Below are 57,051 nucleotides of genomic sequence, written 5' to 3' on the forward strand. Positions count from 1 at the left end.
CCCCGCACCGCAATCCTGCCCGCGGAGGAACCGCCCCCGCCCGGTCCTGCTCACGAAGGATCCGGGGGCTACTGCCGCTGGATGAGTCGTCCCGACCCGGCATACTGCCGCGCTCGGATTTGTTCTCCTATCTATCCGAAAAGTGGCTTCCGGGCTACATGCGGTCGAACAGGAGTGGGATCGTCGGAGCAGGAGGCGTGTTGTAGTCGGACCCTGACCGGGGCGCCGACGGCTCGCCCCCATCCTTCGTTCCGTCGTCAGGCGCAGGGCCACCCCCGCGCGTCCCCCCTGTTGGCGGTCGGTCCTGGAGGGTGTGCGATGACGACGGTCGATGAACGTCATGGTGAAGGTGCCCGCTGCGGGGAAGAGCACGGGGGCGAAGTCGCCCTCGGCCAGGCCGAGGTGTACGGCCCGGCCGTGGTCCCGTTGAACCAGTCCGGCACGGCACTCCCCCGCCTGATGGGGTCCAAGGCCGCGAATCTCGCCCGCGCTGCCCGCGCCGGACTGCCCGTGCTGCCCGGGTTCGTGATCCCGCACCAGGGAAACGGCGACATGATCGCCCTGCGGCGCGCATGGGACGAACTCTCCGACGGCGGCACCCGCCCGCTCGTCGTACGGTCCTCCTCACCCCAGGAGGACACCGAGGAGTCGTCCCTCGCGGGTCGGTTCGCGTCGGTGCTGGATGTGCGCGGCTGGCGGGACTTCCTTACGGCCGTACAGACCGTGCTGGACTCGGCGCGCCGTGCCGACGGATGCGCGGCGCCCATGGCGGTGCTGGTGCAGCCCATGCTGGCCGCTCGGGTCGGCGGGGTGATGTTCGGTGCCGACCCGATCGCCGGGCGAGCGGACCGGATGCTGGTCAGCGCGGTGCGCGGCGGGCCGGACAGCCTGGTCAGCGGCACGCGGAACGGCATCAACTACTGGCTGAGCGGGCACGGACGACTGCTGCGGACCGAGTCCGCCGAGGACATGTGGACGGAGGCCGCGGGAGAGCCTCCGGTCGCGCCGCCGGAACCGCCGGTCGAGCCGGCAGACCCGCGAGTCGAGCCGACGGATCGGCACCTCGCGCCCCCAGGAGTCGGCTCACTGCTCACGCGCGCCGAGCTGTTCCGCCTGGCGCGGCTCGCGCACCGGGTCCGGCGGGTGTTCGGCGGGCCGCAGGACGTCGAGTTCGGGTTCGACGCGGACGGGCGGCTGTGGCTGTTCCAGAGCAGGCCGATCACCGCGATGGCGGCCCGGCCGACGCGCGGGGCACGGCTGCTCGGGCCCGGTCCGGTGGCGGAGACGCTGCCCGAACAGCTCGCGCCGCTGGAGGAGGACCTGTGGGTGGCGCCGATGGCCCGCGGCCTCGCCGCCGCGCTCGACATCGGGGGTACGGCACCTCGCCGGCTGCTCAGGGAGGTGCCGACGGTCACGACTGTCGGGGGGCGCGCGGCAGCCGACCTGCGCCTCCTCGGCGCCGTGCCGCCACGGCACCGCTGGCTCGCGCTGCTCAACCCGGCACCCGGAGCGCGCCGGCTCACCGCGGCCTGGCGAGTGGGGCGCCTCACCTCCGCCCTGCCCGGACTGGCCACCGACCTCGCCGCCGACGTCGACCGCCGCCTCGCCGAGATCCCGTCACCGGGCGCGCTCTCCGGCTCCGCCCTCGCCGCGGAGCTCCGCTGGACCCGCCGGGCCCTGGTCTCGCTGCACGCCCAGGAAGCCCTCGCGGGCGCGCTCCTCCACGAACGGCCCAAGAGCCGCACAGCGGCCGGCACGGCCCTCACCGCACTGGCTGACGCCCGCGCACGGGGCGTACCCGACGACCAGGTGATCGCCACGGACCCGGTCGTCCTGGCCCTCACCGCCCCGAGCCTGCGGGGCCCGGGGAAGCTGCCGGAGGCCGCCCTTCCGCCTGCGCCCGCACCCACACCTGGGACGACCGACGCCGGGCAAGCACCGAGGCCGGCGGCGCACGATGCACGGCTGGCCATCTACGCCACCGCATTCACAGGCACCACCCCAGCCACACACCGCCCACAGACGACCACCCCAGCCACGCACTGCCCACAGGCAACCACCCCCACCCCATCCCACCCACAGGCAACCACCCCCACCCCCTCCCACCCACAGGCAACCGCCCCCACCACCCCCCAAACCCTCCCGGTCACCGCCCTCCCACCCCGCGAAGCCCTCCGCCTCCGTGTCCGCTGGGTGCAGGAACTCCAGGTGCGGCTCGTCCGCGAGGCGGCGCGGCGGCTGGGGATCGGCGTCGAGCGCGTGAGCCTGTTGCGCTGGGCGGAACTGGCCGACGTACTGGACGGCGGCTCCCTGCCCGACGACCTCCACGAGCGCATGCCGCGCCCCGCGTCGCCCCCGCTGCCGGACGAGTTCCGGCTCGCGGACGGTCAGGTCGTCGCCGCCCGGCGCGACACCCGCCGCAGCGACGGTGTGCGGGGCGTGTCCGCGGGGCGTGCCGTCGGGACCGTATGGGACGGGACGGGGCCACGGCCGACGGATGCCGTGCTGGTCGTGCGCACCCTGGACCCCGCGCTGGCCCCGCTGCTGCCCGGCCTCACCGGCCTGGTCGCGCAGACCGGCAGCCCGTTGTCGCATCTGGCCGTCCTGGCGAGGGAGTTCGGACTCCCCGCGGTCGTCGGCGCCGTGGACGCCGTTCGTCGCTTCCCGCCGGGCTCGCGGCTGACGGTCGACGGGTCCGCCGGTGACGTGGAACCGGGGGAGGCGTCATGAGGAAGATCGCGTATGTCTTCGGTGCGCTCGCGGCGACGGGCGCGGGCACCTACCTGATCGTCTATCTGTACCGGTGGCAGTGGCAGCGGGCGCTGATCTGCGGGGTGTTGCTGCTGGTCGTCGAGGTGATGCTGTTCGGCCTGGTGACGCTGGGGCGGCTGAACCGGATCGAGGATCGGCTGCGCGACACCGACCGGCGGCAGCGCGAGCTGGACGCCCGCCAGGAGGACATGCTGACACGGCTGCGCGAACCGGCCCTGGCACGGGAGGAGACACGGTTCCGCTGGCTGGAGGACCCGGCGGACCGGTCGTACGTCTTCGTGCCGGTGCTGATGGTCGCCGGAGTGATGCTGACCGGGCTCGCCTGGGTGGTGCAGAAGGTCGCGTCGGCCACGGCCAGGCCCGCCGAGCGGCGCCTGGCCGGACGGCTGGCCGTCCTGTCCGCGCCCGATCCGGCGGCGCCCGGCGATCTGGAGGACCTGCCGGCGCCGGGCGCGGGTTCCGGTCGCGGTACGGCACGCGTGACCACTGTCGCCGTCCTCTCCGTCGCCCTGCTCGCCGCGCTGGTCGTGAGCCTCGCCGACCTCACCCAGACCCGGGCGGAGGAGACCAACGAGCACGAGGCGACGTCGATGCTGGTCCAGGTCGACCTGCGGGGCACGGACATGTCGGCCGGCCGCAGGGCGCTGGCCGCACAGCAGATCTGGGAGGGCTGCCGCGACTCCACGTCCGCACCGCTTCGGCACGCTCCGCTGGGCGATCTGGGGAACGGCATGTTCGCCGGGGTCGTACGGCCCGCGCTCACCGACCATGACCTGATGCGGCTGCGCGGTTGCCTGGAGGACGCGACCCTGGAGCGCGCCCACCTCCAGGTGGTCGCCGTCAATGACGTGGAGTCGGGCGACGACTCACGATAATAAGTGAGACTTATCCCACAAAACGGACGTAACGCCCATTGATCACAATCCCCGGGGTACGCTCCATATGCGCCCACGTCCCCTAGTCCCCCGGGTCGCCCATGGCTGTTCTCACCGCTACCCTGCCCCCGCCTGCCCTCCGCAAGCGCCCACTGTCGCAGCGTGCGCTGCGGGTCCTCGTCGGCATCGTGATCGGTTACTTCGTTTTGTGGGCAGTCGGCGCCGGTAGCATTCTGGGTCTGTCGTACCTGGCCCGAACAGAGACCCCCGCACCCGCCGGAACGCGCGTCGTCCAGGGTGTGAACCACTTCCAGCCGGTCGACCCCGACGGCCGGCTCTGGCGCGGCTCCGCACCCTCCCCGGCCGGTTACCGAGCGCTGGCGGGCATGGGCATCACCACCGTCGTGGACCTGCGCGCCGAGGACATGAGCAAGGCCGAGCTGGCCGAACCGGGCGACGCCGGGCTGAGTGTCGTACGCCTGCCGATCCGTGACGGTCAGACCCCGTCGCCGAAGCAGGTGCATCGCTTCCTCGACCTGGTCTCCACGGCGTCCGGCCCGGTGTTCGTGCACTGCGGCGCGGGTGTCGGCCGTACGGGCTCGATGGCCGCCGCGTATCTCGTGAACACCGGTGAGGAGTCGCCGTCGACAGCGGTCCGGCGCAACCTCGCGGTCGGACCGCCGTCGATCGAGCAGATCTACTACGGGCTGAACCTCAGCCCCGCCAAGGCGGAGCAGCCGCCGCTGCCGGTGCTCGTCGTCAGCCGCCTGCTGGACGCCCCGCGGCGCATCATGTCGTACTTCTGAGCCGCTGGTCACAGCTTGGGCGCTGATCAACGGCGTGGGCACTGGCTACGGGGACGCCGGGTGAGATGCTTGAGAAGCTTAAGACGCAATGGATTATCAACTAAGCACCAAATCAAGGAAGTTGCGCGAGAGACAGGCAAGGGCTCAAGTGGCTCAGGACAGGAGGAAGTCCGCCTCCCCCGCCTTGGCGCCCTCGATGAACGCCGTCATCTCGTCCGTGGTGTAGATCAGCGCCGGCCCGTCGGGGTCCGTCGACTGGCGGACGGCGATCCGGCCGTCGGCGAGCTTCATCGCCTCCAGGCAGTTGCCGCCGTTGCCGCCGCTCCACGGCTTGTGCCAGCCCTCGCTGCCCAAGTCCCGCGCGGGCATGCCGTTGTAGACGTGTATGCGCGGCTTGATGCGATCCATTCACAGCTCCTTGCGGAGATCCCGCAGGATCTCCTTCGTGCGATGTGCCGTAGCGGCCTGCGCCGCCATGCGGTCCATGACCTCCAGGTGGGTCGCCACCTCGGCGCGCGCGTCGAGGTAGACGGCGCCGGTCAGGTACTCGCTGTAGACCATGTCCGGCAGTTCTGACATGGCAAATCGGAACAGCACGAAGGGCCCGTACGTGCCGGGGTGCGGCCCGTTGGCGAACGGGGCCACCTGCAACGTCACGTTGGGCAGCTTCGTGGCCTCAAGCAGCCTGTCGATCTGGGCGCGCATCACCTCCGGGCCGCCCACCGGGCGGCGCAGCGCGGTCTCGTCCATCACGACCCACAGCCGGGGCGCATCCTCGCGGCTGAGCAATTGCTGGCGTTGCATGCGCAGGGCGACATGGCGCTCGATGTCGTCGGGACTGGTCTGGCCGATGGCGCCCGAGAGCAGCACGCCGCGCGCGTAGTCCTCGGTCTGCAACAGGCCGGGCACGAAGTGGGGTTCGTAGGACCGGATGAGGCCGGCGGCGCCCTCCAGACTGACGTACATCGAGAACCAGCCGGGCAGGATGTCGTGGAACCGCTGCCACCAGCCGGGCTTGTTGGCGTCCTCGGCCAGTTGTACGAAGCCCTCGGCCTCCTCCTCGGAGACGCCGTAGGCCTTCAGGAGCAGTTGGAGATACGGGATCTTGAGCGCGACCTCCGCCATCTCCATACGGCGGATCGTGGCGGGGGCGACGCGGAGGACGCGGGCGGCCTCCTCGCGCTTGAGCCCTGCGCGTTCGCGCAGGTCCAGCAGGCGCCGCCCCAGGACGACCTGACCGACCGTCGGTGCGGACCGCGGCTCGCTCACGCTCCACCTCCACGAATGAACACCTACGCCACCGGACGCCGACAGGCCGACAGGCCGACGGCGCCATTCGAAGACCTATTCGAAGATCGCGATGGATCCTCGGTGATCCCAACTGGCGCCGTTCGACATGCTGTTGCGAGCAGTGTGCCACGGCCTTCCAGAGAGTCACACAGCACTCTGCATTTTTCAGAGTGACACTTGCCAAGTGTTCACGGCGAGGCGATAGTGGCAAGCGTGATTCCGTCCCCGCCCTTAGGAACAGACGCCACCGCGGTCCCCCACGACCTCGGTGCCGGCACGGGAGTCGGCCCCCAGCGGGCCGCCGGTGCCGAGCGCCGGTTCCGGTTCGAGCTGGCCGCTCATCCGGGTTCTCCCGCGCAGGCCAGACGTCTGACCCGGGCGCGGCTGAACGGGTGGGCGGTGTGCGAGGACACCTGCGACACGGCGGCCCTGGTCGTCTCCGAGCTGGTCACCAACGCGATCGTGCACACCGCCAGCGAGCACATAGTGTGCGAGCTGCACGACGGTGCCGAACTGGTGCGAATAGCAGTGCGCGACGAGGGCTGCGCGCCGGGTGAGCCTCACCCGTCGCCCGCGCGCCCCGAGGATGAACAGGGGCGGGGACTGCTCCTCATCGACGCCCTCTGCCATGCGTGGGGCACCCAGGAGCACGGAGCCGGACTGCTGGTCTGGGCCGATCTGCCGCGTAGGGCCGGCTTCGGGGGCGTGCCCGGTGCCGGCACCGGTCCCTACAACGACCTCGGCTGGGGCTCGCGGCCCAAGCCGGGCCCGCCTGGCGGTTCCGACGAGGACGAGACACAGGCCCGGCACGACGGGGGAATGGGATCCGCATGGCTGTGAGCGGCGCGTCCGGCGGCGGTCAGGTGCTGAGCCTTGACACGCTGGTCCGCCTTCGCCGCGGCATGCGCACACCGGCCACCCCGCGCCGCCTGCCCGTTCCGGAGGGGATGACGGCTCCCCTGGGCTGCGACGCGGTGGCGGTTCCCGCCCGCTTCGGTCCACTGATCCTGCCGCGGCTGCCGCGCGTGGGGTGCGTGTACGCCGACGACGCGCACTGGTGGTGGATCGTCCCGTCCGACTCCGACTACGCGCTGGAGTGGCCTGCGTCGGTGAGGTACCTGACGGGGGCGGTCGTTCCGGAGGCGCCACGGCTGATCCATCGGCCGGCCGGGACGGTGCCCTACACGCCGCCGATTCCGCTGTATCTGGCGTTGTGCCGGGTCACGGGGACCACGCCGACCTGGACCAAACAAATCAGCGCCTAGGGCTTCGCCGGGCATCAGCGTTCAGGATCCGCCGCCCGTTCAAGGCGTACGCCCGCGCGCACCCCCCGTCCCCACTCACGCTCTCCCTCTCACGCTCCCGCCCCGCCATAGTGGCCCTCCGTCGTGAGCGGCCGTCGGGGGAGGGTGCAGGGTGCGGAAGAAACGCGATGCCGGTGAACCGCGGGTCTCGGAGTCGGAGCAGCTGCTGTTCGGGGGTCCCCTGCGGTACGACATGGGGTGGAACCAGCACCGGGACGCTTTTCTGGAGCTGGGCTTCAGGGCCATGGTGACGCGGCTGCCGTCCCTGCTGGGGTCGAGCTTCCGGCTGGCCTGGCAGGCCGACCGGCGGGCCGCGCGGACCGTGCTGGTGGCCGAGGTGGGCCGAGGGCTGGCACAGGCGGTCGGGCTGCTCGCCGTCAACAGTGTGCTGGGACGGCTGATCGAGGGCGGGGAGCTGGCGGAGCGGTTACGGGGTGCCGCGCCGGCGCTTGTCGCCATGGCCGCCGTGATGGTCGTCTCCACGTTGCTGCGGGCCGCGTCGACGTATGCCACCGGGCGCCTGGAACCCAAGGTGGAACGCGTGGCGACCGAGCTGTATCTGGAGCGGGCCGCCGCCGTGGAGCTCGCCGCGATCGAGGATCACGCCTTCCACAAGCTGCTGGACACCGCGCAGTACGGCGCCGCCTCCGCCCGCCGCATGATCTCGTACAGCGCCCGTGTCGTGAACGCGGCCATCTCGCTGATCGCCGCGGCCGGTGTGCTCACCGTGCTGCACCCCGCCCTGCTCCCCCTGCTCGCCACCATGACGCTGCCCAGCGCCTGGAGCGCCCTGACCAACGCCCGGCGGCGCTACGAGTCCTTCCACACCTGGGTGCAGCACGCCCGCGCCGGTCATCTGATCAGCGGGCTGCTGACCGAGCCCGCCTCCGCGCCCGAGATCCGGGTGCACGGTGTGGGCCCCTTCCTGCTGCGCCACTACCGGGCGATGTCGGAGACGGCGGAGGCCGAGCAGGCCCGGCTGGCCCGGCTGGCGGCGCGCACCGGGCTGATCGCGGCGACCTGGACGGGCCTCGCGACCGTGGCGACGTACGCGACGCTCGGCGGGCTGCTGCTCGCCGGCGCCATGGCACTGTCGGTGGCGGGTACGGCCGTCATCGCGATCCGCACCGGCTCCGCCAGCCTCGACACGCTCGTCCTGGAGGTCAACGCGCTCCATGAGGAGGCCCTCTTCGTGGGCGATCTCCAGCGGCTGTACGTCGAGGCGGCCGAACGGGCGATTCCGGTGGGCGGCGCACCCCTGCCCGACGACCCCCGCGAGATCCGCTTCGAGAACGTCACCTTCTCCTACCCCGGCGAATCCGCCCGCCCCGCCCTCGACGACGTCACGCTCACCCTGCCCCTCGGCCGGATCGTCGCGCTGGTCGGTGAGAACGGCTCCGGCAAGACGACCCTGGTCAAGCTGCTCGCCGGGCTGTACACACCGGATCGGGGCCGCGTCCTCTGGGACGACGTCGACGCGGCCGGCGCCGACCGGCACCAACTCGCCGAGCGCATCGCGATGGTGGCCCAGGACTTCAAGCGCTGGCCGTTCACGGCGAGGGTCAATGTGGCCGTGGGCCGCTCCTCCGCGCCCCTGACCGAGGAACGGCTGGCGACCTCGGTCGCCGAGGCCGGGGCCGAGGAGGTGGTGGCTGATCTGCCGCGCGGCCTGGACACCCTGCTGGCCCGTCAGTTCAACGGCGGGCACGAGCTGTCCGGCGGTCAGTGGCAGCGGCTGGGGATCGCGCGGGCCGCCTACCGGCGCGGCCGGATCCTCATCGTGGACGAGCCGACGGCGGCTCTGGACGCACGGGCCGAGCTGGAGGTCTTCGAGAAGATCCGCGCGCTGGCCTCCACCGGCCAGACGGTCGTGCTCATCACCCACCGGCTGGCGTCCGTCCGCCACGCCGATCTGGTGCACGTCCTCGACCAGGGCAGGCTCGTGGAGTCCGGCTCACCGGACGAGCTACTGGCCACCGGCGGCGTCTACGCCGAGTTGTACTCGCTCCAGGCCGAGCAGTTCACGGCACGGCTGCCCGCACCGAAGGCGGGCTGACCGGCTCGCCGTCGCCGAGGGCTCACGCGGCGGCGTCGATCGCTACGTCGCCGCCGCGGACGATCACCAGGAACGCGTCCGTCGCGAGGTCCATCACGACCTCGGCGGCCAGCCCCTCCATGCGCCGCGCGTGCGCGAACTCCTCCGCCGGCCACGATCCTCGTGGTCCACCCGCGGGAAAGCGTTCGAGCACTGTTCGCCCGTTCACCATCCTGACCTCCGATAAGCGTCGTACTTGTAGGAGTTAACGCCTGCCGGAGGTGAAACGCCTCGCTCAGTGACGGGACTGAGACGTAGTTGACACTCGTTCAACGCGATGTGTGAGCGTTCGCTCACGCTCGATGATCAAGTGTTACGCATCGTGTCACTCTTCGTACTCGTCGTGATACCTGATGCGCTCACTGCCCGCAGGCGCCCCGAGAGCCGACGCGCGCCCCTTGGGCTCCTCCCACTCCTCCTGCCGGCCCAGCGCCGTGAGGTCCAGGAAGCCGGTGGTCGAACCCAGCCCGTCCAGGCCCCGCTCGTATGTCGAGTAGGTGTGGAAGACGCGATCCCGGTCCCGCAGGAAGCAGCTGATCCCGGGCCGCTCCACCAGCTCGCCCTCGTGCTCCAGGGTCACCTCGAAGTCCAGGTTGAAGTCGGTGCCGTACGACGAATACCAGGGCAACGTCCAACCCATGCGTGCCTTGAACGGCAGAATCCGCGTGAACGGCGCCCGGGAGACGGCGACAAGAGTGGTGCCGCGTGCCTTCAGATGGGCCGGATGCCCGATCTGGTCGAGGAACCCCGAGCAGCTGCGACAGCCGGCGTCCCATTCGGGGGCGAACATGAAGTGGTAGACGACGAGTTGGTGCCGTCCCTCGAAGAGGTCGAGCAGGGTGGCCTTGCCGTCGCCGCCCTCGAAGACGTACTCCTCCTCGACCTCGACCATGGGCAGTCTGCGCCGCTCGGCGTTAACCGCGTCACGCGCGCGCGTGGCCGCCTTCTCCTTGACCAGCAGTTCCTCACGCGCCTCGCGCCACTGCGCGCGCGAGACGATCTCCGGAAGCGACATGGGCGCCCCTCCTGTGCAACGGTCCGTCCGGGTGGTGACCGGCTGGAAGGGCGGAACTCATCGCCGCCACGGAGAATCTTCCGAAGTTTTTTGGCGGTCGGCGCGATCCATGTGGATGAACCTATGCGTCGTACTCCTGGATCCGCCTGCCGTGACTCCGGTCAAGGAGGGCGGGCAGCCGCTCCCCCAACTCCCTTACGACGGCGGGCACATCGATCGTCAGCAGCTCCCGGTCACGCATCAGGACCCGCCCGTCCACGATGGTCGTGCGCACGTCGGAGGAGCGGGCGCTGTGTACGAGGGTGGCGGCGAGGTCGTGTACGGGCTGGGTGTGCGGGCCGGTGAGGTCGACCAGGGCGATGTCGGCGCGGCGGCCGGGTGCGATGCTGCCGACGCTCTCCCCGAGTCCGACCGCGCGGGCGCTCTGGAGCGTGGCGTGGTGCAGCGCCTGGCGGGACGTCAGCCAGCGCGGGTCGCCGGTGGCCGACTTCTGGATGAGCGCGGTGAGGGTCATCGCCTCCCATACGTCGAGGGAGTTGTTGGAGGCGGCGCCGTCCGTGGCGAGGCCGACGGGGATGCCGATGTCGTGCAGGGCGCGTACCGGTGTGGTGGTGGGCCAGGCGAACTTGAGGTAGCCGCGCGGGGCGGTGGCGACGGCGACACGGCCGGTGGCGTTCTGGAGCACGGGCAGATCGCGGTCCAGGATGCCCGTGCCGTGGGCGATGAGCACGTCGGTGTCGAGGATTCCGGTATGCCGGAGCACCTCGATGGGAGTGGCGCCGTGGCGGGCGAGGCTGGTCTCGGCCTGGTCGCGGTTCTCGGCGGCGTGGAGGTGGACGGGCAGGCCGTGGTCGCGGGCGAGTTCGGCGGTGGCGGCGAGGTCGGCGTCGTCGACGGTGTAGGGGGCGTGCGGGGCGAGGGTGGTGGTGATACGGCCGCCGGCGCCGCCGCGATGCCGTAGCGCGAACTCCAGTGACCGCTCCCGCCCTCGATCCCCCTGGGAGGAGAAGAAGGCCTCCCCCAGATGCGCCCGGATCCCGCACTCCTCGACGACGCCGGCGACGGCGTCCATCGAGAAGTAGTGGTCGGCGAAACAGGTCACGCCACCCCGGATCATCTCGGCACAGGCGAGCCGCGCCCCCAACTCCACGTCCTTGTCGGCGAGGTTGGACTCGATGGGCCATACGACGTCGTTGAACCACTCCTCGATGGGCAGGTCCTCGGCGACCCCGCGCAGCGCAACCATCGGGGCGTGGCTGTGGCAGTTGACGAGGCCGGGCACGGCGACCTGTCCGGCGGCGTCGATCCGTTCGACGGCGTCCCGCCCGCGCACGGCGTCCGCGGCCGTGACGGACTCGACGACTCCACCGCGTACGACGATCGCGGCGTTCTCCCGGAACCCGATCCGCTCTTGATCGTCGTGCACGAGGACGGTGCATCCGGTGATGACGAGGTCGGCGGGAGCTTCTGCGGGAGAAGGCGTCATCACGCCAACGTACGACGCGGTCGTCGGGGCGTGTGAGGTGAACCGCGCATCCGGTCACGGGCCTGTCGCCCGGCCCTGCCGGACGGCACGCTGGCCTCACCAGCCCGCCGGCGGCCGCGGCACGGCCGACTCGGCGGGCTCACCCCGGCCCGCTCGAAGGGCCTCAAGGCGCACGGCTTCTGGAAGGAGCCCGGCATGCTCCTCGGCACCTGGAACCTGGAGAACCTCTACCGGCCCGGCGGCGAGTTCGGCCCCAAGGACAAGGCGGCGTACGAGACGAAGCTCGCGGCACTGGCCGCGGTGGTCACCGGTCTCGACCCGGCGCTGCTCGGCGTGCAGGAGGTCGGGGACCCGGAGGCCCTGCGGGACCTGGCCGGGATGCTCGGCGGCGGCTGGCACATCGCGCTCTCCGAGCACCCGGACGGACGGGGCATCAGGGTCGGCTTCCTCAGCCGTACGGAGCTGAGGGTCCTGCACGACACGAACGCCTTCCCCGCGAAGCTGCGCCCCGTGCAGACGGACGACGAGGGCGGGACGACGTCGGCGTCGGGCCGGGGCTTCCTCGCGGTGGAGACGGAGACGGGGGCTGGGACGGGGACGGGGCCGATGCGGGTGGCGGTGGCCCACCTCAAGTCGAAGCTGCTGTCGTATCCCGGCGAGCGCTTCCAGCCGCATGACGAGGGCGAACGGGCGCGGTACGGGGCGTACGCCCTCTACCGGCGGGCGGCCGAGCCGACGGCGCTGCGCGCGCTGGCGGACGTACTGCTGGCGGGTGACGGACGCGAACATGACGTGGCGGTGGTGGGCGATCTGAACGACGAGGTGCAGGCGGCGACCACCCAGATCCTGCTGGGCCCGCCCGGATCGGAGATCGGCACGCCCGGCTTCAAGGTGAAGGACAAGGGCGACGCGAGCCGCCTGTGGAACGTGGCCCCGCTGATCCCCGCCGAGCAGCGGTTCTCGCGCGTCAACTCCGGGCGGCGCGAACTGATCGACCACGTCCTGTGCAGCCACCGCCTGGTCCAGCGGGTGACCGCGGCGGGGACGGGGGTGCCCGGGGCCGGTGCTCCGCAGTTGCCGTCGGTCGGGGCGGATCCGCAGGAGCGGCGCGGCGCGGCAGGGTCGGACCACGCGCCGGTCTGGGTGCGGGTCGGCGGTTAGGAGGTGCCGCGGGGGCGGTCCCGGAGCGCCGGACCTGGGCGGTGGCCAACCTGGACCTCACGCCCGGCGCCCGGGTGCTGGAGATCGGCGGCGTCCGGGGCGTCGCGCTCGCCCCGGTCTGCGAGCGGCCGACCTCGGGCACGGTGACGGCGATCGCCGCCCGGCCCCGACCACTCCTTCAGCGCTGCCGGTTCCTTCGCCAAGGTGTCGGCCTCAGCCGACCAGGCGCACCTCGGGCGCCTCGGGGATCCGTAGCCCGGCCTGGTCACGTTCCTGCGCGAGCTCGTCGAGCAGCTCGGTGAGCTGGGCGGTGTGCCAGGGCGTGAGCCGACCCGAGTCGTCGAGGTGCACGGCGCAGGCGGTCGTGGCGTCGACGAGCCGTTCGAGGGTGTGGACGACCTCGCCCGCGCCTTCCGTGTGCCGGGCGAGCGCGGGCAGTTCGGCGGCGCCGAGGGCGATGGCGGTACGGGCCTCGGCGAGCGCGCGGTAGGCCTCGCGGCGGAGGGTCCAGCGGTGGGCGCGGGGGTCGGGGCCGGGGGCGATGTCGCGGGGGTCGGATTCACGCAGGACGTGAGCGAGGTAGGCGTACGCGGCACGCCCCGCCGCTCCGAGTCGCGCCCGCACGCCCCCGCCCCGCTGCCCCGGCATCGGCAGATGCCCCACGACGAGCACGATCACGCACGCCAGCAACGTCTCCCCGATCCGGCTCGCGGAGGCCTGCGGCTCGCCGCCCACCATCACCAGGGCCAGCACCAGAACGGTCACGACGGCGGTCTGGGCGGCGAAGTGCCGAGTGGCCACGGGAATCAGCGCACCGCTGAGAGCCACGAGCGCGATGAGCCCCTCGGGCCGGGGCAGCACGGCGGCGAACCCGGCGAAGAGCAGGGCACCCAGCACGGTCCCGGCGGCCCGGCACAGCACCCGGGACACGAGCGGCCCGAGGTCGGGCTTGACGAGGAAGACGGCGGTGGCCGGGAGCCAGTACCAGTGCTGGTGCTGCCCGTACCACTGGGCGTGGTGCAGGGCCTGGGCGATTCCGGCGCTGGCCCCGAAGCAGAGGGCGACGCGCAGGCCGTACTCCCGGCCACCGGCCCCGAACACGGACCGGACAAGATCCTTCACCGTACGGCGCCGGGTGTGCAGGTCCCTGTTCTCCTTGCCCCCGTCGAAGGCCTCTGCGGCGTGCAGCAGGGCGTCGTCGAGGGCGCGCAGGGCGGGCGCGGAACGGGAGGGCGCGGGGAGGGGCCCGGTGTGGGTGTTGCCGCGCACGGCGGCGGCGAGCCGCCGAGGCCCTTCGGAGGCCCGGGCCGGCACCGCTTCCCCGGCCCAGGCGAGCGCGGTGGCGGCCTCGGCGAGCGGCAGGGCGGCGGCGTACTGCGCGTGCAGCCGCCGCTCGGCGGACGAGGAGGCGTACCGCCGCAGCCGGGGCCCGGTGAGGGCGTCCTGTGCGTGATCGAGGGCGGCGGTGAGCGCGACGCGGCGGGCGGTGGCGTGTCGGGTGCCGACGGCGTCGAGAAGGTCCGCGACGGCGTCGTACACGTCGGCGACTGCGTCGCGTTCACCGTCGAACCGGAAGTCCCCGACGAGTGAGCCGGGCGTGGGGAGGGCCAGCCGGAGCCCGAGCAGCCAGGCGGCACCGGCGAGATACGCGAGCGCCCGCAGCCACCCGCTCTCCGGCAACGGCATCCCGGCCCCGATGGCGGAGGCGACGAGCACCTGGGTGCCGGCGGCGGAGGCGACGGGCCCGACGGCACTGATACTTCCGGCGAGAAGCCCGAGCCCGGTGAGCAGAAGAGTGAGCGCTACGGCCCCGAGGTGATCCCCGGCATACGTCCCGCCGAGCACCCCGGCCGCCCCCGCCAGCGCGGGCACCCCGAGCCGCTTGACGGAGACACGACGGCTGCCGGGGCGGTCGTTGATACCGGCGAGCATGGCGGCGATGGCGGCGACGACGCCGAGGGAGACACGGTCGGCGAGGTCCGCGGTGAGGAACAGCGGCCCGGCGGCCAACGCCCCCCGCGTGACCGCGCTCCAGGGAACGGGTCCGCGCTGGGTGCGGAGGGTGTGGGCGAGCCAGGGTGGCAGGGCGAGGGCCGGACGTGCGGGGCGGGACACAGGGCTCCTGTCGGGGCGAGGGCGGGGGTGGGCGCCTTCGGGCGACGGTGGCCGGGCGGTGGTGTGAGGTGAAATGAGGTGGTGTCCACGGTAGGGGTGGGACTTGGTGAGGATGGGACGTTCGGGTTTCGGGGATGTGACGATGCCTGGAAACGCCACGTTCTTTATGAACGCAATTGGCCGCACGGCACTCGCGGAACCGACGCTGACGGCTGACGGCTGACGGCTGACGGCTGACGGCTGACGGCTGACGGCTGACGGCTGACGGCTGACGGCTGACGGCTGAGGAGATCCCGGGACGCGGGCCGGAAATTCGGATGCGCACAGCTGTGCGGGCGCGGATGATCGGCGAGTTGTACGCCGCGCGACCGTGCCCGCCCTCGCCGGCCCGCACCTCTCAGGAGCCGCCGTGATCCGACGCGTCACCTCCCCCGCCCTCTTCCCTCCCCCCGCCTACTCCCACGCCTCCGTCGTCGAGGCCGGTGCGAAGGTCGCCTTTCTCGCCGGTTCCGTGCCGCTCGACGGCGACGGGAATCTCGTCGGCGAAGGCGATCCCGTACGGCAGGCCGAGCAGGTGATCGCCAATCTGGAGGTGCAACTCGCCTCGGTCGGGAGTGACTTGGCGCATGTGCTGTCCACCGATGTGTACGTCGTGAGCGCTGACACCGCCGTGCTGTCCGCCGTCTGGGAGGTCGTCGAGGCGTCGGGGCTGAGCGTCGGTCCTCACTCGTCGACGCTGCTCGGGGTGGCCTGCCTCGGATACACGGGGCAGTTGGTCGAGATCACGGCGACTGCCGTCGTTCCCGAGCGGTCAGGATAGGGGGCGCGGTCATGACCGCAGTCGCCCTCCGCCGTGCCCTGCCCACCGACGCCGGTGCCGTCGCCGACGTCTGGCTGCGGTCCTTCGCCGTCGCGTTGCCGACCGTCGTCCGGCCGCGCTCCGACGACGATGTGCGGACGTATTTCCGGGAGGTCGTGGTGCTGTTGCGGGAGACCTGGGTGGCCGAGGCCGCCGAGCGGGTCGTCGGGCTCATGGTCCTTGACGGCGATCTGCTCTCCCAGCTCCATCTCGACCCCGACTGGCGCGGGCGCGGCATCGGCGACCGGTTCGTCGACCTTGCCAAGCGGCGCCGCCCGGACGGGCTGAGCCTGTGGACCTTCGAGGTCAACAGGCCCGCCCACCGCTTCTACGAGCGTCATGGCTTCGTCGCCGTCGAGCACACGGACGGCAGCGGCAATGAGGAGCGGGAGCCGGACGTACGGTACGTCTGGCATCCGGCGCCCCCAGGGCCGGCTCAGTCAGCCTGAGCGCCCCGCAGGCGGCCGGCCCCACGCCCGCCGCTTCGGCAACGGCCTCGCATACGCCCCGCCCCGGCTCGTCCTCAACCCCAACCCCACCAGCGACTCGGCGAGTTTCACGGCCGCCCCCACCCCGTCGACCACCGGAACCCCCAGCTTCTCCCCCACGACCCGCTGCAACCCGGTCATGCCGGCACACCCCAGCAGCAGGACCTCCGCACCCGCGTCCCGGGCCCGTTCGGCGGCAGCGAGGAAGGCGGATTCCGTCCGCTCGCCGTCCTCCAGTTCCAGCACCCCCAGTCCCGTGCCGACCACCGCGACACAGTTGCGGCCCACGCCGGCCGTCTCCAGGCTGTCCTCGATCTGCCCGCAGGACCGGTCCAGCGTGGTCACCACCCCGTAGCGGCGCCCGAGCAGACAGGCGAGATGCGCCGCCGCCTCCGTGATGTCGACGACCGGCACGTCCACCAGTTCCCGGACGCCCTCCCTCCCGTGCTCCCCGAAGCCGGCCATGACGACCGCGTCGTACGCGGGGCCCTCGTACGTCCGCAGCGCGTCCATCACCGCCGCGGCCGAGAGGTAGCTGTCCAGCCAGCCCTCCGCCGACGCGGGGCCCCACGCGGGGGTCAGCCCGAGCACGGTGGTGCCCGGGCCTGCGGCGGCCCGGGCACCTCGCACGATCTCCTCGGTCATCTCCTGCGTGGTGTTGCAGTTGGTGACGACGATCCGCACGTCCTTCAGACCTCCCGCGCCACAGACCCGGCGGCCACCTCGGACTCGGCCCGCTCATCGCGGCACAGCACCAGATACAGCCCCGCCGCCGTCGCCGTACCGATGAACCAGGAGTACGGCGCCACATCGCTGAACGTCTTCACCAGCGCCAGCACCGCCGCGACCCCCGCCGTCGGCAGGAACGCCCACAGCGCCTTGGGGTTGACGCCTTTGTGGTAGTAGTAGCGCGAACCCGGCTGGGCCGAGAACAGCTCGTTCACGTCCACCCGGCCGCGCTTCACCAGGTAGTAGTCGACCATGATCACGCCGAACAGCGGGCCCAGGAAGGCGCCCAGGCCGCCGAGGAAGTAGTTGACGACCGTCGGATTCGAGAACAGATTCCACGGCGTCACCACGAGCGCCGCGACCGTGCTGATCATGCCGCCGACCTTGAAGGTGATCTTCTGCGGCCAGACGTTGGCCAGGTCGTACGCCGGTGAGACGAAGTTGGCGACGATGTTGACGCCCATCGTGGCGATGGCGAAGGTCAGGGCCGCGAGGACCAGGACCCATGTGTTGCCGACCTTCGCCACCAGCTCGGCCGGATCCGTGATGGCCTCGCCGAACACCTCCAGCGAACCGGCCGTGACGATCACCGAGACGACCACGAACGCCGTCGAGTTGATGGGCAGGCCCCAGAAGTTGCCCTTGCGGACCGTCCGGTAGTCGGGCGCGAAGCGGGAGAAGTCGCAGAAGTTGAGCATCAGCGTGCCGTAGGTGGCGAGGATCAGGCCGATCGCGCCGAACCACTGCCGCCACTGCTCGCCGACGGACACCGGGTGCGGGGTGCTCGTGAGCGAGATCGTCCAGCCGGCCTTGGCGAGGACCCAGACCGCCAGCGCGATCATCACCACCCAGATCGCCGGACCACAGAAGTCCTGGAACTTCCGCACCGACTCCATGCCCTGGCTGATGATCAACGCCTGGATGAGCCAGAGGGAGAGGAACGAGACCCAGCCGAGCGCGTGCAGTCCCAGGAAGGAACTGTGGGTCCAGGACTCCAGGCCGGGCCAGGCGGCCAGCAGCATCACGTTCACCGCCACCGAGGCCAGGTACGTCTGGATGCCGTACCACATGATGGCGATCACGGCCCTGATCAGCGCCGGGATGTTGGCGCCCCAGACACCGAAGCTGATGCGGCTGACCACGGGGAACGGGACGCCGTGGCGCTGGCCGATCTTCCCCATCCAGTTCATGCCGATGTAGATGAGCACGAAGCCGACGAGCAGGGAGGTGAAGACCTGCCACACGTTCATACCGAGGACCAGCAGGCCCGCCGCGAACGTGTAGTTGCCGAGGTTGTGGACGTCGGACATCCACAGGGCGAAGAGGTCGAAGACCTTCCAGTTGCGCTTGCCGGCGGGCGCGAGGTCTTCGTTGGTGAGCCGGGCATCGGGGACGAACGCTGCTGTGCCGGTGACTTCGGCACGGTCGGCGAGGGACACGGGGCCTCCAGGAGGGAGGGGACGGAGGAGGGCTGCTTTCCGGTCGCTTGGCTGTTTTCCGGTCACTTGCAACGCGTTTGGTATACCAAACTGCGCTCATCGTCCTCCCGTCAACCGTCCGGACAGATATCGCTGCCGTTAACGCTCCGTAAATCACGCCCGGAGTCGGCGAAGATGGCCCCATGACGAAGATCGAACCGCTCGGAGCGATCCGCGAACGTGTCCTCGCCACACTGCGGCAGGACATCATCGCGGGCCGCCTGCGTCCGGGCGATCGCCTGGTCGAGCGCGAACTGGCCGACCGTTTCGAGGTCTCCCGGGTGCCGGTCCGCGAAGCGATCCGCGCGCTGGTCGCCGAGGGGTTCGTCCACTTCGAGACACCACGCCGTACGGTCGTACGCCGGCTGACCCCCGCCGACGTCAAGGAACTGTTCGAGCTGCGCGAGGCGTTGGAGGTGTACGCGGCCGGACTGGCGGCATCACGGGCCACGGAGGAGGACCTGGCGGAGCTGCGGGAGTTGCTGCGCGGCGCCGCGAGCGCCACCGAGGCGGGGGACGCCGAGAAGATCACCGACGTCAACACGCGGTTCCACAACAGGATCCTGGCCATGGCCGGCAACAGCCTGCTGACCTCGGTCATGGAACCGGTCGACGGCCGCCTGCGCTGGCTCACCCGGCAGAACGAGGAGTGGCCCCAACTCCTTGAGGAACACAGGGACTTGTACGAGGCGATCGCCTCCGGCGACCCCGAACGCGCCCGCGCCCACACCCTCAGCCATGTGCAGGCCAACTACCGCTCTACGGTCCGGCACCTCTTCGGCGAGAACCCTCGCTGAGCGAAGCCGCCCGAGCCGCCGTGCCGAGCACCTCCCGCAGCATCTCCGGCGTGAGCCGGCCGGTGAAGGTGTTGCGCTGGCTGACGTGGAAGCACCCGAAGAGCTCCGGTGCGCCCCCAGCCGCCCCGTCCAGCGCGACCCGCGCCCCGTGCGCGAACACGGGCCGCGGTCTCGGCACCTGCCACCCCGCCTCCACCAGCGCGGGCAGCGTCGCCTGCCAGCCGAAGGCACCCAGTACGACGACCGCCCGCAGCGTCGGCCGCAGCAGCCGCAGCTCCTGCACGAGCCAGGGCCGGCAGGTCTCCCGCTCGGCCGGGGTGGGCTTGTTGGCGGGCGGGGCGCAGTGCACGGGTGCCGTGACGCGGACGCCGTACAGCTCCAGGCCGTCGTCGGCGGCGACTGACGTCGGCTGCGAGGCGAGGCCCACGTCGTACAGCGCCTGGTAGAGCACGTCCCCGGAGCGGTCCCCGGTGAACATCCGGCCGGTGCGGTTGCCGCCATGGGCCGCCGGAGCGAGCCCGACGATCAGCAGCCGGGCGTCCGGCGGGCCGAAACCGGGCACCGGGCGGCCCCAGTACGTCTGGTCGGCGAAGGCGGCGCGCTTGGTGCGGGCCACCTCCTCACGCCAGTCGACCAGCCGTGGGCAGGCCCGGCAGCCCGAGACCCGCAGGTCGAGATCGTCGAGGGCGTCCACGCCTCCACGGTACGGCGCTGCCGGAGAGGTACGGGGACTAAGGTCGAGGCATGGCTTCCGAGGACGACGAGGCGAAGGGCGGCAGCGCGGACGCGGCCGAGGTACAGCGGCAGCCGGACGCGGCGAGCGCCGAGCAGGCCGTGGACCCGAAGATCGCCGCCGCCGTGGCCGCGGCCGAGGCCGCCGGTCCGCAGAACGGCGAGTCCGTGCGGGTCGACAGCTGGATCTGGGCCGTACGCCTGGTGAAGACCCGCTCCATGGGCGCCACCGCCTGCAAGGGCGGGCACGTGCGTGTGAACGGCCAGAACGTGAAGCCCTCCCACTCCCTGCGCATCGGCGACGAGGTGCGGCTGCGGCAGGAGAACCGGGAGCGGATCGTCATCGTCAAGCGGCTCATCCGCAAGCGGGTGGGTGCCCCGGTGGCGGTTCAGTGCTATGTCGACAACTCGCCCCCTCCGCCGCCGCGCGAGGCCGTCGCCCCGGCCGGCATCCGCGACCGCGGCACGGGCCGCCCGACCAAGCGGGACCGGCGCGAGCTGGAACGCCTGCGCGGACTCATGGGCGGCGGCGCGGAACGACCGCGCGGACGGTGACATACGACCGTGACATACGACGATGACATACGACGGTGGCGTCCGGCAGGCCGAGAAGGCCCGGGCCGGACGCCACGGAAGTCGTTTCGCGCAGGCGCACCTGTCATGCGCGTCGTCGCACCAGCCGCAGCAGATCCGCGTTCGAACTCCGCCGCGCCCACGCGATCAGGGCGAGCGGCACGATCAGGATGAGCGGTGTCGCCGCGTTCTCGCCGCCGAAGGCGGTGATCGTCACGACGAACGCGCCCACCATCAGCGCGCTCAGCGCCATCGCCGCCACGGACTGGAGCACCGGGATCAACAGCGCGACGGCACCGGCGAGTTCGAGCGCGCCGATGGTGTACATCCCCGCGCTGCCCCAGCCGAGCTCGTCGAAGCCCTCGGCGGCCGACGGGTGCGCGATCAGCTTGGGCAGGGCGCCGGCGATCCCGTAGAAGAGGGCGAGCAGAATCTGCAGGCCGCGCAGGGCGATACGGGCGCGGCGCCCGCGAGGGGTCGCGGACTCGGCGATGACGGTACGGGACGTGCGGGCCGTGCGGGCCGTGACGGGGGCGGTGGTCTCGGACATGGGGTCTCCTGGGTGAAGCGTTCCGTGGTGTTGTCGGAGAGGTAGACCGGGGCCGACTTCGGAACTCATCGCCTTTGCACGGCAATTCGTCATCGCCGTACGAAGAACTTTCACCCGCGTCCGTCGAACGGCAGCCACCCATGCCCCACGTACCAGTGACCGCCCGCCCGCAGATGGTCCCCGACGGCCCGCTCCACGGCAGTCCGCCGCGACAGGCTCTCGATCGGCAACTCCGGGTCGCCGAAGACGAATTGGACCGGCTCGGTGTCGGCCGCCTCCCGGTCCTCGATGCTGACGCGGAAACGTTCCTGGAAGCGGACGATGTTGGAGTCCTCGGGGAGGTACTTCCTGAGCTGTGTGTCCAGCAGCCAGGAGTGGCAGGTCGCCACGCGGTACCGCTCCCGCGGAAAGTGCAGCGGGAAGAACTCCCGGGCCAGCGACAGGGATCGCTCGACGACGGCCGGGGACATCGGGCCCTGGAAGTCGGGTATGTGCACATTGAGGCAGGGCGAGTCCGGGCCGACGTCGAGCCCGGCCGCCGCGAGCCTCGTCCCCGCACGCTGCCCGAGCCGCGCCCGCTCGAACTGCAACCGGCCCAGCTGGTACAGCTCGCCGCGGAAGTGATGGATGAGCCACCACGGGGCCTGCAGACCCGCCCGGCCGTGCCGCCTGCGATGCACGGCCATGTTCCGGCCGAGGTCGGCGAGGGTACGCCGGGAGACATCGGCGGGGATGCCGCGGTCACGGTGGTAGGCGCGGGTGTACGGCAGCGCCGCGACGAACACGTACACGGGGAAGCAGCGCTGCAGGGCGCCCGAGGCCCAGTCGAGGTCGGGCAGGTCGACCGGGCCGCCGACCTCCCCCATCCCCCGGACCAGCTCGTCGACGGACCGCTCCAGGAACTGCCGCAGCTCCGGGTCGTCCGTCACCCGGCGGCCCATCCGCACGAGATCGTTGACGTACTCGTGGGGTACGGAGAGGTCGAGCAGCACCTCGGCCAGTTCATCGGTGTCCGGCAGCACGGGGCCCCCTGCGAGGAGAACGCGGAGAAGGAGGAGTACGTTTCAAGGAGGAGCGGTGATGTGGATGCGTACGGGCAGTGAGCCGACGACGGCGCGCAGTGCGCTGCGGGTCCGCTTCTGGCTGTGCGTGTGGGGCGTGGTCTGGACGATCTTCGGCACTGTAGCGTTCGCACTCGCCGGGCGCCCAGGCTGGGCGATCGCCTGCGGGGTGCTGTGGCTGGTGATCACGATCGACCTGGCCATGGTCCTCAGACACATCCACCAGGGCCCGCACTACCAGCCGGGCCGCGACATACCGCCGTACTTCCCGCCCGAGAACCGCCCCTACCGCCCGCAGGGGCCGCCGACCGACTACCGCCCTCCACGGCCCCCGCCGGAGAACCGCCACCCCTAGCCGTCGCGAGGACCGGCCGCCCCGGTCGCCGCTCACGCGTCGAACCGTGCCGCCTTCAGGAACTGCGGGTTCGGGTCGAGCGCGGCCGCGAGCCGGAAGTGGCGCTTGGCCTGGTCGGGCCGGCCCTGGCGCTCGTAGGTGCGGGCGAGCGCGAAGTGCGCGAACGCGTTGTCCGGCTCGCGTTCCAGGACGATGGTGAACTCCAGCTCGGCGGGCCGCAGTTGCGCGGCGGCGAAGAAGGCACGCGCGCGCAGCAGCCGGGCCGCGGTGTTCTCCGGGTGCACGGCGATGACCCCGTCGAGCAGCTTCACCGCACCCCGCGGGTCCCGCGCGGCGAGCAGCTGCTCGGCGGCACGGAAGTCGATGACATGCGTCTCCGGGGTACGTCCGGTCGAACCGCTGGTCTCGGGCACGGCAGAGTCCTTCCCTCACTGGGAGGATTAAACGCGCGAACGGAACACGGCTATTCCTGGGGCGAACGGGACCGCCGGTCCGCGCGCGCCCCGTGGGCCCGCCGCACGAGCTGGTCCCACACGTCCTTCACGCGCCGCTGAAGCTCCTCCAGGGCTACGTCGTTGTCGATGACGATGTCCGCGATCTCCAGGCGTCTCTCCCGAGTCGCCTGCGCGGCCATACGCGCGCGTGCGTCCTCCTCGGTCATGCCGCGCAGTGAGACAAGCCGGTCGAGCTGGGTCTCGGGACTGGCGTCGACGACCACCACGACGTCGTACAGCGGCGCGAGGCCGTTCTCGGTGAGGAGCGGGACGTCATGGACCACGACGGCGTCCTCGGCGGCGGCCTCCTCCAGCTCGCGGGAGCGGGTGCCGACGAGGGGGTGCACGATCGAGTTCAGCACGGCGAGCCGCTCGGGGTCGGCGAAGACGATTCGCCCCAGCCTTGGCCGGTCGAGACTGCCGTCGTCCGCGAGCACCTCCTCGCCGAACGCCTCCACGACGGCGGCGAGACCAGGGGTGCCGGGCGCGACGACCTCGCGCGCGATCCGGTCCGCGTCGATCAACACGGCGCCGTGCTCCACGAGCAGCCTCGACACCTCGCTCTTGCCGGCGCCGATGCCGCCGGTCAGGCCCACCTTCAGCATGACCGACAGCTTAGGTCCTGCCACTGACAGCGCACCGGGCAGGACCGGCCCTCCCCGCTCAGCTGTCGCCCTCGCGCTCCGCCAGGAACCGCTCGAACTCCCGGCCGATCTCGTCCGCCGAGGGGATGTCGACCGGCTCGGCGAGCATGTTGCCCCGGGTCTCGGCGCCGGCGACGGCGTCGTACTGGTGCTCGAGGCCCTCGACGAGGTTGGTGAGCTCCTCGTCGCCCTCGCGGATCTGGCGGTCGATCTCGTTCTGCGTGCGGTGGGCGTCGGTGCGCAGGGAGTGCGCGATGGCGGGCAGCACCAGTCCGGTCGCCGCGGTGACGGCCTCCAGGACGGTCAGGGCCGCGTCCGGGTACGGGGAGCGGGCGATGTAGTGCGGGACGTGCGCGGCGACGCCCAGGACGTCGTGCCCGGCCTCCATCAGCCGGTACTCGACGAGCGACTCGGCGCTGCCGGGCACCTGCGCCTCCTCGAAGGGGCTGGTGTGGCCCGGGACGAGGTCGGTGCGGTTGCCGTGCGGGGTGAGGCCGACCGGGCGGGTGTGCGGGACGCCCATGGGGATGCCGTGGAAGTTCACCGACAGCCGTACGCCGAGCCGTTCGACGATCTCCTTGACCGCGGCGGCGAAGCGCTCCCACTCCACGTCCGGCTCGGGCCCGGACAGCAGCAGGAAGGGGGCTCCCGTCGCGTCCTGGACGAGCCGCACCTCTATGGCGGGCACCTCGTACCCGTCCCAGCGGTCGCGCTTGAACGTCAGCAGCGGCCGACGGGCGCGGTAGTCCACCAGCCGGTCGTGGTCGAAGCGGGCCACGACCTGGTGGGGCAGCGAGTCCAGGAGCCCGTCGACGATCTGGTCGCCGGTCTCACCCGCGTCGATGTATCCGTCGAAGTGGTAGAGCATGACAAGACCGGCCGACTCCTGGGCGAGCGCCATGTCGACCACGGCGAGGCCCTTCGGCTCCCATGCGTACAAACCCTGCGGATCAAGCACTGTGACCGCTCCTCCTCGTGTCCGTATGTCACAACGCCCCTACGGGCACGGACATTCCCAAAGGAGGGACCCATGATCGTGCCGGGATGGACAACCCCCTCAGGGGCGCGGGGAACTGCGCGAAAAGCCACGACGGCGCCGCAGACGAACGACAGGCCGCGGACGAACGACAAAGGGACCGCACCTCGAAAGGTACGGCCCCTCAGTCAACGGCTAAGCCTCAGCGGCCGGCGTTCAGCTCTGGCCACCGGCCAGCTTCTCGCGCAGCGCGGCGAGCGCCTCGTCCGAAGCCAGCGCACCGGAGGTGTCCGCACCCTCGGAGGAGTACGAACCGCCACCCGCGGCCGGAGCGGCACCACCCGCGGTCTCGCCACCCTCGGCGGCAGCAGCCGCGTCGGCCTCGCGAGACTTGATGACCTGCTGCTGGTGCTGCTCGAAGCGGGTCTGCGCCTCGGCGTACTGGTGCTCCCACGCCTCGCGCTGGGTCTCGTAGCCCTCGAGCCAGTCGTTGGTCTCGGGGTCGAAGCCCTCGGGGTAGATGTAGTTGCCCTGGTCGTCGTACGACGCGGCCATGCCGTACAGGGTCGGGTCGAACTCGACCGTGGCCGGGTCGGCACCGAAGGCCTCGTTGGCCTGCTTCAGCGAGAGGCTGATGCGGCGGCGCTCGAGGTCGATGTCGATGACCTTGACGAAGATCTCGTCGTTGACCTGGACGACCTGCTCCGGGATCTCCACGTGGCGCTCGGCCAGCTCGGAGATGTGGACCAGACCCTCGATGCCCTCGTCCACGCGGACGAACGCACCGAACGGAACCAGCTTCGTGACCTTGCCGGGCACGACCTGGCCGATCTGGTGGGTCCGGGCGAACTGCTGCCACGGGTCTTCCTGGGTCGCCTTCAGCGACAGGGAGACACGCTCGCGGTCCATGTCGACGTCGAGAACCTCGACGGTGACTTCCTGGCCGACCTCGACAACCTCGGACGGGTGGTCGATGTGCTTCCAGGACAGCTCGGAGACGTGGACCAGACCGTCGACGCCACCCAGGTCCACGAAGGCACCGAAGTTGACGATCGAGGAGACGACGCCGGAACGGACCTGACCCTTCTGGAGGGTGGTGAGGAACGTCTGGCGGACCTCGGACTGGGTCTGCTCCAGCCAGGCACGGCGGGACAGGACCACGTTGTTGCGGTTCTTGTCCAGCTCGATGATCTTGGCCTCGAGCTCCTTGCCCACGTAGGGCTGGAGGTCGCGAACGCGGCGCATCTCGACCAGGGAGGCCGGGAGGAAGCCACGGAGGCCGATGTCGAGGATGAGACCACCCTTGACGACCTCGATGACGGTACCGGTGACGATCCCGTCCTCTTCCTTGATCTTCTCGATGGTGCCCCAGGCACGCTCGTACTGGGCGCGCTTCTTCGAGAGGATCAGGCGGCCTTCCTTGTCCTCCTTCTGGAGAACAAGGGCCTCGATCTCGTCACCGACGGCGACGACCTCGTTGGGGTCGACGTCGTGCTTGATGGAGAGCTCGCGGCTCGGGATAACGCCTTCGGTCTTGTAACCGATGTCGAGCAGGACCTCGTCCCGGTCGACCTTCACGATGACGCCGTCGACGATGTCGCCGTCGTTGAAGTACTTGATCGTCTCGTCGATCGCGGCGAGGAAGGCTTCCTCGTTACCGATGTCGTTGACCGCTACCTGCGGGGTGGTGGCGGTGGTCTCGGTGCTGCTCGTCATGTGGGAAAGGGCTCCGGTACGGACATTGAAGTCGTAGGTACTGCTTACGCCGGGAGCCCGTTTCGCTCTGATGAAGCCGGACAGCCAAGGAAGCGCCACGTAAAACACTCGTGGCGCCTCGAGAACCGAGGGGACATACAACAGATGCGAGCGCAGCCTGCTACGTCTGAGGTGCGCAGGCCCGCAGCGCAACTTGTAGCATACGGGGGCAGCCGGGCAGGGTCAATGCGCGAAGCCGCCCACCCGGGGCGGATCGCCCCATTCCCGGCACAAAACCTGTCTCCTGAGGCCACGCGGGCCTTGGGCAGTCCCTTTCGTGACACCGCCGGGAGGGGCCGCGCCATTCAGGTGACGGAAGAGTACGACGAGGGAGCCGATCATCCAAGAGCCCGTATCGCCCGAGATCGCGTCCGACGCGTCGACCGATGTCTCAGGCGCCCCTGACACCTCCTTCGAGCCGGAGGCCACCCGGCGTACGGCCGGTGCCGCCGAGAGTTCCCGCGCCAATCGGGGCTGGTGGGACCGCAACGCGGACGAGTACCAGGTCGAGCACGGCACCTTCCTGGGCGACGACCGTTTCGTGTGGGGCCCCGAGGGTCTGGACGAGGTGCAGGCCGAGTTGCTCGGCCCGCCGGAGGACCTCAAGGGCAAGGCGGTCCTGGAGATCGGCGCCGGCGCGGCGCAGTGCTCGCGCTGGCTGGCCGCGCAGGGCGCCCGCCCGGTCGCCCTGGACCTCTCCCATCGTCAGCTCCAGCACGCGTTGCGCATCGGGGGCGCGTTCCCTCTGGTGTGCGCCGACGCGTGCGCGCTCCCCTTCGCCGATGCCTCCTTCGACCTGGCGTGCTCGGCGTACGGCGCGTTGCCGTTCGTCGCCGACCCGGTGCTGGTGCTGCGCGAGGTGCGGCGGGTGCTGCGGCCGGGCGGACGGTTCGTCTTCTCGGTCACCCATCCCATCCGCTGGGCCTTCCCCGACGAGCCCGGCCCGGAGGGCCTGTCCGTCGCCGCCTCCTACTTCGACCGCACGCCGTACGTCGAGCAGGACGAGGAGGGCGACGCCGTCTACGTCGAACATCACCGCACGATCGGCGACCGGGTGCGGGACGTGGTGGCGGCGGGATTCCGGCTGGTGGACCTGGTCGAGCCGGAGTGGCCGGCCTGGAACACCTCGGAGTGGGGCGGCTGGTCGCCGCTGCGCGGGAACCTGATCCCGGGAACGGCGATCTTCGTGTGCGAGCGAAGCGAGATGGGGGCACCCCCGGCCGGAGGCTGGGGGAGGGACTGAGAGCGTGATCCGTTACGACGCCCTGGACGCGCTGCCCGTACGCGGCGCCCTGCCCGGTCTGAGCGACGCCCTGGACGCGCGCGGCACCGCGGTGCTCGTCGCGCCGCCCGGCACCGGCAAGACGACCCTGGTGCCGCTGGCGCTGGCGGGGCTGCTCGGCGAGGGGCCGGCGCGGCGGGTCGTCGTCGCCGAGCCGCGGCGGATCGCGGCCCGGGCCGCGGCGCGGCGGATGGCGTGGCTGCTGGGCGAGAAGGTCGGCGAGAGCGTCGGGTACACCGTGCGCGGTGAGCGGGTCGTCGGGCGCCGCGCGCGCGTGGAGGTCGTCACGACCGGTGTGCTGCTCCAGCGGCTGCAGCGCGACCAGGAGCTCGCGGGCGTGGACGTCGTGATCCTCGACGAGTGCCACGAGCGGCATCTGGACGCGGACACGGTGGCGGCGTTCCTGTGGGACGTACGGCAGACGCTGCGGCCGGAGCTGCGGCTGCTGGCCGCGTCGGCGACGACGGACGCGCAGGGCTGGGCGCGGCTGCTGGGGGACGCGCCGGTGGTCGAGGCCGAGGGCGCCTCGCACCCCGTGGAGGTGGTGTGGGCGCCGCCGACGCGTCCCGTACGGCCGCCGCACGGGATGCGGGTCGACCCGGCGCTGCTGACCCATGTGGCGTCGGTGGTGCGGCGGGCGCTGGCCGAGCGGGCGGGGGACGTGCTGTGTTTCCTGCCGGGTGTGGGCGAGATCGCGCGTGTGGCCGGGCAGCTGGGGGAGCTCGGGGACGTCGAGGTGCTGCAGGTGCACGGGCGGGCGCCGGCGGCTGTGCAGGATGCCGTGCTGGCGGGCGCGGAGCGGCGCCGGGTGGTGCTGGCGACGTCCGTGGCGGAGTCGTCGCTGACGGTTCCCGGGGTGCGGGTGGTCGTCGACTCCGGCCTCGCGCGGGAGCCTCGCGTCGACCACGCGCGCGGGCTGAGCGCGCTGACGACGGTGCGGGCCGCGCAGGCGGCCGGGCGGCAGCGGGCCGGGCGGGCCGGGCGTGAGGCGCCGGGCGCGGTGTACCGCTGCTGGGCGGAGGCGGAGGACGGGCGTCTGCCGCGTTTCCCGTCGCCGGAGATCAAGGTGGCCGACCTGACGGCGTTCGCGTTGCAGACGGCGTGCTGGGGCGATCCGGGGGCCACGGGGCTCGCGCTGCTGGATCCGCCGCCGGCCGGGGCGATGGCGGCGGCGAGGAGTGTGCTGACGGCCGTCGGGGCGGTGGACGCCGACGGGCGGGCCACGGCACGGGGCACGGCGATGGCCCGGCTGGGGTTGCATCCCCGGTTGGGGCGGGCGCTGCTGGACACGTCCGGTGCGGGTGCCGAGGTGGTCGCGCTGCTGAGCGAGGAGGCCCCGAGGGAGTACGGGGACGACCTGGCCGCCGCTTGGCGGGCGGCTCGGCGGGGCGGGGACGCCTACGCGGCGCGGTGGCGTGCGGAGGTGCGGCGGTTGCGGGCGAGCAGTGGGAGCGTGCCGTCGGACGGCGTGGACGACCGCACCGTGGGCCTCGTCGCCGCCCTCGCCTTCCCCGAGCGCGTCGCGAAGGCCGACGGCGGCTCCTACCTCATGGCCTCCGGCACGCGCGCCGAACTCGCTGAAGGCAGCCCGCTGCGCGGTGCCCCCTGGATCGCCGTGGCCGTCGCGGACCGGCCCGTCGGCAAGGGGCACGCGCGCGTGCAGCTCGCCGCCGTGGTGGACGAGGACATGGCCCGCTCGGCGGCGGCCTCGCTGTACTCCGAGGGCCAGGAGGTCCACTGGGCCGACGGGGACGTCGTCGCCCGGCGGGTCGAGCGGCTGGGGGCGATCGAGCTCGCGTCGCGGCCGCTGCGCGACGCCGACCCCGTCCTCGTACGGAACGCCCTCCTAGAAGGGCTACGGCAGGAAGGGCTCGGCCTGTTGCGGTGGACGCCCGACGCCGTCGTACTGCGACAGCGGCTCGCCTTCCTGCGCCTGCGTCTCGGGGAGCCGTGGCCCGAGGTCTCCGACGAGGCGCTGCACGCGCGCGTGGACGAGTGGCTGGAGCCCGAGCTGGGGCGGGCCCGGCGGCGGGGCGACCTCGGGCGGATCGACGCGGGGCAGGCGCTCGCCCGGCTGTTGCCGTGGGCGTCCGGGGAGGCCGGCCGGCTCGACGAGTTGGCGCCGGAGCGCATCGCCGTACCGAGTGGGTCCAGAATCCGGGTCGACTACAGCAATCCCGAACAGCCCGTCCTCGCCGTGAAGTTGCAGGAGATGTTCGGACTGCACGAGTCGCCGGCCGTCGCCGGGGTGCCGCTCCTCATCCATCTCCTCTCCCCCGCCGGGCGGCCCGCGGCCGTTACCGCCGACCTCGCCTCCTTCTGGAAGGACGGCTACAAGGGTGTGCGGGCGGAGCTGCGCGGCCGTTATCCCAAGCATCCGTGGCCCGAGGATCCCGCCACCGCTGAGCCGACCCGGCACACCAGCGCCCGGCTCAGGCGGTGACCGGTTCCGGTTCGGAGTTCCTCGTCGGCTCCGGGTCGCCGGGGCGGCGGCCGAGTGCCTCCAGGTAGAGGGAGAGCGCGAGGAGCAGCAGGCCGAGGGTCAGGAAGCCCCAGGGCAGGTACGACGTCAGCAGCAGGACCAGCGTGCGGTTGGACTTGACCAGGTCCACGGTGTGGTCGATGTAGTCCTCGCGCATCTTCACGTGGCCCGCGAACGCCGTCACCTTCTCGCGTCCGCCGAGCAGGGTGCCGCCGCGGAGTTCCTCCTTGTGGATCTCCTCGCCGTAGACGGGGGCGCCGGTGAGCGGTTCGACCCAGAACTTGCGGACGGTGGTGTACCAGCGGGTCGTGCCGGTCCTGGCCACCGACTCCGGTGTGATGCCCTCGACCGGCATCGTCCTGGGGAACTTCACCTTGGTCCAGGGGATGGTCTGCTCGAAGTAGTAGACGTCGACACCGCGGAAGTTCTGTGTGCCCCGGTAGTGGATGGGGGCGGTGACGCGTGCCTGGGCGTCGAAGTACTCGTAGTCCCGTTTCTCGGTCAGGAAGGGCCACTTGAACTCGATGCCGGTCCGTTTCACCGCGTCGCCGTCGACCATCTCGCCGGTGGCGTGCACGGGTTCCTGGGTGTGCGCGTCGAAGATGTAGCGCTCGGGGATCCTGGAGACCATCTTGCCGTCGGGGCCGACGACGTACGACAGGCCGTCCCAGACGACGACGTCCTTTCCGGCCGTCCTCTCGATCTTCTCCGAGGCCTCGACGTCGCCCTTGAGCGTCTGCACGATGGTGACCTCGGAGACCTTGCGGGCCTTCATGGTGCCGTAGTCGAGGAGGGTGGCGTCCTTCGCCTCCAGGACCATGTCCTGGTACTGGCCGGCCGGGATCTTGGCCAGGCGCGGGAAGGCGTACCAGCGCAGCAGCGGGGACAGCGCCGCGAAGAACACGGCGAGGGCGAGCAGGATCAGACTGGCCTTGCGGCGCATCTCGGCCTCCCTCCCGGACAGGCGGTTAGGGGTGTGCGGGCACCGTCGTCAGCAGCGGCTTCGGGGAGGTCTCGCCGGACGGAGAGCCCATCGCGGTCAGCCCCAGGACCAGGGCGAGCGCGGCGGCGAGTCCGGTCGCGGCGGCGATCAGGGCGCGCATACGGGCCTCCCGGCATCCCGGAGCTGACACGGCCGACGCATCTGATACGTCGTCAGGTTCGGCACCGTAGCAACGGGCGGGCGAGATGAGAACACGTTGCACACACAGACGAAGGGCGCCCTGTCCGCCGTAGCGGAAGAGCGCCCTTGTGCGGGATGCCGCGGTGCCTACGCGCTCGGGCTCGGGCTCGCCGAGGTCGAGCTGGACGCGGAGTCGGACGGGGTGGGGCTGGGCGTGGTCGCGGCCTCGACCTTCAGCTCCACCGTCAGCGTCGCGCCGCCCGCCGTGGTGATGCGGAGCAGGAAGGTGCCCGCGGTGTCGTCCGCGTACAGCTTGGGCAGCTTGAGCAGACCGTCGGCGTCCGTCGCGAGGCCCGTCAGGGTGCGTACGGTCTTGCCGTCGGCGTCCTTGAAGTAGGGGCCCTTGTCGTTCTCGGCCGGGTCGTCCGCCGACTTGATGAGGGTGGCGGTGGCCGCGACCTTGTCGGCGACCGCGCCCTTGTAGGTCGCCTTCACCTCGACCTGGTCGGCGAACTCGCCGCCCGCCGTGCAGGTCAGCGCGGTGTCGCTGGTGCGGGCCAGGGTGTCGGCGGCGCGCTCGGTGACCGTGGCCGTGTAGTCGAGGGTGACCGAACGTCCGAAGAGAGTGGCGCGGACGACGAAGTCGCCGGTGGTCTCGCCCGCCTTGAGCGCGGGCGCCACCGCCTCGCCGGCGCTGTTGGTGACGGCGGCGGCGTACTTCTCGCCGGTGCTGAAGGTGGCGTCGGTGCTGCCGACGATCGTGAAGCGGATCCGGACCTTGGCGACCGCCTCGCCGGCCTTGGTCTCGGCGCGGGTGCTGATCTTCTCGGTGAAGCTGTCGCCCGCCATCGCGGTGAGCTTCGCGGTGCCCGCGTTCTCCAGGTGGTGGACCGTGTCGGTGGGGGTGGGGGGTGTCGTGCTCGGCGGAGTGGTGCTGGGCGGGGTGGGCTTGGGGCTCGTGGTGCCGCCGCCGTTGCTGCCGGGCCTGGTGCCCGGCGTCGTCGGTGTCGTCGGCGTCCTCGGCTCCGTGGGCGACGGTGAGGGGCTCGCGCCCGCCGCGTCGTCGCTGCGGTCGGCCGGGAGGGTGCCCGTGCCGTCCGGGATCTGGTGGGTGCCCTTGCGGTAGTACTCCAGCCACCTCAGGACGAGGTTGAGGTAGTCCTGCGAGTTGTTGTAGCTGAGGATCGCGCTGTCGATGTCGGCCTGGGTGGACAGGTCCCAGCCGAAGCGGCACAGGTAGTGGCCGGCGGCGAGCGCGGCGTCGTAGACGTTGTTGGGGTCCTTCTTGCCGTCGCCGTTGCCGTCGCGGCCGGCCCATTCCCAGGTGGACGGGATGAACTGCATGGGGCCGACGGCACGGTCGAAGGAGCTGTCCCCGTCGTAGGCGCCGCCGTCGGTGTCGCTGATGTTCGCGAAGCCGTTGCCGTTGAGCTGCGGGCCGAGGATCGGGGAGAGCGTGTTGCCGTTCGCGTCCACCCGGCCGCCGCGGGCCTGGCCGGACTCGACCTTGCCGATGGCGGCGAGGAGTTCCCAGGGGAGGTTGCAGCCGGGCTTGGCCTGCTGCAGCGAGGTCGCGGCCCTCTTGTAGGCGTCGAGGACGGTCGCGGGGATGCCGGCCTCGCTCTCGCCCGGGGTGACGGGGGTGGTGCCGGTGGTGGGCGAGGGGTTGGGGCTGTTGAGCGGCGGCAGGTCCGTGTAGTACGGCGAGTTGCCGGTCGCGCTGCCCTCGGCCGGCGTGTCCGGTGAGGGCTGGGTGCCGGTGGTGACTCTTCTGCCGGCGTCGTCGGTGGTCACTCCCGGAGCCTGGGACGCGGCCAGTGCCGCGACGACGACGGCGGCGACCGTGGTGTTCACCGCGCCCTTGCGGAGCCTGCCGAATTGCGCCGCCATGAAATGGACCCCTCCCGTGGACGCCCGAGCGCCCGTCTGTGTCTGCCGAGCCGTCGCGCTCGCCCTTGTAGTGACGATCGACTCGCCGCGACAGTTGCCCTCGCGGCACACCTTCGTCGCTGTTCATCTGTTCGACCGCCGTGCCCCGGCGCGGCGGCCCAGGCGACCCTACGACAACTTCCTTTGCAGGGTCACCCGTTGGCGCCCGATTTTTACCGGTTGGCCATGTCGGAGCTGTCCGTCGTACGCCCTTCATACTGGCTACTCCGACGACCTGGATCGACCGGTCCCGTCAACGCCCCGCACGAGGAGCCCCGTTGCCTTTCACGCTCAGCCATGCGGCGGCCGTACTGCCCGCCGTGCGCACCGACGGAACGGGCCGGGGCCCGCTCGTACCGGCCGTGTTGGTGGCGGGTTCCTTCGCTCCCGATATGACCTATTACGCGGCGAGTGTGCTGGACGGGGCGATGGAATTCGGCGATGTCACGCACTCGTTCGCGGGCGTGTTCACGGTCGATGTGGTGATCGCCTGGGCGCTGGTGGGCCTGTGGCTCCTGCTGCGTGAACCGCTGGTGGCGCTGCTGCCGGTACGGCGCCGGGCGCGGGTGGCCGCGCTGCTGCGCTGCGGGGCGCCACGCGCGCGTGTACGGCCGTCGCTGGCGCTGCGCTGGTACGTCTCGGCCGTGCTGGGCGCGCTGACGCATGTCGTGTGGGACGCGTTCACGCATCTCGACCGCTGGGGGATGCGGCTGTTTCCCGTGCTGGGCGAGGAGATCGCCGGATCACCGCTGTACTGGTATCTCCAGTACGGCGGTTCGGCGGTGGCGGCGGTCGTCATCGCCGCGTTCGTGATCGTGGCGCTACGGCGGTCCCCTGCCGTGGTGCCGGTCGGGATTCCGGTGCTCTCTGCACGGGACCGCTGGCTGGCCGGGGCGGTGATCGGCGGGTTGGCCGCGGTGGCCGCGCTGCAGCGGGCGTCGCGCTGGTGGGCGTACTGGGGTTCCACCGCCGAGTACTGGGAGCTGATTCCGACGCTGTGCTTCGGGGCGGGGGCGGGGCTCGCCCTGGGGCTGCTGCTGTATGCCGTGGGGGTCAGGGTGTGGCGTCCGGTTCCGGGCCGGCCTGGCAGTGCGGGTGCGGATGGGACCGGGAGGGAGCCGAGCCGGCCTGCGGCTCGGTGAGGGCGCGGGCGGTGGCGACGAACACCGTGACGGTACGGGCCGGGCGGGTTCGCGGGAGTGCGGTGCGGGCCAGGGCCAGATAGCCGCGGAGGTTTGCCGCCGTGTGCCGCAGGGGTCCGATCAGGTCGGCGGGGATGCGGGCGGTGCTTGCGTCGGTGGCGAAGGGCTGGACCGAGGGCGGTGCGGTGGAGGGTGCGTCTTCGGTGTTCACGTTCGCCGGTGCCGGAGCCGTCCGGCGGTGGAGCGTGCGTATACCCATGTCGGCATCCTTACGGGCGCCGGGCGCGTGGGGCGCTTCTGCGGGGGCCACGCGGGTGACGGGCCCGGCGGGGGTGCAGCCGGGTTCCCACGCGTCTGCCGGGTCGCGGCGGCCTTGGGGTGCGGGTCGTCCGTGGCTGGTCGCGCCCATGTGGCGAAGCCGCACATCGATACAGCCCCTCGCCCCTGGGCGCCGCGCTTGCGCACACCGAAACGCCGTGGGATGCCGGGTCGGGTGGGGACCCGGCCCGGCATCGAGCTCTGGCCGTGACGCCTAGTGCGCCGCCGACTCCCAGTCCGGGCCCGCGCCCACCGAGACGCCCAGGGGGACGCTGAGGTGGACGGCGTCGGACATTTCCCTGCGGACCAGTTCTTCTGCCGCGTCACGTTCGCCGGGGGCGATCTCCAGGACGATTTCGTCATGGACCTGGAGGAGCATGCGGGAGGTGAGGTTCTCCTCGCGCAGGGCCCGGTCGACGTTGAGCATGGCGATCTTGACGATGTCCGCCGCCGTGCCCTGGATGGGGGCGTTGAGGGCCATGCGCTCGGCCGCCTCCCGGCGCTGGCGGTTGTCGCTGTTGAGGTCGGGGAGGTAGCGGCGGCGGCCGAAGAGCGTCGCCGTGTAGCCCGTCGCCCTGGCCTCGTCGACCGCGCGGCGCAGATAGTCCCGTACGCCGCCGAAGCGCTCGAAGTACGCGTCCATCAGCGCACGGGCCTCGCCCGCGTCGATGTTCAGCTGCTGGGAGAGGCCGAAGGCCGACAGCCCGTAGGCCAGGCCGTACGACATCGCCTTGATCTTGCGGCGCATCTCCGCGTCCACGGCGGCGGGCTCCACCGCGAACACCTGGGAGGCGGCCGTGGTGTGCAGGTCCTCGCCCGAGGTGAACGCCTCGATCAGGCCCTCGTCCTCGGAGAGGTGGGCCATCACACGCAGCTCGATCTGGCTGTAGTCCGCGGTCATCAGGGACTCGAAGCCCTCACCGACCACGAAGCCCCGGCGGATCGCCCGGCCCTCGTCGGTGCGGACCGGGATGTTCTGGAGGTTCGGGTCCGTCGAGGAGAGCCGGCCCGTCGCGGCGACCGTCTGGTTGAAGGTGGTGTGGATACGGCCGTCCGCCGCGATCGTCTTGATCAGGCCCTCGACGGTGACGCGCAGCTTCGCCTGCTCGCGGTGGCGGAGCATGATGACCGGCAGTTCGTTGTCGGTCTGGGTGGCCAGCCAGGCCAGGGCGTCGGCGTCCGTCGTGTAGCCCGTCTTCGTCTTCTTCGTCCTGGGCAGGGCGAGTTCGCCGAAGAGGACCTCCTGGAGCTGCTTGGGCGAGCCCAGGTTGAACTCGTGTCCGGCCGCCGCGTGCGCCTCCTTCACGGCCTGCTGGACGGCGCCCGCGAACATCTGCTCCATGGCCTCCAGGTGGGGCCGGTCGGCCGCGATGCCGTGCCGCTCCATGCGGGCGAGCAGGGCGGACGTCGGCAGCTCCATGTCGCGCAGCAGGTCCGCGGCGCCGACCTCCTGAAGGCGGGCCTCGAAGGCCTCGCCCAGGTCGAGGACCGCGCGGGCCTGGATCATCAGCGCCTCGGCCTCGGCACCGTCGTCCGCGCCGAAGGCCAGCTGACCGTCGGCCGCGGCGGCCGGGGCCAGCTCACGGTGCAGATACTCCAGGGACAGCGCGTCCAGGTCGAAGGAGCGGCGGCCCGGCTTGACCAGGTACGCGGCGAGCGCGCTGTCCATGCGGACGCCCTCGATGCTCCAGCCGTGCTCGGCGAAGACCCGCATCGCGCCCTTGGCGTTGTGGAAGACCTTCGGCTTGGCGGCGTCGGCCAGCCAGGCCGCGAACGCCTTCTCGTCGGCCTCGTCCAGCTGCGACGGGTCGAACCAGCCGGCCTTGCCGTCGCCCGCCGCGAGGGCGACCTCGGCGACCGAGCCGGCGCCCAGCGCCCAGGTGTCGACGGTGGCCACGCCGAGGACCTCGCCGCCGTGCTCGGCCAGCCACGGGGCCAGCTCTCCGGTGCCGAGCACCGAGCCGTCGATCTCCACGCCGTCGGTCGCGATCGGGGTGGCCTCGGCCTCCTCGGCACCGGGGTCGACGCCGAAGAGCCGCTCGCGCAGGGACGGGTTCCTGATCTCCAGGGTGTCCAGGATCATCGCGACGGCCTTGCGGTCGTACGGCACGCGCGCGACGTCGGTGACGGTCTTGGGCAGCTCGACGCGGCGCTCCAGCTCGGTCAGCCGGCGGTTGAGCTTGACCGACTCCAGGTGGTCGCGCAGGTTCTGACCGGCCTTGCCCTTGACCTCCTCGACGCGCTCGACCAGCTCCGCGAACGAGCCGAACTGGTTGATCCACTTCGCGGCGGTCTTCTCGCCGACGCCCGGAATGCCCGGCAGGTTGTCGGACGGGTCGCCGCGCAGGGCCGCGAAGTCGGGGTACTGCGCGGGCGTCAGTCCGTACTTCTCGAAGACCTTCTCCGGGGTGAAGCGGGTCAGCTCGGAGACGCCCTTCGTCGGGTACAGCACCGTGGTGTGCTCGCTGACCAGCTGGAAGGAGTCACGGTCACCTGTGACGATCAGCACCTCGAAGCCATCGGCCTCGGCCTGGGTGGCGAGGGTGGCGATCACGTCGTCGGCCTCGAAGCCGTCGACGGCGAACCGCGAGACGTGCATCGCGTCGAGCAGCTCGCCGATCAGCTCGACCTGGCCCTTGAACTCGTCCGGAGTCTTGGAGCGGTTCGCCTTGTACTCGGTGAACTCCTCGGAGCGCCACGTCTTGCGGGACACGTCGAAGGCCACGGCGAAGTGGGTGGGCGCCTCGTCGCGCAGCGTGTTGGCCAGCATCGACGCGAAGCCGTAGATGGCGTTCGTCGGCTGGCCCGTCGCGGTCGTGAAGTTCTCCGCGGGGAGCGCGAAGAACGCGCGATAGGCCAGCGAGTGCCCGTCCATGAGCATCAGGCGGGGCCGGCTGCCCCCGGCGTTGCTGTCGGTCTGCTTCGATGCTGTCTCTGCCACGCCCCCGATCCTGCCACGCCCCACTGACAGTCGGTCCCCGGATGCCCGGCGACCGCGCATGCCGGGACCTCTCACCCCGTTGTCGGCCCCGCGTGCGAGGATCGGAGATGTAGCTCACACGTGTACGTGAAGAGGAGTGCTCGATGGCCACCAAGCCGCCCAAGGGTGATCCGGTTCAGGACGCGCCGCAGGTCGCCGAGCCGAAGCATGCGGCGGCGGGGTTGCCGGCCATCGGGCACAGCCTGCGCATCGCGCAGCAGCAGATGGGCGTGAAGCGCACCATGCTGACGCTGCTGAGCGTCAACCAGAAAAAGGGCTTCGACTGCCCGGGCTGCGCCTGGCCGGAGCCGGACCACCGGCACACGGCGGAGTTCTGTGAGAACGGCGCGAAGGCGGTGGCCGAGGAGGCGACCCTGCGCCGGGTCACCCCGGAGTTCTTCGCCGCGCACTCCGTCGCCGATCTCGCGACCCGCAGCGGTTACTGGCTGGGGCAGCAGGGGCGGCTCACCCACCCCATGTATCTCCCCGAGGGCGGCACGCACTACGAGCCGGTCGGCTGGGAGCGCGCGTTCGACATCATCGGCGAGGAGATCACCGCCCTCGGCTCCCCCGACGAGGCCGTCTTCTACACCTCCGGGCGCACCAGCAACGAGGCGGCGTTCCTCTACCAGCTCTTCGCGCGCGAGCTGGGCACCAACAACCTGCCCGACTGCTCGAACATGTGCCATGAGTCGTCCGGTTCGGCCCTCTCCGAGACCATCGGCATCGGCAAGGGCAGCGTCCTGCTCGAGGACCTCTACAAGGCCGACCTGATCATCGTCGCCGGACAGAACCCGGGCACGAACCATCCGCGCATGCTCTCCGCCCTGGAGAAGGCGAAGGCGAGCGGCGCGAAGATCATTACCGTGAACCCGCTTCCCGAGGCCGGCCTGGAGCGCTTCAAGAACCCGCAGACCCCGCAGGGCATGCTCAAGGGCGCGGCGCTCACCGACCTGTTCCTCCAGATCCGCATCGGCGGCGACCAGGCCCTCTTCCGCCTCCTCAACAAGCTGATCCTTCAGACGGAGGGAGCGGTCGACGAGGAGTTCGTGCGCGACCACACGCACGGCTACGAGGAGTTCGCCGAGGCCGCCCGCGCCGCCGACTGGGACGAGACGCTGACGGCGACCGGCCTCACGCGCGCGGACATCGACAAGGCGATGGCCATGGTCCTCGCCTCGCGGCGCACGATCGTCTGCTGGGCCATGGGCCTCACCCAGCACAAGCACTCCGTGCCGACCATCCGCGAGGTCGTCAACTTCCTGCTGCTGCGCGGCGACATCGGCCGTCCGGGCGCGGGCGTGTGCCCGGTGCGCGGTCACTCGAACGTGCAGGGCGACCGCACGATGGGCATCTTCGAGCGCCCCGCCCCCGCCTTCCTGGACGCCCTGGAGAAGGAGTTCGGCTTCGCGCCCCCGCGCGAGCACGGCTTCGACGTCGTACGGGCCATCCGCGCGCTGCGCGACGGCGAGGCGAAGGTCTTCTTCGCGATGGGCGGCAATTTCGTGTCCGCGACACCGGACACCGACGTCACCGAGGCGGCGATGCGGCGCGCACGGCTCACCGTGCACGTGTCGACGAAGCTCAACCGCAGCCATGCCGTCACGGGTGCCCGCGCGCTGATCCTGCCGACGCTGGGCCGCACCGAGCGCGATCTCCAGGGCAGCGGTGAGCAGTTCGTGACCGTCGAGGACTCCATGGGCATGGTGCACGCCTCCCGTGGCCGGCTGGAGCCCGCGAGCGCGCATCTGTTGTCGGAGCCGACGATCGTCTGCCGTCTGGCACGCCGTGTGCTGGGCGAGGGCAGCCGGACGCCCTGGGAGGAGTTCGAGAAGGACTACGCGACGGTCCGCGACCGCATCGCGCGCGTGATCCCCGGCTTCGAGGACTTCAACGCGCGCGTGGCCCGCCCCGGTGGCTTCACGCTCCCGCACGCCCCGCGCGACGAGCGCCGCTTCCCGACGGCGACCGGCAAGGCCAACTTCACCGCCGCCCCGGTCGAGTACCCGGAGGTTCCCGAGGGACGGCTGCTGCTGCAGACCCTGCGGTCGCACGACCAGTACAACACCACGATCTACGGCCTGGACGACCGTTACCGGGGGATCAGGAACGGCCGCCGGGTGGTCATGGTCAACCCCGAGGACGCCGAGCGGCTGAACATCGCCGACGGCTCCTACGTCGACCTGGTCGGCGAGTGGAAGGACGGCGTCGAGCGGCGGGCACCCGGCTTCCGGGTCGTGCACTATCCGACGGCCCGCGGCTGCGCGGCCGCCTACTACCCGGAGACCAACGTCCTGGTCCCGCTGGACGCCACCGCGGACACCAGCAACACCCCGGCCAGCAAGTCCGTGGTCGTACGTCTGGAACAATCGGCGACCGACTGAGCGTTTGCTCAGTCGACCCGTACCGACTGAGCACCCCGAACGGAGCCGACCCATGGGCGAGCAGCAGCACGTGAAGTTCCCGCAAGAGGTCATCGACGAGTACGCCGCGCTGGGCGTCGACCTGCCGGCCCTGTTCTCCGCCGGTCACCTCGGGACGCGCATGGGTGTCCAGATTCTGGAAGCGTCCGCCGAGCGGGTCGTCGGGACCATGCCGGTCGAGGGGAACACCCAGCCGTACGGGCTGCTGCACGGCGGCGCGTCCGCGGTGCTCGCCGAGACGCTCGGGTCGGTGGGGTCGATGCTGCACGCCGGCAGTTCCAAGATCGCGGTCGGCGTCGACCTCAACTGCACCCATCACCGGGGTGCGCGCTCCGGCATCGTCACCGGTGTGGCCACGCCGCTGCACCAGGGCCGCTCGACGGCGACGTACGAGATCGTGATCAGTGACGAGCAGGGACGGCGGGTGTGCAGCGCGCGGCTGACCTGTCTGCTGCGGGACGTGAAGCCGAGCGACGGTGAGCACCTCCGGGCGAACTGAGGCCGACGCCCCGACGACGATGACATGACCACCAACACCCTTACGCCTGCCCGGCGTTGAAACCCCGGCACCCGACGGCATAACGTCGGGGGATGAGGCCGGGACGGCCCCGCCGCAGTGGGGGCCGCGCTCGAACCGGCGCTGCCGGCCGCCGTATTGGCGGCCGGCAGCGGGGTTTCGGGCGCAACGAGCGGAAGGAAATCCCCAATTCCGTTTTCGTTGCCCCATACACGAAAGGGTCGGAGAACTCCGACCGCCTTTCACATTCGTAACTCAGCGTAATACGGGTGCAATACGAACCAACAGTTCCCCTGCGGTGATCGCCTTCCACACAAGGCACCGGAGACCCCCTGGTAGCCTCCAGCAACGAACCCGGTAATCACCAAAACGCGTAAACACTCGTGAAGAAGCTACGCGCGAACGCTGCGAGTTCTCACAATGTGGACAGGGCGAATCAGCCGGAAATCCTCTCTTCCCCCCACCGAGTACCGCTCTGCGAAACCTCGTGTCATAACAAGAGCGTCACAGCCTTGGTCAGGCCCTCCTCCAGTTCCCCACCCGCGCTTAGAGTCACCGCCAGTCACCGAGCCATCGGATTCGAAGTCACTTCGGCCCAGCGCTCGACTCGGCGCGTTCCATGGGGAGCCGCCGTGCCAGGGAAAGGACCTGATTCGTGCGTCAACGTTCGATCATCGCCATAACCGCCGCGCTCGCGGCGGGATCGCTGACACTCACGGCATGTGGGTCGCGTGACGACGACGGCGGCAGCAGCAACGGCGACAAGACCACAGTTGTGATCGGCGTCGACTCCCCGCTGACCGGCGACCTGTCCGCGCTCGGCCTCGGCATCAGGAACTCCGCCGACCTCGCTGTGAAGACGGCCAACAAGCAGGAGTACGTCAAGGGCATCGAGTTCAAACTCGAGCCGCTCGACGACCAGGCCCAGCCCTCCGTCGGCCAGCAGAACGCCCAGAAGTTCATCAGCAACAAGGACCTCCTCGGCGTCGTCGGCCCGCTGAACTCCAGCGTCTCGCAGCAGATGCAGAAGCCGTTCAACGACGCCGGCCTCACCCAGATCTCCCCGGCCAACACCGGTACGGAGCTGACCCAGGGCGACGGCTGGAAGACCGGCAACTCGGTCCGCCCGTTCAAGACGTTCTTCCGTACGGCCACCACGGACGAGGTCCAGGGTGCCTTCGCCGCCGAGTACCTGTTCAACAAGGCCGGCAAGAAGAAGGTCTACCTGATCGACGACCAGAAGACCTACGGTGCGGGCCTCGCCGCCTCGTTCAAGGCGAACTTCACCAAGCTCGGTGGTCAGATCGTCGGCACCGACCACGTCAACCCCGACGACCGTGACTTCAACGCCGTGGTCGCCAAGATCAAGAAGACCGGCGCCGAAGCCCTGTACTACGGCGGCGAGTACCCGGCCGCCGGCCCGCTGAGCCAGCAGCTCAAGGACAGCGGCCAGAACATCCCGCTCATGGGCGGCGACGGCATCGTCTCCGGCGACTTCCCCAAGCTCAACAAGAAGGCCGAGGGCGACCTCGGTACCTCCGTCGGCAAGCCCGTCGAGCAGCTGGACTCCGCCAAGAAGTTCATCGACGAGTACAAGGCCGCCGGCTACGAGGACGCGTACGAGGTCTACGGCGGCCTCACCTACGACGCGACCTGGGCCATCATCGAGGCCGTCAAGGTCGCGGTCGAGGGCAACGACGGCAAGCTCCCGTCCGACGGCCGCAAGGCGGTCCTGGACGCCATGAGCAAGGTCAAGTTCGACGGCGTCACCGGCACCATCTCCTTCGACGAGTTCGGTGACACCACGAACACCACCATGACCGCGTACAAGATCAAGAAGGACGCCTGGGTGCCGGAGTTCAGCGGGGCTCCCAAGCTGGGCTGAGCAGAGGACGAGTAAAGAGCACTTCCCCATCACTCATTGATCCAGGCCGCGCGGGAACGCCTACCAACGCTCCCGCGCGGCGCCGTATCCGAACCACTCCACGGAGGCCCTGCGGTGAACGAACTGCCGCAACAGCTGGCCAATGGACTCATCCTCGGCGCGATGTACGGACTCATCGCGATCGGCTACACGATGGTCTACGGCATCGTCCAGCTCATCAACTTCGCCCACGGCGAGATATTCATGGTCGGGGGCTTCGGGGCCCTCACCGTCTGGTTGGTACTCCCCGAAGGCTTCGGCCTCGGGGCTGCAGTCCCGCTCATGATCATCGGCGGCATCCTCGTCTCGGTCGCCGTCGCCACGGCGGCGGAACGCTTCGCCTACCGCCCACTGCGCACCGCACCACGGCTCGCACCCCTCATCACCGCCATCGGCCTGTCCATCGTCCTGCAGCAGGCCGTATGGATGTGGTACCCGGACGCGAAGAAGGACCACCCCTTCCCGCAGTTCCACGGCGGCCCCATCGACATCCTCGGCGCCAACATCCAGCGCGGTGACCTCTTCGTACTCATCGCCGCACCGCTGTGCATGCTCGCCCTCGGCCTGTTCGTCACCAAGACGCGCTCCGGCCGCGGCATGCAGGCCACCGCCCAGGACCCGGACACGGCCAAGCTGATGGGCATCAACACCGACCGCATCATCGTCATGGCCTTCGCCATCGGTGCCGCGTTCGCCGCCATCGCCGCCGTCGCCTACGGCCTGAAGAACGGCCAAGTCGGCTTCCGCATGGGCTTCCTGATGGGCCTGAAGGCCTTCACCGCGGCCGTCCTCGGCGGCATCGGCAACATCTACGGCGCCATGCTCGGCGGCCTCGTCCTCGGCGTGGCCGAATCCCTCGCCACCGGCTACATCGGCGACATCCCCGGCATGGACCTCTTCGGCGGCGGCGCCTGGAAGGACGTGTGGGCGTTCGCCCTGCTCATCCTCGTACTGCTGTTCAGGCCACAAGGTCTGCTCGGCGAACGCGTCGCGGATCGGGCGTGATACCCATGACCACCGAGATCCCCATGGACAAGACCACCGACACCACCAAGGTGCCCACGGCCGAGGCCACCCCGATCATCCCGCTGCCGCAGGCCCTGGCACGCGGACTGGCGGTCGCCGGCTCCGCCGTCGCCCTCATAGGCACCTTCCTCGCCTGGACCTGGACCGAGGAGTTCCCGGGCAACCTCACCGTCACGGGCTACCCGGGCGGACTTCAGGTCCTCACCCTGTTCGGCTCCCTGCTGACCCTGCTGTTCGCCCTCTCCGGCTACGGCATCCGCGGCCTGGGCTGGCTCACCCCCGGCGGGAAGAACAGCCCCGTCCTGCTCGCCGCCCTCGGCGTGTTCGGCACCACGGGCTACACCATCGGCGCCATCAGCCAGGAACTCGGCGGCCTGGTCAACCTGGAGCCCGGCGCCTGGGTCTCCGGCATCGGCGCGCTCGTCGCCGTGATCGGCGCCCTCGGCCTCCAGGTCGACCAGCCCTACAGCGCGGGAGACCCCAACCCGAACCTCTGGGGCCGGATCCGCCACTCGCTCACCGCCCCCGACCCCGGCCCTGCCAAGGACCTGCCCTCCTGGGTGGAGATCCTGATCATCGCCGCCGGCTTCGGCGTCGGCCTGTACGTCTTCGCGTTCGGCATCGGCACCGAGTACTCCGAGCTGTTCATCGGCTTCCTGATCGTCACGGCCTTCGGCTTCACCGCCCTGACCCGGGCGGGCCTGCTCAAGCGGCTCTCGGGACTCACCGCCAAGCACCGCAACGTGGCCATGTCCGCCGCCTTCGTCGCGGCGATCTGCTTCCCCTTCACCCAGAGCAACGACCAGTTCGCCCTCATCGGCGCGAACATCCTGATCTTCGCCACGGTCGCGCTGGGCCTCAACGTCGTCGTCGGCCTCGCCGGCCTGCTCGACCTCGGATACGTCGCCTTCCTCGGCGTCGGCGCCTACGCCGCCGCCCTGGTCTCCGGCTCCCCGCAGTCCAGCATCGGCGTCGAGTTCCCGTTCTGGGCCGCGGTCCTCACCGGCGCCGCCGCCTCGCTGATCTTCGGCGTGGTCATCGGCGCCCCGACCCTGCGACTGCGCGGCGACTACCTCGCCATCGTGACGCTCGGCTTCGGTGAGATCTTCCGCATCACCATGAACAACCTGAACGGCAACAGCGGACCGGACGTCACCAACGGCTCCAACGGCATCCCCAACATCCCGGACCTGGAGATCTTCGGGTTCAACCTCGGGCTGCCGCACAACGTCCTGGGTACCGAGCTCACCCGGTCCGGCAACTACTACCTGCTGATGCTGGCGTGCACGGCGATCGTCGTCCTGGTCTTCCGCCGCTCGGCGGAGTCCCGCATCGGCCGCGCCTGGGTCGCCATCCGCGAGGACGAGACCGCCGCGACCGCGATGGGCATCAACGGCTTCCGCCTGAAGCTCCTCGCCTTCGCGCTCGGCGCCTCCCTCGCCGGCCTCGCCGGCACCGTCCAGTCGCACGTGTCCTACAGCGTCACCCCCGAGCAGTACCAGTTCGCCGGCTCCGTGCCGCCGAACTCGGCCTTCCTGCTCGCCGCCGTCATCCTCGGCGGCATGGGCACCATCAGCGGCCCGCTGATCGGCGCCGCGCTGCTCTACCTGATCCCGGCCAAGCTCCAGTTCATGGCGGAGTACCAGCTGCTGCTCTTCGGCATCGCGCTGATGCTGCTGATGCGCTTCCGTCCCGAGGGCCTGGTCGCCGACCGCAGGAAGCAGCTCGAATTCCACGAGACCGGACAGCTCGACGTACCGGAGGACAAGTCGCTGCCCGAGGGCGCGACCGGCGTCGCCAAGGCAGGGGCGTGACCGCCATGACCACCACCACGACCGCACCCACCAGCACAACGGTGCTCGACGCCACCGGCGTCACGATGCGCTTCGGCGGCCTGACCGCCGTACGCGACGTGGACCTCACCGTGAACACCGGCGAGATCGTCGGTCTCATCGGCCCCAACGGCGCCGGCAAGACGACCTTCTTCAACTGCCTCACCGGCCTGTACGTGCCGACCGAGGGCAAGGTCGCCTACAAGGGCACCGTCCTGCCGCCCAAGCCGCACCTGGTCACCCAGGCCGGCATCGCCCGTACGTTCCAGAACATCCGGCTCTTCGCCAACATGACCGTTCTGGAGAACGTGCTGGTCGGCAGGCACACCCGGACCAAGGAAGGCCTCTGGTCCGCCCTGCTGCGCCTCCCCGGCTTCAGGAAGGCCGAAGAGGAGTCCCGCGAACGGGCCATGGAACTCCTGGAGTTCACCGGCCTCGCCGCCAAGGCCGACCACCTCGCCCGCAACCTGCCCTACGGCGAGCAGCGCAAGCTGGAAATCGCCCGGGCACTGGCGAGCGAGCCCGGTCTGCTCCTCCTCGACGAGCCGACCGCCGGTATGAACCCGCAGGAGACCCGGGCGGCCGAGGAGCTCATCTTCGCCATCCGGGACAAGGGCATCGCCGTCCTCGTCATCGAGCACGACATCCGGTTCATCATGAACCTCTGCGACCGGGTCGCCGTGCTGGTCCAGGGCGAGAAGATCGTCGAGGGCCCCGCCGAGGTCGTCCAGGCCGACGAGCGCGTCATCGCCGCCTACCTGGGCACGCCCTTCGAGGGCGAGCCCGGCACCGCGGAGGCCGCCGAGGTCGAGGCCGCCGAGGCGCAGAGCAGCACGGAAGGGGACGACAAGTGACCGCACTGCTCGAGGTCGAGGACCTCAGGGTCGCTTACGGCAAGATCGAAGCCGTCAAGGGCATCTCGTTCAAGGTGAACGCGGGCGAGGTCGTCACCCTCATCGGCACCAACGGCGCCGGCAAGACCACGACCCTGCGCACCCTGTCGGGTCTCCTCCAGCCGCTGTCCGGCGACATCAGGTTCGACGGCAAGTCGCTGAAGAAGATCCCCGCGCACAAGGTCGTCTCGCTGGGGCTCGCCCACTCCCCCGAGGGGCGGCACATCTTCCCCCGCATGACGATCGAGGACAACCTCCGCCTCGGCGCGTTCCTGCGCACCGACAAGGAGGGCATCGAGAAGGACATCAAGCGCGCCTACGACCTGTTCCCCATCCTCGGGGAGCGCCGGAAGCAGGCGGCCGGCACCCTCTCCGGCGGTGAGCAGCAGATGCTCGCCATGGGGCGGGCGCTGATGTCCAAGCCGAAGCTGCTCATGCTCGACGAGCCCAGCATGGGCCTCTCCCCGATCATGATGCAGAAGATCATGTCCACCATCAAGGAGCTCAAGTCCCAGGGCACCACCATCCTGCTCATCGAGCAGAACGCCCAGGCCGCGCTCTCCCTGGCCGACCACGGCCACGTCATGGAGGTCGGCAAGATCGTCCTCTCCGGCAGCGGGCAGGACCTGCTGCACGACGAGTCGGTGCGCAAGGCGTACCTGGGCGAGGACTGATCACCCACGGACTGATCACCCACGCGAAGAGGCCCGCGTCCCCTGCCGGGGGCGCGGGCCTCTCTCATGCGCTCGGGCGCGTCAGCCCTTGGCGGCCTTCTTCTCGTCGGCGTCCTGGATGACAGCCTCGGCGACCTGCTGCATCGACATCCGGCGGTCCATGGAGGTCTTCTGGATCCACCGGAAGGCGGCCGGCTCGGTCAGCCCGTACTCGGTCTGAAGGATGGACTTCGCCCGGTCCACCAGCTTGCGGGTCTCCAGGCGCAGGGTGAGGTCGGCGACCTCCTTCTCCAGCTCCTTCAGCTCCGTGAACCGGGATACGGCCATCTCGATCGCCGGCACGACATCGCTCTTGCTGAACGGCTTGACCAGGTAGGCCATGGCACCGGCGTCCCGAGCCCGCTCGACGAGGTCGCGCTGCGAGAAAGCGGTCAGCATCAGCACCGGGGCGATGCTCTCCTCGGCGATCTTCTCGGCCGCCGAAATGCCGTCCAGCTTGGGCATCTTCACATCGAGGATGACAAGGTCGGGCTTGTGCTCGCGAGCGAGCTCCACAGCCTGCTCACCATCACCGGCCTCACCGACGACGGTGTACCCCTCCTCTTCGAGCATCTCTTTGAGATCGAGCCGGATCAGCGCCTCGTCCTCGGCAATGACGACACGGGTCGTCAGCGGAGGCACGTGCGACTTGTCGTCGTCGGGCGCGTCTACGGGCTGGGGCGACTCGGGGGCGGTCACGGGGGCTCCTCGTTCAGGGGCAGGGGTACTGCTGACAAGAGCCTACCTAGCTGCGGTAAGGTGGGGGCACGGCGGGTGACCACCAACCTTCGTATTGAAGGAGCCCCGGTAGCCCAGCGGAAGAGGCAATGGATTCAAAACCCATACAGCGTCGGTTCGAATCCGACTCGGGGCACTTTTCCTTGGTTTCCAAGGTCACAAGAAAGCGGATGTCCACGTTCTCGTGAACATCCGCTTTTTGCTGCGTGTCGCCGCGATCACTCTCACAGAGTGGCCACATGTACGACGTCAGCACACGCAAGCGAGCACTCGCGCTCGTCTCCCAGGGGCGCAGCCTGAATTCAGTGAGCCGAGAGACGGGTATTTCACGTGCCTCGATCCGCTCCTGGCAGCACCGCCTTGAACCCCTGCCCCGCTTGGCAACTCCGGACCCCGGGCCTCCCGCTGACGATTGCGCGTACGCCTACCTGTTAGGCCTCTACCTGGGTGACGGCTGCATCAGTGCGCATACCCGCGGCACCGGCTTCCACCTCCGAATCGCGTGCGCCGATACATGGCCGGGCCTCCTCCGACAGTGCCGCGAGGCCATCACGAAGGTCCGTCCCGGTATCGGCGTCTACACCCTTCAGAAGCAGGGATGCGCGATGGTGACCAGTTACTCCCGGCATTGGCCCTCCCTCTTCCCGCAGCACGGCCCCGGCAAGAAGCACGAGCGAGCCATCACCCTCGAACCCTGGCAGCGGCAAATCGTCGACGCACACCCTTGGGAGTTCATCCGAGGCCTCATCCACTCCGACGGCTGCCGTATCACGAACTGGACGACCCGCCTCGTCGCAGGTGAGCAGAAGCGCTACGAGTATCCGCGCTACTTCTTCACCAACCTGTCGGGCGACATCGTCCGACTCTTCACCGAGACGCTGGACACCGTAGGGGTCCAATGGACACAAGCGAACGACCGCAACATCTCCATCGCCCGCAAAGCCTCCGTGGCCCTCATGGACACCCACGTAGGCCCGAAGCACTAACCACAAAGGGCCCCTCTCAAGAGGGGCCCTCCGCTTACTACTTGGGACTGTCGTCCTCCCCGATGTGATGCACCCGCACCATGTTCGTCGAGCCGGACACCCCCGGAGGCGAGCCCGCCGTGATGACGACGACGTCGCCCTTCTGGCAGCGGCCGTACTTCAGCAACAGCTCATCGACCTGGTCGACCATCGCGTCCGTGGAGTCCACGTGCGGGCCGAGGAACGTCTCCACGCCCCAGGTCAGATTCAGCTGGGAACGGGTGGCCGGCTCCGGTGTGAACGCCAGCAGCGGGATCGGCGAGCGGTAGCGGGACAGGCGGCGGGCCGTGTCGCCGGACTGGGTGAAGGCGACCAGGAACTTCGCGCCCAGGAAGTCGCCGATCTCGGCCGCCGCGCGGGCCACCGCGCCGGGCTGGGTGCGGGGCTTGTTGCGCTCGGTCAGGGGCGGCAGGCCCTTGGCGAGGATGTCCTCCTCGGCCGCTTCGACGATCTTCGCCATCGTCCGGACCGTCTCGATCGGGTACTTGCCGACGCTCGTCTCGCCGGACAGCATCACCGCGTCCGTGCCATCGATGACCGCGTTGGCGACATCGCTCGCCTCCGCGCGCGTCGGGCGCGAGTTGTCGATCATCGAGTCGAGCATCTGCGTCGCCACGATCACCGGCTTGGCGTTGCGCTTCGCCAGCTTGATCGCGCGCTTCTGGACGATCGGGACCTGCTCCAGCGGCATCTCCACGCCGAGGTCGCCGCGCGCGACCATGATGCCGTCGAAGGCGGCGACGATGTCATCGATCGCGTCGACGGCCTGCGGCTTCTCCACCTTGGCGATCACCGGGAGGCGGCGGCCCTCCTCGTCCATGATGCGGTGGACGTCCTCGATGTCCCGGCCGGAGCGGACGAACGACAGCGCGATGACGTCGAAGCCCGTGCGCAGCGCCCAGCGCAGGTCCGCCTCGTCCTTCTCCGAGAGGGCGGGGACCGAGACGGCGACGCCGGGCAGGTTCAGGCCCTTGTTGTCGGAGACCATGCCGCCCTCGATCACCGTCGTGTGGACGCGCGGGCCGTCGACGGAGGTGACCTCCAGGCAGACCTTGCCGTCGTCGACGAGGATGCGCTCACCGGGGGTGACGTCGGTGGCGAGGCCCGAGTAGGTGGTGCCGCACTGCTGGCGGTCGCCCTCGGCGTCCTCCTCCACGGAGATGGTGAAGGTGTCTCCGCGTTCAAGGAGTACAGGTCCTTCGGTGAAGCGGCCGAGGCGGATCTTCGGGCCTTGAAGGTCGGCGAGGACGCCGACGCTGCGGCCGGTCTCGTCGGAGGCCTTCCGCACACGCTGGTAGCGCTCCTCGTGGTCGGCGTGGCCGCCGTGGCTGAGGTTGAATCGGGCGACGTCCATTCCGGCGTCGACCAGTGCCTTTATCTGGTCGTACGAGTCGGTGGCGGGGCCCAGGGTGCAGACGATTTTCGCTCGGCGCATGTTTCGACTCTATGACTTACCGGCGGGTAGAGAATCGGCCCAGCATGACTACTCAACAACCTTTGCGTGAAGGGCTATTGACAAGTGTTGAATTGTGCGGCGGGGTGCTCCGATGAGCGTTCGAAGCATTCCCCCATTCGCATGCGAATTCGAATGGAGTCGCGTATTCACAGCCGCGGCGGCGTCATCGTAAAGCGCGCGTTGACCTGGGCGTGGACGTGCTGGCGCTGGGGTTCGAGATCGAGCGGGGCCGCCGCGGCGTCCTCGGCGGCGCCGTAGGCCATGGAGCGCATACGACCGCCGGGGGCCTGCGGATAGGGCGGCGGGGCGTTCTCCGCGCCGATGTCGGCGAGTTCCACCAGCGCGGCCAGGGAGGCCCCCAGCGCCTCCGCATACTCCCGCGCGCGCTGCACGGCCTCCCGTACCGCCTGCTGCCGCGCCTCCCGGTGGGCCGGCGAGTCGGGGCGCAGGGCCCACCAGGGGCCGTCGACGCGCGTGAGGTCCAAGTCGGCCAGTCGCGTGGTGAGTTCACCGAGCGCGGTGAAGTCCGTGAGGACGGCGGTGATGTGGACGCGGCCGTGGTAGGCGTGGACGCGTTCGCCGCGGCCCTTGTCCTTGAGCTCGGGGCTGATGGAGAAGGCGCCGGTCTCCAGTCGCTCGACCGCGTCACCGTAGGTCTTGATGAGGTCGAGGACGGCGGTGTTGCGGCGGGTGAGGTCGTCGAGGGCGGCACGGCGGTCCTTGCCGCGGGAGGCGACCGTGACGCCGATGCGGGCGATCTCCGGGTCGACCTCCAGTCGGGCCTCGCCGCGGACGGCGATACGCGGGGCGTCGGGGGTGCCGTACGGGACGGCGGGCTGAAGTTCCTCTGATGGGGCGGTCATACGTCCCACTCTGTCATCGCTTGCTTGGTTACGGCCCCCACGGGTCACCAGATCGAAACCTCCGGGGTCTGTTGCCAGTCGGCATGACCAGGTCAGAATCTACGCGCGTTGTTGACCATTCGCTCAGGAGAAGCACTCATGCCGTTGAACCGCCGGAAGTTCCTGAAGAAGTCCGCCGTGACCGGAGCGGGGGTGGCACTCGCCGGTGCGGCGGCTCCTGCGGCGCAGGCGGCGGAGGCCGCGACGACGGCGACGAAGTGCGACAAGCGGTACTCGCTGACCGTGCTGGGCACGACGGACCTGCACGGCCACGTCTTCAACTGGGACTACTTCAAGGACGCCGAGTACACCGACGCCAAGGGCAATGCGCAGGGTCTGGCGCGGGTGTCGACGCTGGTGAACCAGATCCGCGCGGAGCGGGGCCGCCGCAACACGCTGCTGATCGACGCCGGTGACACGATCCAGGGCACCCCGCTGACGTACTACTACGCGAAGGTCGACCCGATCACGGCCGAGGGCGGCCCGGTGCACCCGATGGCGCAGGCGATGAACGCCATCGGCTTCGACGCCGTCGCGCTCGGCAACCACGAGTTCAACTACGGCATCGAGACGCTGCGCAAGTTCGAGGAGCAGTGCCGCTTCCCGCTGCTGGGCGCGAACGCGCTGGACGCGAAGACTTTGAAGCCCGCCTTCCCGCCGTACTTCATGAAGACGTTCCGCGTGCAGGGCGCCCCGTCGGTGAAGGTCGCCGTCCTCGGTCTGACCAACCCGGGTATCGCGATCTGGGACAAGGCCTATGTGCAGGGCAAGCTGACCTTCCCGGGTCTGGAGAAGCAGGCGGCGAAGTGGGTGCCGAAGCTGAAGGCGATGGGCGCGGACGTGGTGATCGTCTCGGCGCACTCCGGTTCCTCGGGCACGTCGTCGTACGGTGACCAGCTGCCGTACATCGAGAACTCGGCGGCGCTGGTGGCGCAGCAGGTGCCGGACATCGACGCGATCCTGGTCGGCCACGCGCATGTGGAGATCCCGGAGCTGAAGGTCGTCAACGCCAAGACCGGGAAGACCGTCGTGCTGTCGGAGCCGCTGTGTTACGCGGAGCGGCTGTCGCTGTTCGACATCGAGCTGACCTTCGCCAAGGGCCGCTGGTCGGTGGAGAAGGTGGCCGCCTCGGTGCTCAACTCCAACACGGTCGCCGACGACCCGAAGATCACCAAGCTGCTGAAGGACGAGCACGACAAGGTCGTCACGTACGTCAACCAGGTCGTCGGCACCGCGACCGCCGCGCTGACCACGGTCGAGGCCCGTTACAAGGACGCCCCGATCATCGACCTGATCACCAAGGTCCAGGAGGACGTGGTCAAGGCGGCGCTGGCGGGAACCGAGTACGCCTCGCTGCCCGTCATCGCGCAGGCATCGCCCTTCTCGCGCACCTCGGAGATCCCGGCCGGCGAGGTGACGATCCGGGATCTGTCGAGCCTGTACGTCTACGACAACACGCTGGTCGCGAAGCTGATGACGGGCTCGCAGCTCAAGGCGTACCTGGAGTACTCGGCGGAGTACTTCGTGCAGACCGCCGCCGACGCGGCCGTCGACGTGGACAAGCTGACGAACGCGAACAACCGCCCGGACTACAACTACGACTATGTGTCCGGGCTGTCGTACGAGATCGACATCGCGCAGGCGCCGGGTTCGCGGATCAAGAACCTGACCTACGACGGTGCCGCTCTCGACGAGGCCCGGAAGTTCGTCTTCGCGGTGAACAACTACCGGGCCAACGGCGGTGGCGCGTTCCCGCATGTGGCGTCGGCTCAGGAGCTGTGGGCGGAGTCGACGGAGATCCGCACCCGGATCGCGGAGTGGGTGACCGCGAAGGGCGTGCTGGACCCGAAGGACTTCTCGTCGGTGGACTGGAAGCTGACGCGGAACGGTACGCCGGTGTTCTAGACCCGGGAGCCTTCGTCAGGAGCCTCAGATCCCTTCCATGAGCGGTGTCAGCACCGGTGGCCGGCGCGCGGAGGGGATCTTGGGCTCCTGCCGTTGCAGGCCGAAGGTGGTGAACGCGGTACGGCTGGGGAGGGGATAGGTTTCCTTGCCGGTCAGCGAGTTGAGGATGCCGGCGCTGCGCCAGGCCGCGAGGCCGAGGTCGGGGGCACCGATGCCGTGGGTGTGGCGTTCGGCGTTCTGGACGTAGACGTGGCAGCCGGAGCCGGTGACGGACGGGTCCATGACCAGGCGGTGCTGGTCGTCGATGCGGGGTCGTTCCCGGCTGTCACGGCACATGTAGGGGTCGAGGCCGGCGAGGATGCGGTCGAGTGAGCGTTCGCGGTAGCCGGTGGCCAGGACGACCGCGTCGGTGGTCATGCGCGAGCGGGTGTTCTGGTGGATGTGCTCCAGATGGAGTTCCACCTTGGTCGTGGCGATACGGCCGGCGGTGCGGACCCGCACGCCCGGCGTGAGGACCGTGTCGGGCCAGCCGCCGTGCAGGGTGCGGCGGTAGAGCTCGTCGTGGATGGCGGCCAGGGTGGTGGCGTCGATGCCCTTGTGGAGCTGCCACTGGGAGGCGACGAGCTTGTCGCGCACCGGTTCGGCGAGGGCGTGGAAGTAGCGGGTGTAGTCGGGGGTGAAGTGCTCCAGGCCGAGCTTGGAGTACTCCATGGGCGCGAAGGCGTCGGTACGGCCGAGCCAGTGGAGCTTCTCGCGGCCGGTGGGACGGTGCCGCAGCAGGTCCAGGAAGATCTCGGCGCCCGACTGTCCCGAGCCGATGACGGTGATGTGGTCGGCGGCGAGCAGGGTCTCGCGGTGGTCTAGGTAGTCCGCGGCGTGGATGACGGGCACGGCGGGCGCGTCGACGAGGGGCCGCAGCGGGTCGGGGACGTAGGGCTCGGTGCCGATGCCGAGGACGATGTTCCTCGTGTACGTACGGCCGAGCGCCTCGGCTTCTCCGTCGGGGGCGATGTGGGTGAAGTCGACTTCGAAGACGTCGCGTTCGGGGTTGAAGCGGACCGCGTCGACCTGGTGGCCGAAGCGCAGTCCGGTGAGGTTCTCGCAGACCCAGCGGCAGTAGGCGTCGTACTCGGCGCGCTGGATGTGGAAGCGCTCGGCGAAGTAGAAGGGGAAGAGCCGGTCGCGGGCCCTGAGGTAGCTGAGGAAGGACCAGGGGCTGGCGGGGTCGGCGAGCGTCACCAGGTCGGCGAGGAAGGGGACTTGGAGGCGGGAGCCGTCGATGAGGAGCCCCGGGTGCCAGGCGAAGGCGGTGCGCTGTTCGTAGAAGACGGCGTCGAGTTCGGCGAGGGGCTGGGCGAGGGCGGCGAGGGAGAGGTTGAAGGGGCCGATGCCGATGCCGACGAGGTCTCGGGGGGTGTCGGGGTCCTGGCGTGGGGGGTTGGGGTGCGCATCGGCAGGGGGGTTCGACTGCGGACTCATCGGGGGGTGTTTCCTTCCACCAGTTTCAGGAGGGCGGCCAGTTCGTCCGGGCGCGTGTGGGGGTTGAGGAGGGTCGCCTTCAACCACAGGCGTCCGTCTATGCGGGCCCGGCCGAGGACGGCGCGGCCGTCGGTGAGGAGCCTGCGGCGTACGGCGGCGACGGTGTCGTCGGCGGCGTGTGCGGGCCGGAACAGGACCGTGCTGAGGGTGGGCCGGTCGTGGAGCTCGAAGCCGGGGTGGTCGTGGACGAGGGCGGCGAACTCACGGGCGTTGTCGCAGACTTGGTCGACCAGTCGGCCGAGGCCGGTGCGGCCGAGGGTCTTCAGGGTGACGGCGATCTTCAGGACGTCGGGCCTGCGGCTGGTGCGCAGGGAGCGGCCCAGCAGGTCGGGCAGGCCGGCTTCGGTGTCGTCGTCGGCGTTGAGGTAGTCGGCGCGATGGTGGAGTACGGCGAGATCGCGCGGGTCCCGGACCGCGAGGAGCCCCGCGGCGACCGGCTGCCAGCCGAGCTTGTGCAGATCGAGGGTGACGGTGTGGGCGGCGTCGAGGCCCTTCAGCCGCTCTCGGTACCGGCCACTGAAGAGCAGGCCGCCCCCGTAGGCGGCGTCGATGTGCAACCGGGCGCCATGGGCGGCGCTCAGGGCGGCGATCTCGGGGAGCGGGTCGATGATCCCGGCGTCGGTGGTACCGGCGGTGGCGGCGACGAGATGCGGACCGGGCAGTTCCGTGAGGGCCTCGTCGAGGGCGGCGGGGTCGAGGGCACCGGCCGGGGCGGGCACGACGACGGGCTCGGGCAGCCCGAGCAGCCAGGCGGCCCTGGGCAGCGAGTGGTGGGCGTTGGCCCCGTGGACCAGCCGGACGCCGGCGCCGTGTGCTTCTCGGGCGAGGAGGAGGGCGAGCTGGTTGGACTCGGTGCCGCCGGTGGTGATCAGGGCGGTGGGGGTTGTGCGGGGCGGGCTCGCGGAGCCGGTCACGGAACCGGTCCCGGAGCCGAAGACCTCCAGCGCGAGTGCTTCCGTCACCAACCCCTCCAACTCCGATGCGCCCGGCGCCTGGTCCCAGGAGTCCAACGAGGGGTTGAGCGCCGAGGCGGCGAGGTCGGCGGCGGTGGCGACGGCGAGGGGCGGGCAGTGGAGGTGGGCTGCGCAGAGGGGGTCCGCGGGGTCGGCGGCGGTCGCTGCGAGGGCCCGGACGAGGGTGTGGAGGGCGTTCGGGTCGCCGTCGGCCGGCAGTACGTCGCCTGCCGCGTCCCGCATGCGCGCGGCCACCGCGTCCGGGCCGCCCGACGGCAGTGGTCCCCCGCGTACCCCGGCGCCCTCGCTCAGCGCGGCGAGCGCGGTGTCGAGCAACGGCCGCAGGGCATGGGGACCTTCCGGGCCTGAAGCGAGCGACGGCTGCGTGCTCATCGGGGCCTCCCGGGCGCTGGGCATGAGGGACTTCCCAGCTTGTACGCGGATGCGCGTTCGCGCCCGAAAAGCCCAATGACCGGAACCCGAAAGGGGGTACTTTCGTGCGGGGAAAGCGTGTCGGACCGGGCGTACAGAGGTTGCCGGAGTAGGGGGCGGCCGTGGGAACCGGCGCCCCCTACGTCGGACGTACTAGCCCTGTCGGCCCTCCCGGACCCGCAAGGCCCGAGCCAGGTCGTCGAGTTGGTCGGCCAGCCTGCGGCGCAGCGCCGGGATCGGGTCGCCGTCGCGCAGGCACTTCTCGCCCAGGCGCAGGGTGTCGGGGTCGACGGAGTGGACCGGGAAGGCGTAGCGGCCGGCGGCGTCGGCGATGGCGGGGCCGCGGCGGGCGGCGAGGGTGACCGCGTCCTTGTAGTAGCGCGGCACGTACTGCTGCACCAGATCGGCCTGTTCGGGCTGCCAGAAGCCCTGGGCGGTCGCGGTGAAGAGGTAGTTGGACAGGTCGGTGCTCTCGTCGGTGGCGAACATGGCTTCCCATGCCCGGGCCTTGGCCGCCTCGTCGGGCAGGGCGGCCCGGCAGCGGGCGGCGCCCTCCTGGCCGGTGGCGCTCGGGTCGCGCTCCAGCTCGGCGGCGATGGCGGTCTCGTCGACGGCGCCGAGCACGGCGAGCCGGCCCAGGACACGCCAGCGCAGCTCGGGGTCGAGTTCGGGTCCGCCGGGCACTGTGCCGTCGGCGAGCCAGGCGGCGATCGTGTCGGGGTGGGCGGCGGCGTCGATGAAGTGGCGCACGGCGATCAGGCGCAGGCCGGGGTTGTCGCCGTCCTCGGTGCGGCGGATGAGGTCGCGGCACAGCGCGGAGAGGGTGGCCAGGGCGGTGGGCCGCTCCTCGGGGGTGAGGTAGCGGTCGGCGACCTGGGCGGTGGCGAAGGCGAGGACGCCCTGTACGACGGCGAGGTCGGTCTCGCGCGGCAGGTGGGCGCGGGCGGCCTCCAGATAGGCGGTGGCGGCCAGTTCGCCGTCACGGACGGCGTCCCGCAGGGCGTTCCAGACGACCGCGCGGGTGAGCGGGTCGGGCAGGCCGGCGAGGCTTGCTCGGACGGTCTCGAAGGACTCGGGGTCGAAGCGGACCTTGGCGTAGGTCAGGTC

The 57,051-nt window shown here is 70.6% G+C and carries 50 protein-coding genes and 1 tRNA gene (1 of these 51 only partly in view); 25 read left to right on the forward strand and 26 right to left on the reverse strand.

Annotation, left to right across the window (positions count from 1 at the left end; translation table 11 throughout):
- Nucleotides 1–318 precede the first annotated feature (318 nt).
- The 3 genes from ACZ7NC_RS19420 (at nt 319) to ACZ7NC_RS19430 (ending at nt 4,453) form a co-directional block, all read left to right on the forward strand.
- Nucleotides 319–2,730: a PEP/pyruvate-binding domain-containing protein gene (locus ACZ7NC_RS19420; RefSeq protein WP_471489817.1), complete on the forward strand. Its 2,412-nt coding sequence runs from the start codon at nt 319–321 to the stop codon at nt 2,728–2,730.
- A complete protein-coding gene (locus ACZ7NC_RS19425) occupies nt 2,727–3,647 on the forward strand; it encodes a hypothetical protein (protein ID WP_471489819.1) in 921 nt (306 codons plus the stop codon). Before ACZ7NC_RS19420 ends, ACZ7NC_RS19425 begins: the two co-directional genes overlap by 4 nt.
- Nucleotides 3,648–3,748: 101 nt before the next feature.
- Complete coding sequence (locus ACZ7NC_RS19430; RefSeq protein WP_471489820.1) at nt 3,749–4,453, forward strand: protein-tyrosine phosphatase family protein; 705 nt, start codon at nt 3,749–3,751, stop codon at nt 4,451–4,453.
- A gap of 153 nt (nt 4,454–4,606) precedes the next feature.
- Here the strand turns inward: ACZ7NC_RS19430 and ACZ7NC_RS19435 are convergent, their stop codons facing one another.
- Together ACZ7NC_RS19435 and ACZ7NC_RS19440 are read right to left on the reverse strand one after the other, a co-directional pair.
- Nucleotides 4,607–4,861: a DUF397 domain-containing protein gene (locus ACZ7NC_RS19435; protein ID WP_062703874.1), complete on the reverse strand. Its 255-nt coding sequence runs from the start codon at nt 4,859–4,861 to the stop codon at nt 4,607–4,609.
- Nucleotides 4,862–5,722 carry a helix-turn-helix domain-containing protein gene (locus ACZ7NC_RS19440; protein WP_471489822.1) on the reverse strand — a complete coding sequence of 287 codons (861 nt, stop codon included), beginning with the start codon at nt 5,720–5,722 and terminating at the stop codon, nt 4,862–4,864. It abuts the gene before it with no gap.
- Between the two features lie 225 nt (nt 5,723–5,947).
- Between ACZ7NC_RS19440 and ACZ7NC_RS19445 the strand changes: the two genes are divergently transcribed.
- From ACZ7NC_RS19445 to ACZ7NC_RS19455, 3 genes are all read left to right on the forward strand, one after another.
- Nucleotides 5,948–6,583 (forward strand): ATP-binding protein, encoded by a 636-nt coding sequence (locus tag ACZ7NC_RS19445; protein WP_471489824.1) that lies wholly within the window; start codon nt 5,948–5,950, stop codon nt 6,581–6,583.
- A complete protein-coding gene (locus ACZ7NC_RS19450) occupies nt 6,574–7,008 on the forward strand; it encodes a hypothetical protein (protein ID WP_471489825.1) in 435 nt (144 codons plus the stop codon). Before ACZ7NC_RS19445 ends, ACZ7NC_RS19450 begins: the two co-directional genes overlap by 10 nt.
- A gap of 151 nt (nt 7,009–7,159) precedes the next feature.
- Nucleotides 7,160–9,103 (forward strand): ABC transporter ATP-binding protein, encoded by a 1,944-nt coding sequence (locus tag ACZ7NC_RS19455; protein ID WP_471489826.1) that lies wholly within the window; start codon nt 7,160–7,162, stop codon nt 9,101–9,103.
- A 22-nt stretch (nt 9,104–9,125) separates the two neighbouring features.
- On the opposite strand, the gene ACZ7NC_RS19460 is transcribed toward ACZ7NC_RS19455, so the two are convergent.
- From ACZ7NC_RS19460 to ACZ7NC_RS19470, 3 genes are all read right to left on the reverse strand, one after another.
- Nucleotides 9,126–9,314: a hypothetical protein gene (locus ACZ7NC_RS19460; RefSeq protein ID WP_471489827.1), complete on the reverse strand. Its 189-nt coding sequence runs from the start codon at nt 9,312–9,314 to the stop codon at nt 9,126–9,128.
- 153 nt (nt 9,315–9,467) lie between these two features.
- Complete coding sequence (locus ACZ7NC_RS19465) at nt 9,468–10,157, reverse strand: DUF899 domain-containing protein (RefSeq protein WP_471489828.1); 690 nt, start codon at nt 10,155–10,157, stop codon at nt 9,468–9,470.
- Nucleotides 10,158–10,278: 121 nt separating this feature from the next.
- Nucleotides 10,279–11,643: an amidohydrolase gene (locus ACZ7NC_RS19470; RefSeq protein WP_471489829.1), complete on the reverse strand. Its 1,365-nt coding sequence runs from the start codon at nt 11,641–11,643 to the stop codon at nt 10,279–10,281.
- Nucleotides 11,644–11,838: 195 nt separating this feature from the next.
- Between ACZ7NC_RS19470 and ACZ7NC_RS19475 the strand changes: the two genes are divergently transcribed.
- Nucleotides 11,839–12,804 carry an endonuclease/exonuclease/phosphatase family protein gene (locus ACZ7NC_RS19475; protein WP_471489831.1) on the forward strand — a complete coding sequence of 322 codons (966 nt, stop codon included), beginning with the start codon at nt 11,839–11,841 and terminating at the stop codon, nt 12,802–12,804.
- Between the two features lie 213 nt (nt 12,805–13,017).
- Here the strand turns inward: ACZ7NC_RS19475 and ACZ7NC_RS19480 are convergent, their stop codons facing one another.
- Nucleotides 13,018–14,919 carry an FUSC family protein gene (locus ACZ7NC_RS19480; protein ID WP_471489832.1) on the reverse strand — a complete coding sequence of 634 codons (1,902 nt, stop codon included), beginning with the start codon at nt 14,917–14,919 and terminating at the stop codon, nt 13,018–13,020.
- Between the two features lie 409 nt (nt 14,920–15,328).
- Here ACZ7NC_RS19480 and ACZ7NC_RS19485 point away from each other — a divergent pair, with 409 nt between their 5' ends.
- Together ACZ7NC_RS19485 and ACZ7NC_RS19490 are read left to right on the forward strand one after the other, a co-directional pair.
- Entirely contained in the window at nt 15,329–15,739 is a 411-nt protein-coding gene (locus tag ACZ7NC_RS19485) for a RidA family protein (RefSeq protein ID WP_471489833.1), read from the forward strand.
- 11 nt (nt 15,740–15,750) lie between these two features.
- Entirely contained in the window at nt 15,751–16,227 is a 477-nt protein-coding gene (locus ACZ7NC_RS19490) for a GNAT family N-acetyltransferase (RefSeq protein ID WP_471489835.1), read from the forward strand.
- Here ACZ7NC_RS19490 and ACZ7NC_RS19495 read toward each other — a convergent pair.
- Entirely contained in the window at nt 16,219–16,950 is a 732-nt protein-coding gene (locus tag ACZ7NC_RS19495) for an aspartate/glutamate racemase family protein (protein WP_471489836.1), read from the reverse strand. The two genes, ACZ7NC_RS19490 and ACZ7NC_RS19495, sit on opposite strands and share 9 nt — an antisense overlap.
- Before the next feature lie 5 nt (nt 16,951–16,955).
- Nucleotides 16,956–18,434 (reverse strand): NCS1 family nucleobase:cation symporter-1, encoded by a 1,479-nt coding sequence (locus ACZ7NC_RS19500; RefSeq protein WP_471489837.1) that lies wholly within the window; start codon nt 18,432–18,434, stop codon nt 16,956–16,958.
- A 182-nt stretch (nt 18,435–18,616) separates the two neighbouring features.
- Between ACZ7NC_RS19500 and ACZ7NC_RS19505 the strand changes: the two genes are divergently transcribed.
- A complete protein-coding gene (locus ACZ7NC_RS19505) occupies nt 18,617–19,270 on the forward strand; it encodes a GntR family transcriptional regulator (RefSeq protein ID WP_471489839.1) in 654 nt (217 codons plus the stop codon).
- Here the strand turns inward: ACZ7NC_RS19505 and ACZ7NC_RS19510 are convergent.
- The gene (locus ACZ7NC_RS19510) at nt 19,233–19,964 is read right to left on the reverse strand and encodes a uracil-DNA glycosylase (RefSeq protein ID WP_471489840.1); all 732 of its coding nucleotides are present in this window, start codon (nt 19,962–19,964) and stop codon (nt 19,233–19,235) included. The genes ACZ7NC_RS19505 and ACZ7NC_RS19510 overlap by 38 nt on opposite strands.
- Before the next feature lie 50 nt (nt 19,965–20,014).
- Between ACZ7NC_RS19510 and ACZ7NC_RS19515 the strand changes: the two genes are divergently transcribed.
- Nucleotides 20,015–20,557, forward strand: coding sequence for an RNA-binding S4 domain-containing protein (locus ACZ7NC_RS19515; RefSeq protein WP_471489842.1), 543 nt, complete (start codon nt 20,015–20,017; stop codon nt 20,555–20,557).
- 103 nt (nt 20,558–20,660) lie between these two features.
- Here the strand turns inward: ACZ7NC_RS19515 and ACZ7NC_RS19520 are convergent, their stop codons facing one another.
- Nucleotides 20,661–21,125 (reverse strand): DoxX family protein, encoded by a 465-nt coding sequence (locus ACZ7NC_RS19520; protein ID WP_471489843.1) that lies wholly within the window; start codon nt 21,123–21,125, stop codon nt 20,661–20,663.
- A 110-nt stretch (nt 21,126–21,235) separates the two neighbouring features.
- A complete protein-coding gene (locus tag ACZ7NC_RS19525) occupies nt 21,236–22,147 on the reverse strand; it encodes an acyltransferase domain-containing protein (protein ID WP_471489844.1) in 912 nt (303 codons plus the stop codon).
- A gap of 64 nt (nt 22,148–22,211) precedes the next feature.
- Here ACZ7NC_RS19525 and ACZ7NC_RS19530 point away from each other — a divergent pair, with 64 nt between their 5' ends.
- Nucleotides 22,212–22,541: a DUF6343 family protein gene (locus tag ACZ7NC_RS19530; protein WP_471489846.1), complete on the forward strand. Its 330-nt coding sequence runs from the start codon at nt 22,212–22,214 to the stop codon at nt 22,539–22,541.
- Nucleotides 22,542–22,573: 32 nt separating this feature from the next.
- On the opposite strand, the gene ACZ7NC_RS19535 is transcribed toward ACZ7NC_RS19530, so the two are convergent.
- The 4 genes from ACZ7NC_RS19535 to rpsA form a co-directional block, all read right to left on the reverse strand.
- On the reverse strand, nt 22,574–22,954 hold the full coding sequence (locus tag ACZ7NC_RS19535; protein ID WP_471489847.1) for a tetratricopeptide repeat protein: 381 nt from the start codon (nt 22,952–22,954) through the stop codon (nt 22,574–22,576).
- A 50-nt stretch (nt 22,955–23,004) separates the two neighbouring features.
- A complete protein-coding gene (gene coaE, locus ACZ7NC_RS19540) occupies nt 23,005–23,640 on the reverse strand; it encodes a dephospho-CoA kinase (RefSeq protein ID WP_471489848.1) in 636 nt (211 codons plus the stop codon).
- 58 nt (nt 23,641–23,698) lie between these two features.
- Nucleotides 23,699–24,637, reverse strand: coding sequence for a PAC2 family protein (locus ACZ7NC_RS19545; protein WP_471489849.1), 939 nt, complete (start codon nt 24,635–24,637; stop codon nt 23,699–23,701).
- Nucleotides 24,638–24,871: 234 nt separating this feature from the next.
- Nucleotides 24,872–26,371 (reverse strand): 30S ribosomal protein S1, encoded by a 1,500-nt coding sequence (gene rpsA / locus ACZ7NC_RS19550; RefSeq protein WP_471489850.1) that lies wholly within the window; start codon nt 26,369–26,371, stop codon nt 24,872–24,874.
- Nucleotides 26,372–26,774: 403 nt separating this feature from the next.
- Between rpsA and ACZ7NC_RS19555 the strand changes: the two genes are divergently transcribed.
- Both ACZ7NC_RS19555 and hrpB read left to right on the forward strand, forming a co-directional pair.
- Nucleotides 26,775–27,653 (forward strand): class I SAM-dependent methyltransferase, encoded by an 879-nt coding sequence (locus ACZ7NC_RS19555; protein WP_471489976.1) that lies wholly within the window; start codon nt 26,775–26,777, stop codon nt 27,651–27,653.
- 4 nt (nt 27,654–27,657) lie between these two features.
- Nucleotides 27,658–30,135, forward strand: coding sequence for an ATP-dependent helicase HrpB (gene hrpB / locus ACZ7NC_RS19560; protein ID WP_471489851.1), 2,478 nt, complete (start codon nt 27,658–27,660; stop codon nt 30,133–30,135).
- Here hrpB and pgfA read toward each other — a convergent pair.
- The 3 genes from pgfA to ACZ7NC_RS19575 form a co-directional block, all read right to left on the reverse strand.
- Nucleotides 30,125–31,117 carry a cell envelope lipid trafficking protein PgfA gene (gene pgfA, locus ACZ7NC_RS19565; RefSeq protein WP_471489853.1) on the reverse strand — a complete coding sequence of 331 codons (993 nt, stop codon included), beginning with the start codon at nt 31,115–31,117 and terminating at the stop codon, nt 30,125–30,127. The two genes, hrpB and pgfA, sit on opposite strands and share 11 nt — an antisense overlap.
- 25 nt (nt 31,118–31,142) lie before the next feature.
- The gene (locus ACZ7NC_RS19570; protein ID WP_403455713.1) at nt 31,143–31,277 is read right to left on the reverse strand and encodes an SPW_0924 family protein; all 135 of its coding nucleotides are present in this window, start codon (nt 31,275–31,277) and stop codon (nt 31,143–31,145) included.
- 167 nt (nt 31,278–31,444) lie between these two features.
- Nucleotides 31,445–33,187, reverse strand: a complete 1,743-nt coding sequence (locus ACZ7NC_RS19575; RefSeq protein ID WP_471489854.1) for a lytic transglycosylase domain-containing protein — start codon at nt 33,185–33,187, stop codon at nt 31,445–31,447.
- Nucleotides 33,188–33,504: 317 nt separating this feature from the next.
- On the opposite strand from ACZ7NC_RS19575, the gene ACZ7NC_RS19580 reads away from it, so the two are divergent.
- Nucleotides 33,505–34,368, forward strand: a complete 864-nt coding sequence (locus ACZ7NC_RS19580; protein WP_471489855.1) for a DUF4184 family protein — start codon at nt 33,505–33,507, stop codon at nt 34,366–34,368.
- Here ACZ7NC_RS19580 and ACZ7NC_RS19585 read toward each other — a convergent pair.
- Entirely contained in the window at nt 34,280–34,627 is a 348-nt protein-coding gene (locus ACZ7NC_RS19585; protein WP_471489856.1) for a hypothetical protein, read from the reverse strand. The two genes, ACZ7NC_RS19580 and ACZ7NC_RS19585, sit on opposite strands and share 89 nt — an antisense overlap.
- A 273-nt stretch (nt 34,628–34,900) precedes the next feature.
- Nucleotides 34,901–37,627 carry a DNA polymerase I gene (gene polA, locus ACZ7NC_RS19590; protein WP_471489857.1) on the reverse strand — a complete coding sequence of 909 codons (2,727 nt, stop codon included), beginning with the start codon at nt 37,625–37,627 and terminating at the stop codon, nt 34,901–34,903.
- Between the two features lie 143 nt (nt 37,628–37,770).
- On the opposite strand from polA, the gene ACZ7NC_RS19595 reads away from it, so the two are divergent.
- The 7 genes from ACZ7NC_RS19595 (at nt 37,771) to ACZ7NC_RS19625 (ending at nt 46,955) form a co-directional block, all read left to right on the forward strand.
- Nucleotides 37,771–40,050, forward strand: coding sequence for an FdhF/YdeP family oxidoreductase (locus ACZ7NC_RS19595; RefSeq protein ID WP_471489858.1), 2,280 nt, complete (start codon nt 37,771–37,773; stop codon nt 40,048–40,050).
- A gap of 52 nt (nt 40,051–40,102) precedes the next feature.
- On the forward strand, nt 40,103–40,588 hold the full coding sequence (locus ACZ7NC_RS19600) for a hotdog fold thioesterase (protein WP_471489859.1): 486 nt from the start codon (nt 40,103–40,105) through the stop codon (nt 40,586–40,588).
- A 688-nt stretch (nt 40,589–41,276) separates the two neighbouring features.
- Nucleotides 41,277–42,491, forward strand: a complete 1,215-nt coding sequence (locus ACZ7NC_RS19605) for a branched-chain amino acid ABC transporter substrate-binding protein (protein ID WP_471489977.1) — start codon at nt 41,277–41,279, stop codon at nt 42,489–42,491.
- A gap of 114 nt (nt 42,492–42,605) precedes the next feature.
- Nucleotides 42,606–43,535, forward strand: coding sequence for a branched-chain amino acid ABC transporter permease (locus ACZ7NC_RS19610; protein WP_471489860.1), 930 nt, complete (start codon nt 42,606–42,608; stop codon nt 43,533–43,535).
- A gap of 23 nt (nt 43,536–43,558) precedes the next feature.
- Complete coding sequence (locus tag ACZ7NC_RS19615) at nt 43,559–45,370, forward strand: branched-chain amino acid ABC transporter permease (RefSeq protein ID WP_471489978.1); 1,812 nt, start codon at nt 43,559–43,561, stop codon at nt 45,368–45,370.
- Between the two features lie 5 nt (nt 45,371–45,375).
- Nucleotides 45,376–46,242, forward strand: coding sequence for an ABC transporter ATP-binding protein (locus ACZ7NC_RS19620; RefSeq protein ID WP_471489861.1), 867 nt, complete (start codon nt 45,376–45,378; stop codon nt 46,240–46,242).
- Nucleotides 46,239–46,955, forward strand: coding sequence for an ABC transporter ATP-binding protein (locus ACZ7NC_RS19625; protein WP_471489863.1), 717 nt, complete (start codon nt 46,239–46,241; stop codon nt 46,953–46,955). Before ACZ7NC_RS19620 ends, ACZ7NC_RS19625 begins: the two co-directional genes overlap by 4 nt.
- Before the next feature lie 81 nt (nt 46,956–47,036).
- Here ACZ7NC_RS19625 and ACZ7NC_RS19630 read toward each other — a convergent pair whose 3' ends face one another.
- Nucleotides 47,037–47,693 carry an ANTAR domain-containing response regulator gene (locus ACZ7NC_RS19630; protein ID WP_217211850.1) on the reverse strand — a complete coding sequence of 219 codons (657 nt, stop codon included), beginning with the start codon at nt 47,691–47,693 and terminating at the stop codon, nt 47,037–47,039.
- A gap of 102 nt (nt 47,694–47,795) precedes the next feature.
- Between ACZ7NC_RS19630 and ACZ7NC_RS19635 the strand changes: the two genes are divergently transcribed.
- Both ACZ7NC_RS19635 and ACZ7NC_RS19640 read left to right on the forward strand, forming a co-directional pair.
- A tRNA-Leu gene (locus ACZ7NC_RS19635) sits at nt 47,796–47,868 on the forward strand.
- Between the two features lie 103 nt (nt 47,869–47,971).
- Nucleotides 47,972–48,718 (forward strand): helix-turn-helix domain-containing protein, encoded by a 747-nt coding sequence (locus ACZ7NC_RS19640; RefSeq protein WP_471489865.1) that lies wholly within the window; start codon nt 47,972–47,974, stop codon nt 48,716–48,718.
- Nucleotides 48,719–48,755: 37 nt separating this feature from the next.
- On the opposite strand, the gene pyk is transcribed toward ACZ7NC_RS19640, so the two are convergent.
- Nucleotides 48,756–50,192, reverse strand: coding sequence for a pyruvate kinase (pyk, locus tag ACZ7NC_RS19645; RefSeq protein ID WP_471489867.1), 1,437 nt, complete (start codon nt 50,190–50,192; stop codon nt 48,756–48,758).
- A 167-nt stretch (nt 50,193–50,359) separates the two neighbouring features.
- Complete coding sequence (locus ACZ7NC_RS19650) at nt 50,360–51,076, reverse strand: SIMPL domain-containing protein (RefSeq protein ID WP_471489869.1); 717 nt, start codon at nt 51,074–51,076, stop codon at nt 50,360–50,362.
- A gap of 138 nt (nt 51,077–51,214) precedes the next feature.
- Here ACZ7NC_RS19650 and ACZ7NC_RS19655 point away from each other — a divergent pair, with 138 nt between their 5' ends.
- The gene (locus tag ACZ7NC_RS19655) at nt 51,215–53,020 is read left to right on the forward strand and encodes a bifunctional metallophosphatase/5'-nucleotidase (RefSeq protein ID WP_471489870.1); all 1,806 of its coding nucleotides are present in this window, start codon (nt 51,215–51,217) and stop codon (nt 53,018–53,020) included.
- 24 nt (nt 53,021–53,044) lie between these two features.
- On the opposite strand, the gene ACZ7NC_RS19660 is transcribed toward ACZ7NC_RS19655, so the two are convergent.
- The 3 genes from ACZ7NC_RS19660 to pepN all read right to left on the reverse strand — a co-directional run.
- Nucleotides 53,045–54,499 (reverse strand): lysine N(6)-hydroxylase/L-ornithine N(5)-oxygenase family protein, encoded by a 1,455-nt coding sequence (locus ACZ7NC_RS19660; protein WP_471489871.1) that lies wholly within the window; start codon nt 54,497–54,499, stop codon nt 53,045–53,047.
- The gene (locus ACZ7NC_RS19665; protein WP_471489873.1) at nt 54,496–55,905 is read right to left on the reverse strand and encodes a pyridoxal phosphate-dependent decarboxylase family protein; all 1,410 of its coding nucleotides are present in this window, start codon (nt 55,903–55,905) and stop codon (nt 54,496–54,498) included. Before ACZ7NC_RS19665 ends, ACZ7NC_RS19660 begins: the two co-directional genes overlap by 4 nt.
- Nucleotides 55,906–56,097: 192 nt before the next feature.
- Nucleotides 56,098–57,051: the final stretch of an aminopeptidase N gene (pepN, locus tag ACZ7NC_RS19670; protein ID WP_471489875.1), read on the reverse strand. It continues 1,551 nt past the right edge of the window; 954 of the gene's 2,505 nt are visible here — the last part of the coding sequence; its start codon lies beyond the right edge, outside the window — the gene reads right to left on this strand; the stop codon is at nt 56,098–56,100.

The organism is Streptomyces sp. NPDC111802, assembly GCF_055634335.1.

Coding starts and splice junctions, on each gene's coding strand:
- ACZ7NC_RS19420 (WP_471489817.1), top strand. CDS start 319: ATGACGACGGTCGATGAACGTCATGGTGAAGGTGCCCGCTGCGGGGAA.
- ACZ7NC_RS19425 (WP_471489819.1), top strand. CDS start 2,727: ATGAGGAAGATCGCGTATGTCTTCGGTGCGCTCGCGGCGACGGGCGCG.
- ACZ7NC_RS19430 (WP_471489820.1), top strand. CDS start 3,749: ATGGCTGTTCTCACCGCTACCCTGCCCCCGCCTGCCCTCCGCAAGCGC.
- ACZ7NC_RS19435 (WP_062703874.1), bottom strand. CDS start 4,861: ATGGATCGCATCAAGCCGCGCATACACGTCTACAACGGCATGCCCGCG.
- ACZ7NC_RS19450 (WP_471489825.1), top strand. CDS start 6,574: ATGGCTGTGAGCGGCGCGTCCGGCGGCGGTCAGGTGCTGAGCCTTGAC.
- ACZ7NC_RS19460 (WP_471489827.1), bottom strand. CDS start 9,314: ATGGTGAACGGGCGAACAGTGCTCGAACGCTTTCCCGCGGGTGGACCA.
- ACZ7NC_RS19465 (WP_471489828.1), bottom strand. CDS start 10,157: ATGTCGCTTCCGGAGATCGTCTCGCGCGCGCAGTGGCGCGAGGCGCGT.
- ACZ7NC_RS19470 (WP_471489829.1), bottom strand. CDS start 11,643: ATGACGCCTTCTCCCGCAGAAGCTCCCGCCGACCTCGTCATCACCGGA.
- ACZ7NC_RS19475 (WP_471489831.1), top strand. CDS start 11,839: ATGCTCCTCGGCACCTGGAACCTGGAGAACCTCTACCGGCCCGGCGGC.
- ACZ7NC_RS19490 (WP_471489835.1), top strand. CDS start 15,751: ATGACCGCAGTCGCCCTCCGCCGTGCCCTGCCCACCGACGCCGGTGCC.
- ACZ7NC_RS19505 (WP_471489839.1), top strand. CDS start 18,617: ATGACGAAGATCGAACCGCTCGGAGCGATCCGCGAACGTGTCCTCGCC.
- ACZ7NC_RS19515 (WP_471489842.1), top strand. CDS start 20,015: ATGGCTTCCGAGGACGACGAGGCGAAGGGCGGCAGCGCGGACGCGGCC.
- ACZ7NC_RS19520 (WP_471489843.1), bottom strand. CDS start 21,125: ATGTCCGAGACCACCGCCCCCGTCACGGCCCGCACGGCCCGCACGTCC.
- ACZ7NC_RS19530 (WP_471489846.1), top strand. CDS start 22,212: ATGCGTACGGGCAGTGAGCCGACGACGGCGCGCAGTGCGCTGCGGGTC.
- coaE (WP_471489848.1), bottom strand. CDS start 23,640: ATGCTGAAGGTGGGCCTGACCGGCGGCATCGGCGCCGGCAAGAGCGAG.
- rpsA (WP_471489850.1), bottom strand. CDS start 26,371: ATGACGAGCAGCACCGAGACCACCGCCACCACCCCGCAGGTAGCGGTC.
- pgfA (WP_471489853.1), bottom strand. CDS start 31,117: ATGCGCCGCAAGGCCAGTCTGATCCTGCTCGCCCTCGCCGTGTTCTTC.
- ACZ7NC_RS19570 (WP_403455713.1), bottom strand. CDS start 31,277: ATGCGCGCCCTGATCGCCGCCGCGACCGGACTCGCCGCCGCGCTCGCC.
- ACZ7NC_RS19575 (WP_471489854.1), bottom strand. CDS start 33,187: ATGGCGGCGCAATTCGGCAGGCTCCGCAAGGGCGCGGTGAACACCACG.
- ACZ7NC_RS19585 (WP_471489856.1), bottom strand. CDS start 34,627: ATGGGTATACGCACGCTCCACCGCCGGACGGCTCCGGCACCGGCGAAC.
- ACZ7NC_RS19595 (WP_471489858.1), top strand. CDS start 37,771: ATGGCCACCAAGCCGCCCAAGGGTGATCCGGTTCAGGACGCGCCGCAG.
- ACZ7NC_RS19600 (WP_471489859.1), top strand. CDS start 40,103: ATGGGCGAGCAGCAGCACGTGAAGTTCCCGCAAGAGGTCATCGACGAG.
- ACZ7NC_RS19615 (WP_471489978.1), top strand. CDS start 43,559: ATGGACAAGACCACCGACACCACCAAGGTGCCCACGGCCGAGGCCACC.
- ACZ7NC_RS19620 (WP_471489861.1), top strand. CDS start 45,376: ATGACCACCACCACGACCGCACCCACCAGCACAACGGTGCTCGACGCC.
- ACZ7NC_RS19640 (WP_471489865.1), top strand. CDS start 47,972: ATGTACGACGTCAGCACACGCAAGCGAGCACTCGCGCTCGTCTCCCAG.
- pyk (WP_471489867.1), bottom strand. CDS start 50,192: ATGCGCCGAGCGAAAATCGTCTGCACCCTGGGCCCCGCCACCGACTCG.
- ACZ7NC_RS19650 (WP_471489869.1), bottom strand. CDS start 51,076: ATGACCGCCCCATCAGAGGAACTTCAGCCCGCCGTCCCGTACGGCACC.
- ACZ7NC_RS19655 (WP_471489870.1), top strand. CDS start 51,215: ATGCCGTTGAACCGCCGGAAGTTCCTGAAGAAGTCCGCCGTGACCGGA.
- ACZ7NC_RS19660 (WP_471489871.1), bottom strand. CDS start 54,499: ATGAGTCCGCAGTCGAACCCCCCTGCCGATGCGCACCCCAACCCCCCA.
- ACZ7NC_RS19665 (WP_471489873.1), bottom strand. CDS start 55,905: ATGAGCACGCAGCCGTCGCTCGCTTCAGGCCCGGAAGGTCCCCATGCC.